A 57,671-nucleotide genomic window follows, 5' to 3' on the forward strand; every position below is an offset into this window, starting at 1 on the left:
ACAATTCATTTGATCCGATCGAAAAACAGCGTTCCTTCAAGCGAATAGCAGAATTATTTTGAAGCCAGCTTTCCAGGCTTCTTTTTTACATTGTCATAAAAAATGGGAAATGTAACATCAAGATGTCAAAATCCTTCCGTCTGTCATCTGATCGCAAATGTGTCTTCTAATCGTTAGCGAACTGTAAACGCATAAGAGGTGTACCTTTTATATAGTAGAGGTACATATTCAATGAACGGTTTACAACGCTGAGAAAGAAGGAGATGACAGACATGAAAAAGAGACTCGATTGGGTTGATGCAGCTAAAGGAATTGGCATTCTGCTCGTGGTCATGGCGCATGTGCCCATTCCAGATTCGCTCAAGCAATTCATTTACTCTTTTCATATGCCGCTTTTCTTTTTACTATCAGGCATGATGTTTCGATCATCCTCATCCCCTGCTTTGTCATTTATTCAGAAAAAAGCCAAAAGCTTACTCTTGCCCTATCTCTATTTCTCCATCATTACGTATGTATTTTGGTTCTCCGTTACCCGTTTTTTCGCATTCAAGGGACAAACGGATATTGATCCTTTCGTTCCGTTTACAGGTATTTTCATATCCAATGCAGATGAAGCAAGACTCACACATAACCCAGCGATTTGGTTTTTAACGACGCTCTTTTTAGTGGAAATTTTATTTTTCTTTATGCATCGTCTTTCTAAAGGAAAACCCGCTGCCGTGATCTTGCTGACTGTTCTTTGCGGAGGTGCTGGATATGCCTCTACCTTGCTTTTAGATCAAAGTCTTCCTTGGAACGCCAATGTCGCCTTGACGGCTGTTGTGTTTTATTCGATTGGATTTTTAGCAAAGCAATGGTTTGTGGAATTAAAAACAGATCCAACCCTTCTTTTATGTACAGGTCTGCTTGTGCTGACGGCTTACATGCAAAGCTTTAATTCACGGATCGATATGCGCGTCAACGACTACGGTGATCTCTTTATTTTCTATGCATGTGCTCTGCTCGGTTCAGCTGCCGTGATTTATTTAAGCTTTAAATTGAAAACATCCCCTATTTTGACGTATCTAGGACGTAATTCTATTGTCATTCTTGTCTTGCAGTTTGCCGGTATCGATATCATGAAAGCATTTGTTTTTTATGGACTCGGTATCAATATTGCTGATACAGCACAGCTCTCTTGGACACTTTTTTATACGATCGGCACATTGCTGCTCATGGTGCCATGTATCTCCTTCCTGAGCAAGTACCCGATGCTGCTCGGCAAACCGGCCAAAGCCGCTCAACGCTACGAACAAAAAACATCCGCCGGCTGAACAGGCGGATGTTTTTTGGATTAATCATTGATTTGAGAAGGATAAAGTGTCATTCCACCATCTACAAATAAGGTGGTGCCTGTGATATACGCCGCTTCCTTAGAAACGAGGAATGCAGCAGCGGCCCCAATCTCCTTCGGTTCACCAAAGGTTCTCATCGGAATTTTCTCAAGCTGCTTTTGTTTTTTCAATTCATCCTGTAAATCATCATTCGATTCGGTTGCCATGGTACCCGGCGCAATCGCGTTGATTCGAATACCTGCTTCGGCATAATCAAGAGCCAGCGTCTTCGTCATCATATTCATTCCGCCCTTTGAAGTGGAATAATGAACGTTGAACGGGCGCGGAATTTCCTGATGGACACTGGAAATATTTAAAATAGATCCTTTGATGTCATGCTCCATCATATAGGCGAGCGCAGCCTTTGCGCCTAAAAATGCACCTGTTATGTTCACATCGATGACGTTTTGCCATTGCTCCAGCGTCATCTCATGCGGCAGCACTTCTTCGCCGTTGAAGCCTGAATTATTGACGAATACATCTACTGTACCGAAATGCTCCAGTGCTGTATCCATGATGGCTTGGATGCCTTCCTCTTTGGAGACATCTGCGTGTACTTTCACCGCCCCACCTCCGTGCTTCTGAATGGCTTTTACGGTCTCTTCGGCTCCATCTTCATCGCCTTTATAATTCACAACCACATTCATTTCCTCTTGTCCAAACCGCAATGCGATCGCTTGTCCAATTCCTTTTGAAGAGCCTGTGACAATAGCTGTTTTCCCTTTTAAATCTTGATACATCTTCATTTCCTCCATTCACGTGCTTCATCTTGCTGATACACAATGGTTACCCATTTTGGAAAAAACAAAAACACAACCCTCTGCATTTGTACTCTAAGAGGGTTGTGCGTTTCATCAAGCTAAAAGGTGTTATAAACATTTTCACACGTTTCGGCGGTTGGCTGATAAAAGCAATGCGACTTATACCTTGCCACAAACGGCTGATTGTACCAAGTCGCTGGACAATCGCCAGGCGGTTTAAAATACCAAAGGCTGAATTTTGCCGGCCAAAAACGTTCTCCGTTAATATTTCTCCGCGCAAGTGTTTTTTCCGTTTCTCGTGCTCGCTGATAGAAGTAACCATGCGTGACCGCTTCAAATGCATGCTCCTGATAAATCATTTGTGGAATCGTACGCAGCCCTTTAAAGTCAGAGCAGTTGGCACGCAAACGATTGATGCCCACGTTTCCTACGAGCAGCATCCCTCGCCTCCCTTCACCTTCTGCCTCCGCTCTCAGCAGTCTGGCCATTAAATCAATATCAGAGCTTGTCGCTCTTACCACTGCCATACATCCACCTCCAGTTCGTTTCTCTTTTATTTTATGTAGCGTTTCTGTGTAGATGACTGCCATTTTGACATGAAAAAGCACGTTCAGTGTCGGCAGCCTGTCTAAATTTGCTGGACATGTGTCTCGCTGCCAACAACACTCAAACCAAGTGACCATATACATAACAGGAAGAAATATTCATTACTATATACTCATTTACAAGTCATAAAAATCCTTCTAATTGCGACATCATCTTCAAAAACAGTCATTTGAACCTATTCAATAATCCGACTCAAAACCTTAAAATATAAAATGTTGAGTTTCTACAGGAGATATCAAATAATAAATTACAAGTTTCTCCTCTCAACTTAGTGTCATTTTTACTACTTGAAGCCAATCAACCTCGGAAACGCACTGAGGTATTGACAGTACTTTCGCTTCATTCTACAGTAAAAAACATACAGTATTTTTCTTTTTGTGCAAAAAGAATGATATGAACTACAGCTTTTCAATGAAATTCACCATAAACCCGAGGAGGAAAACACGCCATGTTTAAAAAGAAATTATCCCTGTTTCTTCTGATCTTGTGTGTAACTGTTGTCGCTGCTGCTTGTAGTGGTGGAAAAGACAAAACAGCTGCGAAAGAAAACGATACCAAAAAATCTCTTGATGCAGCAGAGGTAAAGGTAGAAAGTGCTGAGTACACATTACCACCTCAATACGATACATCTGTACAGGATGATCAGTATGTACTAAAAGTGAATGTATCTGTAAAAAATATCAGCAAAGAGCCTCTCAATGTTGATAAAAGCAACTTCACGCTTTACCAAGATGACGCACAGGTATCTACGATCTCTCCAGATGACTACAACGAAGTATTATCTTCAAGCTCTTTAAATGCAGACAAAGTAACAAAAGGCGGTCTTTTCTTTGTTGTTGACAAAGACAAAGACTATCAGCTTGTTTACACAGAGCCAGGAAGCGGATCGAAAAAAGATGACAAAACACTAGAATTCGATATTAAAGGAAAAGACTTAATGAAAAAAGCAGATACACTACAAGCATCTGCAAAAGCTCTTTCTTCTTATATTGATGTGATGATTTTTGGTAAGAAAAACGATGATTTCGAAAAACTAACAGGTGATAACAAATCAACTGTTGTGAACGAATTTGATAAATCATTCAAGCAAGGTTACATCACTTCTTCAGGTATTTCTTCTAGCTCAGCGAAGGACGAAAACCTTGATAAGCTACTGAAAGCTGTGAAAGAAACATTAGCTGAAAAATCAAAAGTTTCAACAAAAACAAAATCCATCAGTGGTGATAAAGCTGTCGTGACTGTGACTCTTACACCAATCGATGCAAGTCCGCTTGTCGATCGTTTGAAAGAGAAAGCGACTGAGTTCTACAGCAAAAACCGTTCAGCTTCTTATGATGAAGCGCAAAAATACTTACTATCAATTTACCCAGATGAGTTTAAAAAATTAGGACCATCATCTTCTGAAGAAACAGTAGAAGTCAACATGAAGAAAAATGATATCGACCAATGGAAACTTGATTTGAACGACTACAAAACAAGCTCATTAGTTGAGAAATTCATCAAGAACTAAAGAAAAACCCCCGATTCCGGGGGTTTTTTGTTATGATTTATCACCTGGTTTGGTGATCGTGAACCCCCTCTATCATCAAAAACCAGAATATAGTCAAGTTATCTTACCCTTGACAACATTTCTTTCTATAATCAGTGTTCCATTTCTTTAGCTTGTCACTATGAGATATTCAATCCTGATTATTCTTTTTTGTACTTAAGATTTTTTTCTGCTTATTTGAGTTAAAGATGTAGTGTAAACTCGAAGTAAAAAAGGTACTCCTCATTCTTTATTTCATACTGTTGCGGTGATTATTGTTGCAGGAGCTGGTTATGTAATTGCTACAGAAGCCAGCAAGCACAGGAATAAAAAGTATAACCATTATGAAGCTATTATCCGAGGCGGAGTATATAGTCACAAGCAATTGCTAGAATGAAATCAAGAAAGGGTATTATTATTACTGGCATCCCCATAAAAGAACTTCAAAAGCTCATTCATTCTACGGAGGTCCTGTTAAATAGTTAATAGAGGTGAATAATGTATAATTACGAAAAGCTATATAAACAATATTTATATAAAAAAGATCAATTGATTTTTACTAAAGAACAAGTCGTTGAAATGATAACGTCTAAATTTAAAGCTAGAGAATTTTCAAAAACAAACATTTTAGATTTAGTGAATGATGATCACTTTGAATATACTAAGATATATAAATGTTTTGTCATTGATGATCCGAGTCTATTGATTCAATTGTTTTCAAATGAGGAAAAAAAGGATCATCGTGAACAAGTACTTCATAATCGTCTTCATCCGTTAAACCCTAAAAGAGTAAAAGAATGGGAGTATAATCACTTATTGCTTGATGAACAAGAAGGTAGAAGAATTGATATCATTTTAGAAAGTAAAGATGGATTATATGTTTCAGAATTTACCGTAAGAGATAGTTGCGAAAAGCTTAATAGGTATATAAATGCTTTAATTGTAGGTGCACTTATCGAAAATGGGTTAGAAGAATATCCTGATGGTATTCATGACGAGTATTTTCAATTTTATTTAGAGAACTTGGATCAATTCGGTTTCTTAAACTGAGAAATACGATGATCGGCATTCACTTGAAAACGCCCTCTATCAAAGAGGGCGTTTCTTTATTTTGCAAGCATCCATTTCTCTTTCATAAACAAGCTTCTGACGATGACAAACAGGATGACGACTGCCAAGGCTGAGGAGCCGAGTGTCAGGGCGATGGACATTGGATCGATGATACCAAACATCAATTGCTTACACAGCGCATGAATATTGAGGAATGGGATGGCAAAGTAATACGTATCTAGCTGCGTAGCACCTGCTCTCATGGTAAAGAACATTGGGAGCACACCTAGCGTAATGATCATGGACATGTACGACTGCGCTTCTTTGACTGAGCCCGACATCACACTGAGCAGCAATTCAATCATGGATACCATGAAGGAGAAGATGATTAACGCCGCAAACATAACGCCGATAATGCTCCACATTTGATCACCAAAGTTCAGAGCTTGCTTCAGCTTTTCTGTAAAGAGCAAAGTGGATAGAAGCAGCATGCCGATCGCCACAATCCCACTTAAAATACCGAACATAGAGACAGCGAGCCATTTCCCGATGAGAATCTGGAGTCTGCTGGCAGGCGTCAGGAATAAGGCTTCAATTGATTTTCGGTCTTTTTCTCCCGCTACAATATCAAGCGCAGCCGGCAAAGCTCCTGAGATCACGGAGGTCACCAAAATCATTGGAAGGAGAATCGACAACAGCATAGCAGTCACTCCGTTTTCCCCTTCATCACCTTCTTCTACATCAACGGACTGTACTTCAAACGGATGAATAACAGACGTATCGATTTGATCCGCTGCTAAGCGCTTCTCGACCACCTGGTTTTGATACTGCTCCAGCAACGATTGCAGCATTTGAACGGTGATCACCGAATCATCATCTGTCGTATATCCATGAATTTTAATGGCGAATGGCTTTTGATGCTTGAGCATATCGCCAGCCTCTTTCGGCATTTCCAGGTAAGCATTTGCCTCTCCATCTTTGACGGCTTGCTGCGGATCATCAAATGTTTCAAGGTTTAGGTTTTTGACCTCTTTGATCATTTGGTTCATTTCGGCTGGAAGCTGTTCATTGATGGCGACTGTATAGGCTTTATCCCCTGGATCTGCAATCATGCTTTCATAAAAGAACACCAGCCCAAGCATGGTCAAAAGAGGAATCAGTACGGTTAAGAGCAACGTTTTTCGATCCCTTAGCGCATCTGTCATTTCTTTCAAAAAGACGGTTTTCCACATTATGAAATCCCCCTAGCGAGCTTCGACATAAAGATATAGTTCAAGTCTTCACTTTGTTCCTGTGCATATAATTCTGGAAGTGTCCCTTTGTAAACAAGCTCTCCTTGATGAATCATCATCACACTGTCACAAAGCTGGCTGACTTCTTCCATGATGTGGCTTGAAAAGAGGATCGTTTTATTTTGCTGCTTGAGCTGATGGATAAAATCTCTGAAAATATTACTCGACGTGATATCTAAGCCTGTTGTCGGCTCATCAAATAAAATAATGTCAGGATCATGAATTAACGTTCTGGCAATCGCCACCTTTTGTTTCATTCCTCTTGAGAATCCTTTCACCTTGCGATCCATGTATTGTCTCATCCCAAAACGCTTTGCTAAATCCTCTATTCTTGCTTTGATTTCATGCTGATCTAAGCCATATAATTTGCCAAAGTATTCAAGGTTTTCTCTTGCCGTCAAACGATCGTAAAGCCCCGTCTCTCCGCCAAACAAGACACCAATTCGCTTTTTCACTTCTGTTGCTTCTTTCACTGTATCAAAGCCTGCGACAGTGACTGTTCCGTGTGTAGGCTCTAATAATGTGGCTACAGCGCGCAATAATGTTGTTTTTCCTGCACCATTTTCTCCTAGAATGCCAACGACTTCCCCTTCCTTCACGGAGAACGTCATGTGTTTCATCGCTTTTACGACTTTTTTCTTATCTTTAAACCAGCAGCTGCAATCGCTGAGAGTAATCATGTGGTTCGCCCCTTTCAACTTTCTAAGTCTATGATAGAAAAAATAACGCTTGCCTGATATAAAAATGTCGCGAAACGTCCTTTTTCTGTCTTGAAATGATCTATTTCAAAAAAACAAATGGTAAAATAGACAAATAATAAGAATGGTCATAGGTGATTTTTATGATAAAAGTAGGTCTCGTCGACGATTACCGAGTAGATTTAGAAAAGTTGCACGCCATTGTAGGCAGGATGGAGGCTGTGGACATCGTCTTTGTCACGCAGTCAGCAGAGGATGCATATGAGAAGGTCAAAAAAGGAGACATTGATCTGTTGTTCGCTGACATTGAAATGCCTGGAATGTCCGGCTATGAATTAGCGGACCTCATTCACTCTCACGCACTGAATGTCGATGTGGTCTTTGTGACAGGAAACAGTGGATATGCGGTCCATGCGTTTGATTTGAATGTACATGATTATATTATGAAGCCCTACCATGCTGATCGAATTGCCAAATGCTTAGAGCGTTATCTGTCCACCAAGCAGGAGAAAAGCATTCATGGACGGCTTCTCATTAAACAGCAGTCAGATATTCATGTGCTGCAGAAAAAGGATGTTATTTTTGTTGAGCGAACAGGCCGGTCAACAACTATCGTGACAACGACAGGAGATATCCAGACCTATCAGACATTAAATGAGCTAAAGGGCGATCTGGCTGAAAAGGATTTTATCCGCTCCCACCGATCGTTTATTATCAATATTCATTACATTAAGAATTTCTCGGCGTATGCTAAAAATTCGTATATCGTGTCTTTTGAAGGGACAGATAAAAAAGCCATGATGACCAAGCAGCAATTAGAATTCTTTAAGAAATACTATTTTTAAGGAGAACGAACGTGAACGCTTTCTATCTTGGATTTCGCATTTATGCTCTCATATGGTTAGGTCTTGCGTTTCATGCAGCTGCTGAAGCCTTTCTGCCGCTTTCATCCATTGTGTTGTGGCTTCTTACCTTTTGCGCGGTGTGTGTTTATACATTTTTCATGTACAAAAGATTTTTGCCTCATACGAGTGGTGATGTGATATTAGGCGCTTTTATACTCATTACCTGCACAGGCCTTTTGCTCTTTCTAACGCAACCGAATGAGCTGAGCTGTCTTTTGGCGCTCATCATGATGGTGACAGTCGATATCCTCTCATTGAAGGTGATGCAGACAGAGAAACAGTTAAATGGACGGCTTCAAGAGCTCATAAACGCAGAATCAAGAACCAACGAATTACTTCTTGAGCTGCGCAGTAAACATCATGAAACAGCCAGACATTTAAATGCCTTTTCCGCATCGAACGACGAGCATGAAATCAAAGATTTGATTCAGCAATACGTCAAACATTTCCCATGGATTAAAGGAGAAAATGCATATTTAGCCTCAACTCTACATTCCTTTTTGGAGCGGGCTGAGAAAGAGGACATTGCACTTTCACTAGACCTTCAAGCACCCTTTTCATCGCTTCCTTTTTCAAAGGCGGATCAGGTTAGTTTTACTGGCAACCTGCTTGATAATGCTCTAGATGCAGCGATTGAAGCGAAGCAAGCCGGAAAAGAGGGAAGCATTTCGGTCACGACCTCTATTCGGAGCGGGCTATTTTTAATCCATTGTGAAAACAGCACAAAAGGTATGGAAAAACACGTGCTAGATCATTTGTTCAAAACTTTTGGCCGTTCGACAAAAGGCGGCGATCATCAAGGCATGGGGACGTATATCATTCAACAGCTTGTAGAAAAGGCAGACGGTACACTTGATTTCACTTACCGTTCTCCAAATTTGCGGCTCGTCATCAAAATCCCTCTCACCATGTCATAAAAAAAGGTGCATAGCTGCACCTTTTTTTAGTGTTAAGAGAAGATCTTATCGATTTGATTGATTTCCTCTTCTGTTAATTGAACATCGTTTGTTTTTAGGTTTTGCAGCACTTGGTCTGCTCGTTTTGCTCCTGGAATAATCGCATCAATGCCATCCTGCGCTAAGAGCCAAGCGAGTGCGACGTGTGCTGTTTCTGCATTCTTTGATTGAGCAATGGCTTTCAGCTTGTCTACTTTTTCGAGATTTGAAAGGAATGCATCGCCTTGGAAAAGCGGGTCCTTTGCTCGAATATCATCAAATGTCGCATCTTTTGTAAATTTCCCAGTCAACAAGCCTGATGCCAATGGGAAATAAGGAATAAAGGAGATCCCATGCTCGACACAGTATGGAAGAAGATCCTGCTCTGCCTGACGTTTCAGCAGAGAATACTCCGATTGAAGCACGTCTAAGTAGCCATCTCGGTTAAAGGCTTGAAGCTGTTCAAAATCAAGGTTTGATGCACCGATTGCCCTGATTTTCCCTTCATCCTTCAATTCCTTTAATGTGCCTGCTACTTCTTCGAGCGGCGTGCGTCCATCTGGGAAATGCATATAGTACAAATCAATATGATCTGTTTGCAGTCGTTTCAGGCTATTTTCAACCTGCTCTCTTAAGAAATCACGGCTGTTATCAAGTTCAATTTGCCCGTTTACTTCCTTATGAGCTCCTTTTGTCGCAAGGACAAGCTTTTCTCTGCCGCCTCTTTTGGCAATGATCTCACCGATTAATTCCTCTGAACGGCCCAGCCCATAAATAAAAGCAGAATCTAAGAAATTGACACCTTGATCAAGAGCCGTCTCCACAAGCTCCCGTCCAGCATCCTCACTAAGATTCGGGAATAAATTATGTCCACCTACTGCATTCGTACCAAGCCCTATCGGATTTACCTGCAAATCAGTTCGTCCAAGCGTTACCTTTTTCAAAAGCTCATCTCCCTTATCTACATAATCATCCTTATTTTCCCACGAATCATTTCCAACATTCAAGTATACCGCTCTCTAAAATCAACCTGCAGGTGGACGCGGCGAAAATAGAAGATGCGTATGATGAAGATAGACTAAAACGAAAAGGAGATCTTGTCATGACCATTCAAATTGTCATCATTATGATTATTCTGCTTTTAAGAACAGGCAAGGAAAAAGAAATCCGCCCCATCAGGCTTCTCATAGGACCGCTCATTTTATTAGGCACACTCTCTTATTCCTTTACTCAGCATATTGAAATCACGGCGATGAGCCTGCTTGCAATGATTGTCTTTGCACTCACAGGTTTTGCAATCGGGCTATGGAGAGGTAAACTATACAAAGTAACATATGATCAACAGTCGGGGCGTATCACCGCCGCCAGCTCACTTTATGGAACACTTTTTTTCATCGGAATCATCCTTATCCGGATGACAGTAGGTTCAATTGTACAGGATGGCGGTCATTCCCTGATCATTTTCGCAAATGGCCTGACATTCCTTCCAATCGGCAGTATGATCGGCTTACGTTTTATTCTTTTAAAAAGATATATGAACATCAAAGCATCTGCTGCTATTAACTGACAGACAGGAGTTTTTGATATGAACCTTCAGCAGCCACTCAAGCTTTTAGGTCAAATAAGGCGGAAATTTGTATTAGGCCTTGTATTGACCTATATGTATATTCAAATGTATGAGCCCCTTTCAATAGGCGAATTGGTGTTTCGCACCTTCGTCTATTTGGTGTTTCTCCTTTGTCTTTTTCCAAAAAACAAGCTGCCGCCTAAAAAGCAATTTTCTATGCTCCTCTTGATGTGGATTCTGACACATCTCTTGTGGCTGGTGACAGGTCAGATTCAAGACAGTATTGGACTGACCTTTTTTATGATCGGCTTTATCGCTTTTCGTTTTTCAGAGGCGCATCATCCCTATCTATTTGCTATCATCTTTTTCACCAGTGGGATCAGCTATTATATAAACGATTTTTCTTGGAACATGGTGATCACTCTCCCGCTATTCCAGCTGCTTGTGTATACACTTGTTTTGATTTCTAGAATGCGTCGGCGTGAACAGGAATTAAAGGAAGAACACTTCGGAGAACTGCAATTGGTTCACAAGGAATTATCAGAAGCCCATGAACAATTGAAAAAGGCGCATATGGAGCTTGAAGAAGCGACCGTTCAGTCACTCCAATTTGCAGTGCTGGAGGAGCGAAGCAGAATTGCACGTGACCTGCATGACAGTATCGGTCACCAATTAACCTCGATGATTGTCCAGCTGCAGTCTTTGCCCTACCGTTTAAAGCAGGAAGAACCAGAGCAGATGACGCAGACGTTTCAGGAGCTGATCCATATTTCTAAAAATTGTCTCACCGAAGTTCGTTCTGTGGTTCATCATATGGCGTCAGATGATGCAGGTCTCGGACTTGCCGGACTTCGCAGCCTCATCAAGCAAGGAGAGATATCGGGTGAGCTTGACATTCACTTTCATACAGAGCAGCTTACATATAAAAAATGGCCGCTCTCCGTATCTGAACTGCTTTACCGCATTTTACAAGAAGCCATCACCAATACAATTCGCCATGCCAAGGCGACCGCGATGACCATTACACTATCTAACAACCAGCATGAGCTGATGATGAACATTGAAGACGATGGATATTTGACCAGCGAAAAAGATATTTCATTTGGCTTTGGACTGTCAGGCATGAAGGCAAGGTGTGACGCAGCAGGCGGTTCCCTCAAGACGGCCATACGCGAGCCGCACGGCTTTTGTATCCATGTTCAAATTCCTATCAAGGAGGACTCCGAGACATGACAAACCCTATTAAGATTGGCATTATTGATGATCAGCCGCTGATCCGCCAAGGATTTCGTTATATTGCAAGCGCTCAAGAGGATATTGACGTCATATGGGAGGCGTCAGACGGTCAGGAGGCGGTTGAGCTTTGCTCGATCAACACACCAGACGTACTGCTGATGGATGTACAAATGCCTGGAATGGATGGCATCACAGCAACAGAGCACATTTTAAAAAAGCATCCAGATGTAAAAGTTGTGATTCTCACGACCTTTGATACGGAAGAATACGTCTTTGACGGAATTCGTGCAGGGGCAGTCGGTTATTTGCTGAAGGATACAATGCCTGAGGAATTAATTGAGGCCATCCGTACCGCCTTTGCTGGTGAATCTGTCTTTCGAACGGCAGCCTCTGAGCACATGATGGCACGAGCTCTTCAGCAGGCAAATGATACACATCACACTCATCTGCTTCACGAATCATTCACAGAACGTGAACGCGATGTATTACAGCAAATGGCCTATGGCTTAAAGAATGAAGACATTGCTGATCAATTATTTATCAGCAAAAGTACGGTAAAAACGCATGTGCACCGTATTTTACAAAAGCTCAATGCACAAGACCGTACACAGGCTGTCGTCTTCGCCATCCGGCACCGCCTCGTGAAATAAAAACTACCTTCACTTCAAGATTTTTATACAAAAAACATTTAAAACCTAAAATAAATCTATAAATTAATACTTATTAACTAGTATATTGTGCTTATTTAATTCCTTATTTTATAGGTTATTGTGTTAAAAGCTATCAAAAATAGGGACTAAAACCTATTCCTCATCATGAATGAATTTCGATAGAATGAATAGTGCAAATCGTCATTAGGATATTTTCCCCTTTAACACCCGAATATACCAATCTATCTGTTTCTTTTTTCATAGTCAGATAGCGGGAATGAAATGACGAAAGAAAAGCAAAGGAGCTTCAACTGTGAATCTTAAAAAAATAAGTGCACTCCTCATGATTTCATTCGTGATGATCATCTCTGCAGCATGTCAGAGCTCAGCCAAATCAACCGACGCTGATCAAAAGTCAACAAAAACAGCAGAGGTAAAAGTCAATAGCTACGAATATACGTTACCAGAAGACTCAACAACTACCCTGAGAGACAATGAATTGGTACTAAAAGTAAATCTGACGATCACAAACAAAGGTGACAAAGCCCTTTCATTATATAACTCTGACTTCTCCCTTTATCAGGACGACGCCAAAGTATCTGATTTAAAATTCTACGGCAGCAAAGACCGTCTTGACCTTGGTTCATTGAACAAAGGCAAGTCAATTTCAGGAGCTCTTTATTTCCTAGTAGACAAAGGGAAAAAATATCAGTTCGTCTATCAGGACAGCATCAAGAAAAACAGTGATTCCATCCAAATCGACCTAGATGGAAACAAAATACTCGATTCAGCAAAAAAGCTGGATAACCCAGCAAAAGCGTTATCCGCTTATACCGATATTATTGTTTTTGATAAAAAGAACGATGAATTCGCAGATTTAACGGGTGACAACCAATCGGATGTCGTCAATAAATACCATGAGATGTTTGTAAAAGACTTCAAAAGAAGTGCAGGAATATACGGAAATGAAGTGAGTGACCGAGATATTCTGTCGATGTACAAACGCATTCAAAACACCATGAAGGATAAAGCGAAAGTAGAAACAAGTGTGAAAACCATCTCTGATGACGAAGCAAAGGTTGTCGCTCAAGTAACCGGCATTGATGCTTCTAACTTAAAAGACAAGCTAGACAAGCAAAGAGACGAGTTTTACAACGGGAAAATCCGTTCTAAAGAAGAACTGTATAAAAAAAGCTTAAACATGTACGCATCTGAATTCGAAAAACTTCCTCCCGTTTCCAGCCCAGCTGAATATGAAGTGAAAATGAAACGTAATGGGGATGGTCAATGGAAAATTGACCTCAATGATTATAATACAGAGCAGTACATGAGCGGTTTTATTAAAACGAGATAATCTAAAAAAAGACGCTGGCCTCTGAAGGAGCCGCGTCTTTTTTTTTAATTATACTGTCGCCTCTTGCTCTTCTTTCACCGCTTTTTCGATATCTTTAAAACGGCTCGATACAGTCGACGCACTAATGCCATACTTTTTCGCTACTTGTGCTTGAGAAAGCGGGGCATCGCTTGCAAGTGAATGAATGTAGTATTCGATTCCGGCAGCAAATGACGCTGCTTTACGGATCACAGGTGATTTCTGATCACAGTAGGCTTTCCAAACCGTTAAAGCACCATCTGTCAGGCTTTGGTCACCGTGCTCCTTCATTCCGTCTTCAATCAGCTTAGCAGTTTCCAGCTGGACGTCACTTGCCCAGTCCATACGATCTGCTGATAGACCTGCATCGCCTTCTGTTTGAGCAGGTGTTTCTGATTCTTCTACTTCTTGCTTCGCAAACATACACTTCAGCACGTCAGGGAATGATTCTCTCATAAATGTGCTGCGCGCCCCTCCATTTGCTTCATATGCGTCAACAAGCTGGCGAACTTGAAGAAGAAGAGTATCTGTAAACTCTTTCGCAAACATCGTATATTGAATGAAAAACTCTGCCTTTTCTTCAAATTGAACAGGAAAACCAAGCACGAGACTTCCCTTTTCAGGCAGTACCGTTTGATCAGGTTTTACATCTACTTCAACCTTCTCCGCTGTTATCATATTCTCAAAGTAAAGAGACTCGTCCGTTTTTTCATTTAATAAAAGCAAAGATGGCTCCATGTCTGTCCAAGATTGGACCACTTGTCTTGTTTTCGGACGGGTAATATCTTCTGCTTTCTTTGTCAGGAACTCTTGGAAAATGGTCTCTTTCTGATCAGTTAATGGACGGAAGAAGATGCCCCATACACTCAAATGGAAAACTGAGATTTGTTGCGTTTCTTTATCCATATCTGCAAGGAAAGAAAACTCATTAATGAATTGATTGATCGCTCTCTGATGCTTAGAAAAAGCATAATTCATTAAATCCTTTTGAACTTGTACAGCTTCCTTAAACACAAGCTCAGACGTTTGTTCTCCGCCTGATTTTTGACCACAGCAATGTTTATATTTTTTTCCGCTTCCGCAAGGGCAGAGCGCATTTCGTTTAATTTTTCCCAAAATAAAACCTCCGACATTCTAGTCTAACCTCACTATTTTAACAAACGATTGCACAGGAGGGTTTTATTTTCAAGAAAAAAGAAAAATCTGAATGATCAGTTAAATTATAAAAACACCTGAAGATCACAATAGATCATAGGAAAGACAGACTTTCTCTGTTTATTTTCTCCAATCATACCAACAGATTTTCCTCAGCTCATTCCTTCGAATAACTGCTTTGCCTCAAAATAAAAGATTTGAACGAATTTCTTCGTATTGACTCTACCCGTTGATCCTGAAGGTGAAGATGTCTTCTGCATTTCTTTCATTCTTTGGCTGACATCGGTAAAATCAAAAAACTTCGACGCATAGTGCTCAAACTTAGGATTTGAGAAATCTGTTAATCCTAGTGAGGCAAAATGATTCAAAGAATGGTGAATAGCTCGTCTAATCCGCTGCTCCGCCGCCTTCACTTCCCGCATCACTTCTACATCGGTTGCACCATGATCCAGCTTTCTTTCTGCTGTTTTGATAAACAGCTGCTTTAGCGGCGGGAAATTGACCTCATGAGAATTGGCTGACTGTGTTTCATGTAAGTAGATGAGTATCTCCAGTAAATCCTTAGAGCCGCTCTCACCGACAATTCCCAGCTCGGATAAGAGGAATTCCCCAGCTTCTTTCATCGTTCTTCTCTTCGCCCCAGCGCCCGTACCTTGAGAAATGACAGGCTCTAATGGCAGCACGTGGCGAAGGGAGGCTTGTATATCGTAAATCGATTTTTCCAGTTTGATACGCTCCATGACTTTTCGAATCACACTGACGATTTCAATGCGATTGACAGGCTTATGGATATAATATTCAATCCCTAGTTCATAGGCTTCTGCCATCATCTCTTTCGCCTCTACTTGGGAAATCATAATGACCTTGCCTTTGAATTCAGGGTGAATATGGCGGATGGTTTGAATGCCATCTCTAGCAGGCATTAAAAGATCAATCAAAAGGATGTCTACTTTCTTGAGGTTCAGTGAATGTGCCTCTAATCCAACTCCGTCACCCGCTTCATCTACGACCTCTCCCAAATCCTCATCCTCTATGATTTGACCTAAAATCGAGCGTATTGCACGATCATCATCTGCAATGAAGAATCGCATACACTCACCCTCTCTGTATTAAATTTTGTATAGGAAGGACAAGCAGAAAAGCTGCACCTTTTGTTTCTTTTGGTTCGATTTGAATCTGACCGCCAAGCTCTTGAACCAGCTCTCTCACATAGGATAAGCCAATCCCTGTAGACGGTGTTCCAAATGCATCAAATTTGGAGGTATACCCTGGATCAAACACAATCTCTCTCATTTTTTTAGGAATCCCTGGTCCGTCATCTTCAATCCGAATCTCTATTTTATCATGACTTCCTTTCAATTCGAGTGAGATCATCCCGGTATCTTTTATTGCTTCGACTGCATTGGCCATTAAATTATTAATCAGCGATAAGAAAATAAACACATGATAATCATGCAGATGAATGCCCCTTATATCAGATGTAAAGGAGATGTTTTTCCCAAGAGATAAAGCATATTTCTCTTGAATCCGGATGACAATTTGGACGAGCTCTTCCGCCTTCATATAGTCTTGCATATTTTCCTTCGAAATCAGCTTTGAAAGCCCAGCATAAATACGCTGATTGTCCTTTTTCACTTCATGAATTTCTCCTGCGAGCTTTAACAGCTCCTGACTCACTTTTTTCCCCGCTTCGTGTTCATGCAGCAGACGGTAAAGCCGGTATGATTCTTGTGTAATATGCTCTGTATGTTTTAACGTTTTCTTTAAATGCACCGTTTCTTCATATAAATTCGAAATGACCATCATCATATGCTCATTTTGTTTCATGATCTGCTTTTCTCTTGATTGAGCCTCATACAGCTTCATCATATTAAAAAAACTGATCACCACAAAGCTGTGAGCAAATGCAATGAGGAACATATCGCTCAGCTTTGATAAGGTCATCGTTGTATCAAACACTAGAAATTGTACAAACAGCTCGACAAAATCAGCAACTAATTCGATCATCAGGCCGATGATCCCAATGAAAATAGAGCGCTGTTTAAAGCGTCCCGTACGGACGGCAAAAAACAGGAAAGCATAAGTGAAATAGAAAAAGAAGCTTGGGAATTGCTGATAAAATGATGAAGCCAGATCAGCATTCTGCTGAATCAAATCTAAACCTACCCGAAAAAGCACAATGGCTGCGCCTGTTAAAAATCCCGGCAATAGCGGTTTAGATTTTCTTAAGAGTAATAAGCAAAAGAAAAACGCAGGTGCGCCAAAACTGATGCGAAACGTCTCATTCACAGGATAAAACTTCAGCTCTCCTGCAAGCGGCACAATGACCATCATAAAAATTAAAATGAATGCGTCCTTTTTGACAAGCTGATTTAAACTCAAATGACTGACATCCCTTCCCCTGTTTGCATAGCCACAGTATACAAGGAGACTCTTTTCTCCACAATGTACAAAAAAATAATTTTTACTGCTCCTTTTATCCTCAAAATCCTTTTTTATGACTATTCTCCGGGGCAGCAAGGTGACCTTTCAGCTATTCACTGTTTTGATCATTGACGACAATAATAGGAATTGTTTAGACAATCATCGACAGACTGATTTTTATTTGTAAGTTTTTCTGTAGATTTACGTCAGATTGTGTAGTTTCCAAGATAAATTGAATGAATAATTTTAGTGAAACTATATGTAAGCGTTTTCTTAATTTTCACTAAAAACCCTTTTTGTTTTTCCGCCGACAATGCCTTCATTTGTACATATATTTAGGTGTAAAGGAGTGGTGCAAGCAGCGCATGACAAGTTCTTTGAAGATGTGTAACATGTTTTCGTGCCTATTTGATCGCATTTTTTGTCATCCGCCAATTCAATAGGGTACTTTTTGATTTTTGATTGGAGGAATCGTATGAAAACAGCAATTTCTAATAATACACAACACGCATGCCAGTCTTCTGTTGATCAATGGGCAGAAGAAATACGTCCGTATTACATAAACGGACAGAATGCTGGCTACATTCCAGCACTTGGAAAAGTGAATTCCTCTCAACTTGGTATCAGCGTGATAGGCCCAGATGGATCATCTGTACGATATGGTGATTGGGACGTTCCCTTTACCCTGCAAAGTATCTCAAAAGTCATCAGCTTTATAGCTGCCTGTTTAGGAAGAGGCGTTCCTTACGTCTTGGATCGGGTAGATGTAGAGCCAACTGGTGATGCATTTAATTCCATCTACCGTCTTGAGATGCATAAACCAGGGAAGCCCTTTAATCCAATGATTAATGCTGGAGCTATTACCGTATCCTCCATCCTTCCCGGAAAGACTTCTACAGAAAAGCTAGCATATATTTTCGATTTAATCGAAAACTTAATAGGTAAGCGTCCTTCTGTTAATGAAGAGGTTTATCAATCAGAATGGGCAACTGCGCACCGAAATCGAGCACTTGCTTATTATTTAAAAGAAACCAATTATTTAGAATCGGATGTCGAGGACACGTTAGAAGTGTATTTAAAGCAATGTTCCATCGAGGTCACAACAGAGGACATCGCCTTGATTGGACTGATTATATCAAGTGATGGCTATCATCCCTTTAAACAAGTCCAAGTCATCCCAAAGGATATCGCCAGACTAACAAAGGCATTGATGCTGACATGCGGCATGTATAATGCGTCTGGGAATTTTGCTGCTTTCGTAGGGGTACCAGCGAAGAGTGGTGTGTCTGGAGGAATTATGGCTTGCGTTCCGCCAAGCGCAAGAAGAGAATTTCCGTTTCAGACAGGCTGTGGAATCGGTATTTACGGTCCCGCCATTGACGATTGCGGAAATAGTATTACCGGTGTCATGATGCTGAAAAAGCTCGCCAAAGAGTGGGATCTCAGTATTTTTTAAAGAAATAGGATGAATTAGAAGAGGTGATGTTATGAATGATTTATTAACAACAACAAATGGTTATCTATGGTCATATATTATTGTTGCACTATTAATTCTTGTCGGTCTTTATTTCACATTCAGGTCTCGTTTCCTTCAAGTGCGTATGCTTAAGGAAATGGTGATTGTTCTGAAAGAAGGAACAAACAAACAAAAATCTGGCGTATCGCCATTCCAAGCCTTTGCTATTAGTATGGCGGCTCGGGTTGGAACTGGGAACATTACTGGGATTGCGATTGCAATTGCCATGGGTGGTCCGGGCGCTATTTTTTGGATGTGGCTCCTAGCCATTATCGGTTCCGCGTCAAGCTTTGTTGAAAGTACGCTTGCCCAAGTGTATAAAGTAAAAGATGCATCAGGCTTTCGCGGTGGTCCCGCTTACTATATTGAAAAAGGCTTAAAGAAACGCTGGATGGGGATCTTGTTTGCTGTATTAATCACCATTTCTTTTGGTATTGTCTTTAACGCTGTACAGTCGAACACGATTACCATTGCATTTGAAAATTCATTTGGTACAAATCGTCTGGTCGTAGGCGTCATTATGGCTATCGGATTTAGTATCATCATTTTCGGCGGGGTCAAAACGATTGCCAAGATGGCAGAATACATTGTGGTCTTCTTAGCTGTCGCTTATATTGGTATTGCTCTTTTTGTCATGATTACAAACATTACTGAACTTCCTGGTGTGGTCAAGACTATTATTTCACATGCATTCGGTATTGAGCAGTTTGCTGGTGGTACCATGGGTGCCGTCATTATGGAAGGGATCAAACGAGGTCTATTCTCAAACGAAGCTGGGATGGGTAGCGCACCAAACGCTGCTGCAGCTGCCGTGACGACCCACCCTGTAAAGCAAGGACTGATCCAAGCATTTGGTGTCTTAATTGATACACTGATTATTTGTACAAGTACTGCTTTTATCGTCCTTTTCTCAAGTGCATATAAAACGACAAAATTAACAGGTATTGAGCTCACTCAAGCATCTTTGAGTGAACACATCGGTCCTTGGGCTTCGGGTGTTCTTGCCATTATGGTTTTCTTATTTGCGTTTAGTACGCTAATCGGGAATTATTACTATGGTGAAACGAACATTGAATTCCTTAAATCAAGCAAAGCATGGTTGATTGGATACCGTATTGCGGTCATTGCCATGGTTTTATTCGGTGCTGTAGCAAGTGTTCCTTTTGTTTGGAATCTTGCCGATCTGTTTATGGGCTTAATGGTCATCGTCAACCTCATTGCCATTACCATGCTGTCTAAAGTCGCTTTTGCAGCATTAAAGGATTATTCACGGCAGAAAAAAGAGGGGAAAGATCCAGTCTTTTATAAAAATGCCGTTCCAAACAATGAGAACATTGAATGCTGGGACGATGAACCTGCTTCGTTGAAAAAGAATCATATCGGGTAAATCACAAAAGCTCTGGTCCCCTGACCAGAGCTTTTTTCTTTAGTTCAAAAATTCGAGGATGAGTTTGTTTACTACTTCTGGCTTTTCATGATTGATCCAATGAGAAGCATCATCGACAAAAATCAGTTGGCCATTAGGGCAAATCTTTATCGTTTCCTTTGCCAATTTTCTGCTTAAAAATTTGTCTTCCATCCCCCAGATCATGCGAACAGGTACTAAAATACGTTTAGATATCGGCTTTTCAAAGCCGCCCTTTTTAATGGCTCGATACCAATTCAGCATTGAGGTCAAGGCGCCTGGCTGCGTCCAAGCGAGCTTGTAGCTTGAGACATCTTCCTTCGTGAACAAATGCGGCCTTGCCGTCAGCCCAATGGCTTCATCCAGCTTTTGAAAGTGATTTTCTTGAAGTGCTGCCTCTGGAGCATTCGGAAGCTGAAAAAAAGCGATATAGGAGCTTTTCTTCCATTGCGGCGGATAAAAAGGAAGAACCTTCATCATCACCCGCGGATGCGGCATATTGACAATGATTAATTTCTCGACATATTGAGATCGGGTTGAAGCCAAATGCCAAGCAACAGCTCCGCCCCAGTCATGTCCGCCGACAATCGCCTTTTGGTTCGGGCTCAGCGTCTTGATCAAACCCACAATATCATCTCTCAGTTTATCTAATACGTAGGATTCGACTCCTTCTGGCTTGTCACTTAGATGGTAGCCTCTTTGGTCAGGAACAACAACACGATAGCCTGCCTCAGCCAAGGGGATGATTTGATTTTTCCAGCCGTACCAAAACTCAGGAAACCCGTGGAGCAGCACAAGCAGCGGGCCATTTTCCGGTCCAGCCATTGCTGTATGAAGTGTTACACCATTTGTTTGGATTGATTGAAACTCAATTTGTTCCATTCCTTTGCCACCCTTCTCCTTGTCCTTTTATTCTTCCAACATAGCATATTTTCCATTTTTCAGAAAATAAAAACACTCACAAAAAAACCTTCACTATGGTGAAGGTCTTCGTCTATTTCATATAATTCAGAACCCAGATCAACCCATTTTTCCGGTCCTGTACTTGTCCGTGAAGTGCGCCAAAGAAGGTATCCTGTAATTCGACCAGTACATCTCCATCAGCTTCCAGCGCTTCATAGACAGCCTTTAGTTCTTCTTCATTGTCAAACTGCATGATCAATCTGAGATTCTCTGGCTTTGGTGTGCGTCCAAACGTATCTGAAAAATGAAGCAGTGATTCCCCAAGATGCAATTCAGCATGCAGGACACGGTCCTGGTGTTCATTTAAGATATGAATATCCCCACCAAAAATCCCTTGATAATATTGAAGAGATTCTTTCACATCTTCTACAACAATATAAGGACTAACACTAATCATATCCCTCATCCTCCTCTTGTTCCGTTCATCATCTCTTTTATAGCTTATCCCAAATCGTATGAAAAAAGGCACAAATCGTCAACGGATTTGCACCTTTTTCTCATGAAGATTTCGCTAATTCACTGTGTTTGTTTGAATACGCTGCGTACATGACGACACCGATTAACAGCCAAACCCCAAAGTAAAGCCATGTCCGGCCTGGTAAGTTGAGCATAAGGAACAAGCAGCAGCCCATTGAAATAATCGGCAAAACCGGCACAAAAGGAACCCTGAAGCCCCTCTCAAGCTGCTGATGTGTCTTTCTCAAAATAAGCACAGATAAACTGACCATGGCAAACGTTAATAACGCACCGATATTCGCTAAGTTGGACAGATCCTTCAAATCAATAAAGCCTGAAATAACAGCTGTCATTCCGCCAATCATCCATATGCTAGCAACAGGCGTATCGCTTTTGTTTGTTTTTGAAAACACTTTAGGCAAAAGTCCGTCTCGGCCCATCGCATAGGCAATTCGAGTTGCTGCATAATTATTGGCGAAAATCACAGCCATCAATCCAATGACCGCACCAACGGAAATAATACCAGCCACGCTATTTTGATGTACACTTTGCAGGACATATGACATAGCCTCTGTGACATTCAGCTGTGTATAGTGCACCATGCCTGTCATGACCAAACAAACGACAATGTAAATGATCGTACAAATAAGTAATGAACCTATGATCCCAATTGGCAGGTTCCGCTGCGGATTTTTCACCTCTTCTGCTGAAGCAGAAATTGCATCAAACCCTAAAAAGGCAAAAAACACAGCAGCAGCACCGGCAATGACGCCTTCTGCGCCAAACGGCATAAATGGCTGCCAATTGGCTGGCTGTACATAAAAGCCGCCTACTACAATGAAAAGAACAATAATACCGAGTTTCACAAACACCATGATATTATTAAATTTTTTACTTTCCTTCGTTCCTCTAGATAAGATCCACGCAATCAGTAAAGCAATGATAATCGCCGGCAGATTCATATATCCGCCTTGCTCCGGCCCCGCTAAAAATTGATGCGGAATCGAAATTCCAAACCCCTCAAGCAGGCTGTTGAAATAACTCGACCAGCCGCTGGCGACAGCTGAAGCAGTCAGCATATAAACAGACAATAAGGTCCAGCCCATCAAATGGCCTACAAGCTCGCCCATGGTCGTATATGAATAAATGTACGCACTGCCGAATACAGGAAGCGCTGAAGCCATTTCTGCATAACAAAGTGCTGCCAAACTGCACACAATGGCTGCAATCGCAAAGGAGAAAATAACAGCCGGTCCTGCATCCTTAGCCGCTGTTATACCAGTTAACACCATAACCCCTGTGCCAATCACTGCCCCTATACCAAGAAGCGTGAGATCTAGCCCGCCCAGTGTTTTCTTTACCTTTTGCTGTCTGCTCTGTTCCAACAAATCGTGAACGTGTTTCTTACGAAGAATATGTCGCAAACCCTTTCCCTCCAAAACGTTAGAAAAACAAAAAATCATTCAAATTTCATTATAGCAGAATAGGTACTAAGCATTCACAACCAATTCACGTAAATCTTTCTTCATAATTTTACCAAGCTTGTTTTTTGGCAGATCACTGATGAAATGAATGGAGGGCACTTTGTAATCTGCCAAACGTTCCTGACAATAGTTCACCACATCTTCTTCGCAGAAATCGGCGGATTCGTCTTTTACGATATACGCACTTGGCACTTCACCATATAATTCGTCTGGCACCCCGATGACAGCTGATTCAATCACACCTGGTATTTGTTCAATGACTTCTTCTACTTGGTCAGGATAGATATTGTCTCCGCCGTATAAAATGACATCTTTGTATCTGCCTGTGATAAATAGAAAACCATCTTCATCTAGATAGCCTGCATCTCCCATATGGAACCAGCCATCTTTGAGTACCTTCGCAGTAGCGTCAGGCTGATGATAATAGCCTAAGAAATAAAATGGGCTTCTCATGACAACTTCGCCAATTTCTCCAACTGGCAGTGTTTCCTCAGTCTCAGGATGAACGATTTTCACTTCTACATCTGGATCCACTTTACCAGCAGAGCCCATTTTATCCTCGCCCATCGCAGGATGCCACGCACTGACAACCCATGCTTCCGTGCTTCCGTAGCCATGCATCATCTGAATGCCTGCTTCTTTGTAGTCCTTAATCAAACGGACCGGCACCTTCGTACCGCCAGAAATCGCAATTTCAAAGGATGAAAGGTCATACGAACCGCGCTTCATTTCTTCCAGCATGTACGTATAAGCTGATGGGAAAGCCATCATGAACGTTATTCTTTCTTTTTCGATCGTTTCTAAAATGCGCTTCGGCGTTGCATCATGTAAAAAAACAAGTGTATACCCTTCAATGGCAGCAGCGATCAGATGATTAATTGAACTCATATGATAGAGAGGGTGACTCGCCAAGTAGCGTTTCCCTTTCAAGTCAAATCCTCGATTCCCGCGTCTTGTTAAAAATTGATAGATTCGTCCATGTCCGACCATACAGCCTTTTGGATTCCCCGTTGTCCCAGAGGTAAATAAGATCATCGCTAGATCCTCTTCTGATACCTCTTCCGCAAGATCACTGCCATCATTTGAAGCCAATATGTCTTCAAACAGCTGCGTTGTTTTCGCATTTACACCAGATTCCACCATGAGACAGTTGTCTAAAGACACATTCACCGCAGAAATAATCTCACGGAATTCTCGGTCAAAAAATAAAGCCTTTGGCTCTGCTTTTTTCAAAATACCCTCCAGCTCAAATGAAGTAAGCTGCCAGCTAAGCGGAACTGCGACTGCACCTGCTTTAATGGCTGCCAGCATAATCGTTGAAAAGTGATGATGGTTTTGACAAATAAAGCAAACGCGGTCACCTTTTCGAATTCCTTTTTGATTTAAGTAATGAGCAAGCTGGTCGATGCGTTTTGCATATTCTTCAAATGTATAAGACACCCCTCCGCCAGTTACCGCCTCAATTTGTGAAGAGCGTTCCATTCTGTCGTTTAGTAATGCCTGTAAAGTATTCAATATCTTCATCTCCAAACGTTTGATTTCCAATAGCCAATTTCCAGCGAATTGGGTTGGCAGATTTTATCTCATTCACATTCTAAAATAAAAACAGCTGAAAGTAAAATCATTTCATTTTGGAATTGTTCTTTATATTAATTGATAATATAGGTAATTTTATAGCCGTCTTCCATTTTGGTTTAAATCATGATGATTATTATGATAAGATAGACCTAGTAATTGATCGGAAAATGCGAATGCAATAGGAAAAGAGGTATGGAGAATGCAACATTTCGAGCTAGAGGCAAGTTTGTTAGACCATGCACTGACGAAGTATTTAAAGGCGACGAAACAAATAGATGAAGAAAATATTCCGAAAAACGTGACGAATGTTAAAGGGTTTATTTTACGTATCATCTACCGCCATCAATCATGTACTGTGAAAAATATTCTGCAGGAAGTTTCATTATCTCCCTCTGCAACAACAACCGCTCTCAATCACTTAGAAGACGAAGGGCTGATCATCCGCTCTCGAAATAATAATGACCGCCGTACAGTGTGGATTGAACTCTCTGAATCGGGTGAACAAATTGCTAAACAAATGATCGACAATCGCCAGCTGCTTGTGAATCAATTGTTCAACCACCTTTCAGAGGAAGATAAAAAAACATTTTTTGAATTAATCGAAAAAATGATGGACGAGCACACATTAAAGGCTTAGGAATACTCCTAAGCCTTCTTTTTATGGCTTTAAAACGACCTTTATACAATCATCCTGTTTGTCATTGAAGATGTGGTACGCATGTGCAGCTTCATCTAATGGTAATTTGTGAGTGATAATGGCTCTAGGATCAATTTCACCGCTTGTCACTTTTTGATAGAGCTTTGACATGTATCCTCTCGCCGGGGCTTGGCCCATTTTCAGGGTGACGTTTCTTGCGAAAAAAGCGCCTAATGGAAACATGTTGTACAGGCCGCCGTACACACCCGTCATCTGCACTGTTCCACATTTGCGAACGGCTTTTGTGGCAATTTGAATGGGTCCGATCGTTCCGCCTTGCAGCTTGAGCTTTTGCTCAATTTTTTCAAGCGGCGACTTCTTCCCGTCCATTCCCACACAATCAATCACAACATCGGCCCCGCCCTTGGTGAGCTCCTTTAACGTTTCTCCCATGTCGGGATCTTCTGTAAAGTCAAAGACCTCAACGCCGCTCATTCGTTTTGCATGCCGCAGGCGGTAATCAATGTAATCGACGGCAATCACACGTTCTGCTCCTTTTTGCCAAGCAAATTGCTGCGCCATTAACCCAACAGGTCCGCAGCCTAGCACAATGACCGTATCGCCTTTTTTCACACCTGCGTGCTCTACACTCCAATAGGCGGTTGGGAGGACATCTGATAAGAACAGCAATTGTTCATCCTCCAGTTCACAATCTTCTGGGATCTTAAACGGTGTATAGTTGCCAAAAGGTACGCGTAAATACTCTGCCTGTCCTCCGGGGTAATTCCCATATTTCTCACTATAGCCAAAAAGTCCACCCGAATCGTAGTGCGGGTTTGAGTTGTCACATTGGCTTTCTAAGTGATGATCGCAATATTGGCATTTACCACATGCAACTGTAAATGGAATGACGACACGGTCTCCCTTTTTTACGGCTGTGACATCCGGGCCAACTTCCTCCACAATCCCCATTGGTTCATGCCCAATCACATAGCCGATTGGAAGCGGGAAATTCCCCTGATACAAATGTAAATCTGATCCACAAATTGCTGTTGATGTAATACGTATGATCACATCTTCCCGATCTTGAATCGACGGTGCATCTACTTTCTTCACTGCAATGCTATTTTTCCCTTGATAAGTAACAGCTCTCACATGGATTTCCTCCTTTAGCTCAAGTCATCTTTACATAGCTTCACCTTGAATGAATGGTTCATTCATCAAATGAGAAATTTATGTGGAGGAGGCAAAAAACAAAAAAAGCCTGTCGATTGTTTCGACAGACTCATGATGTCGTGTAACGCGTTACACACTTATTCCTTTTCGACAAAAAACAAATCATATTGAGTTGAAGTCTCCCGATTGAACATGAAATTCCCTTCTTGAATAAAATAGGGGCATATATTTGGGCTTGGAGATTCTTCAAACTGCTCATACACCTGCTCAATTTCTCCTGGAAGCAGCAAAACCAACATTTTATTTGAATGAGACACAAATTCATAAGAGTGGATCGTATCCGGCGGGATATAGACAAAGTCACCCGGCATCAAGCAAATATCCTCTCCGTTCAAATGAAGGTTCATCTTCCCTTCAACACAATAGATTGCTTCTGTATGAACTTGATGATAATGCGGCGGGAAATATTTCTCCTTCGCTCCTTCAACCACAAAATGACTGAATCCGCCTCCTGTTGTTTCTACTGTTGCAATCAGCTCATGAATCTGACCATCAATGATGTATTGCTTCCCTTCACCAGCCTCTAATACATAAGGCTGTACCTCGTGAGGGAGCTGACTATGAAATAAAACGGAGGGCCTCGTTGTATTAGACAGTTCTCTGATTCCATGCATCAGGATGATATCGCTTTCTTTTTCAGCCTGCTGAAAACTGGCTGCATCGAAAGCATGATGAGTCATAGACCATTCATTCTGAAAAAGCCTTTTCCCAATTTGCTGATAGACATCTGTCATTTTTCCGCCCAGCGTATATGAAATAAATCTTGTTTTATGACTATGCATTCTGTAGCCATGAATCGTTTTGGGCGGGATATGAATATAATCAAAGGCTGTGACCATGTATTTTTTACCGTCCAGCATCACTTCAAGCTTTCCTTCCAGCACAAAAATGGTTTCAAATAAGTGCTCATGACAGTGCAGCGGGAAATATGCTCCTTTCCCACCTGTGATTAAGGCAAGCTCAAACAGCTGATTCGTTTGATTTGCTTCTGCCAGCATATGAACAAGCTGATTCTCCAGCCCATACAGCTTTCCGGAACCAGACACGGTATAAAAAGAGGTACCTTCGGATTGCTTCATCGATTGCGGTTGCTCCGACATCCCATCACTCCTCATGACAAATTGACTATCTATATTATATAGACCAATTGATATAATAGATAGACAATATGCGAGAGATTTTACTCTTCCCGCATAAATAAGTGTCTAAGGTAACTTTTTACGTGTTCTAAAGGGGTCGTTTGTTTGAGTGCAGTGGTCATCGATAAACCCCCGATGACCATTGAGTGAAGGAGAGAAGCCAGCTCATCCGCTTTGTTTTCTTCATACCCGCTGTTCATTAGCTTTTCTTTTACAAGCTCCTGCCAGCGGATCATTTCTTGTTTGCATGCAGCATGAAGCTGCGCGTTTTCAGGCTTGGACTCTGCCGCAAGCAAGACAATTGGAATCCCTCTTTCACTTTCTTTCTCCATAAATCCTCGAATGATCTTTGTCATAAAACGATCGATGGCGATATATGGGTCATCCGAATAGGCAAAGCCTTCTTCAATTTGATTGATGACCTTTTGACTAATGTATTCAACAGATGCAATGGCCAGCTCTTCTTTTCCATTTGGAAAGTAATAATAAAGAGAGCCTTTAGGTGTGCCGCTCTCTCTGATAATTTGATTCAATCCTGTCGCATGGTATCCCTGTTTACGTAAAAGAAGTGCTGCCGTTTGAATGATTTTATCCTTCGTACTCACGTGTGACACTCTTTTCCCTCCATAGACCAAAGTCGCTTATCATGCGTTATCGATTTAATTGACTAGTTCCTTTCCAAATCGAAGATGTCTCCATTTCTGCCGCAAGCCTGAGCAGCCAGTCCTCTTTTCCTTTAGGTGCTGTCACTTGTACCCCTAAAGGCAAGCCCGCGCTAGTCAGATGAACAGGAACACTCATTGATGGCTGACCTGTTAAGTTGGCAAGCTGTGTAAATGGGGTGTAGGTCAAGCTCTTAAGGAACATGTCATAAATAAGATCTTGCTGTGCTTGCATGGAAAGAGATGACACACGTAAAAGTGCGGCTGTTTCCTGATCTGAATGCATAAGCTCACCTACCTTTGGAGCTGAATAGGCAGTAGCTGGTGTCACATAGAGATCGTAGGTTTGATGAAATGACGCCATTTGTGCAGCAGCCCGATCCCACGCATCAAGACTTTCTGTATAAGCAGCAGCGGTCACATTCTTGCCAGCCTCCGCCAGCACCCATGCCACGATGTCCGTTTCCTCCGGCTTTACTGGACGCCCTAACGAACGAGCCAAGGAAGTGAATAACGCAGACATTTCTCCGCTGTTCATCACGTAATATTGCTGCATGAGATGAATCCCATCAATTTCCGGCTTGGCTTCTTCTACTTGATGGCCTTGCTCACTCAGCCATTTCACTGTTTGCTGAACCGCCTGCTTCGCCTCCTCACTGACCTTCGTACCAACTGGAGATTCTACGCTGTAAGCAATTCGCATAGAAGATGTACGTTTCACCAGATCCTCTTGGTAACTGCCATCGTATAATGGGGTTTGGAAAGCAGCTTCAGGCTGAATGACTTGAAGAAGATCAAGAAGGGCTGCACTGTCCCGCACTGTTTTTGTGAGTGTAAAGTCAATGGAAGCCCCTTGCCACTGCCTTCCTGCGCCTGGGCCTACCGGCGTTCTTCCCCGCGTAGGCTTAAGGCCGAACAAACCGGTAAAGGATGCTGGAATCCGGATGGAACCACCGCCATCACTTGCTCCGCCAGCAGGTACAATGCCGCTTGCAACAGCTGCTGCTGTCCCGCCGCTTGAGCCGCCCGGAGAATAGTCCGTATTCCAAGGATTTCTCGTTGGACCATGTAACGCAGGCTCCGTCACATTTCTTAAACCGAATTCCGGTGTATTTGTATGTCCGATCATGAGAAAACCAGCCTGCTTCAACCGATCAACAAAGTGCGAATCCGAATTTGCTTTTACATCCTTTAACAGCAAAGCTCCTGCTGTCAGCGGTTCATTTTTTATCCCTTGTGATATATTTTTCAGCACAAACGGAACGCCCGCAAATGGCTGATACTCATGTAACTCCTTGATGTCTTTTAAAACTTGTTCTTGTCTCGTCCGTATCACAGCGTTTAGTTCTGGATTGACCTCATTCAATCTATCAAATGCCGCCTGCATAAGCTCCTCGGGCGTTACCTGCTTATTTCGCACAAGTGCTGCCAAGCCAGTCGCATCATACGTCATATACTCTTTTACGTTCATCAGCATGTCCTTCTTTCTCTTATCATGATGTCTCTATTGTCTACTAGAATTCTATGAATTTCAATTTCAGGTTACTTGTAAAAATAACTTTCTGAACAAGACGACAATTCTACTATCCCATCCCTCTGCTTTCTCCGATATAATAGAGAAAAAAAGACCGAGGTCATCGGATGAGAGGAGCCACGCATTGAAAAAGAAATTACTTATCGTCATTGCGTTTCTTCTTGCGTTGACAACTGCTTTGCCCTTCCATTCGCAGGCAGCTGCACCGCCAAAAGAAACAGATGTCATCATCGTCTATAAAAATCAAAAAGGAAAACAAACAGCTATTGAGGAAAGTGAGAAAGTAAACGCACAGTACATACATCTTCCCGCTGTCGCTGTGACAGCAGATGAACAAGCGGTCACCTCACTCAAAAAAGACCCAAACATCGCTTACGTCTCAAAAAACGTAAAGGTCAAACTCGCGGCTTCTACTGTGAAGAAAACAGCCGCTGCTACTAATCAAGATGCATTGGTACAAAAATCTTACAATCTGCAAAAACTAAATATAAAGCAAGCAATAAAAGAAGGCGTCACTGGTAAAAATGTAAAAGTAGCCGTTTTAGATACTGGTATTTTCTCACACGAGGATTTAAAGGTATCCGGCGGTAAATCATTCGTGAACTACACATCCTCTTATAAAGATGATGAAGGACATGGCACACATGTCGCCGGCACGATTGGTGCGCTTAATAACGATTATGGAACAGTCGGCGTCGCTTCCGGTGTGAAGCTGTATGCTGTGAAAGTGTTAGATAAAAAGGGAGAAGGCGACCTGTATAGTCTGCTTCGAGGCATCGATTGGGCGATTACCAACAAGATGGACATTATTAATTTAAGTTTAGGCTTTGAAGACAATATCCCAATCTTGCATTCAGCAGTAGATGAAGCATATAAAAAAGGACTGCTCGTGGTTGCTGCAAGCGGAAATGATGGGAAAAAGAATCATATTAGCTATCCAGCCGCTTACAATAGCGTCATTGCCGTTTCTGCAACGACTGACAAAGACAAACTTTCGTCTATCTCAAATACAGGGAAAGGGATTGAATTTTCTGCTCCTGGCGAGAACGTCATCAGTACTTATTTAAAAAATGAATATTGGTATGCAACGGGTACATCACAAGCCACGCCGCATGTCACAGGAATGCTGGCACTGTTAAAGCAGCTTCATCCGAAGAAAACAAATGCACAGCTTCGCACTTTATTGCGCAGCTATACAGTGGATCTTGGCGCAAAAGGGAAAGATCCGCAATTCGGCTATGGCCGCGTGCAATATGTGCCGCAATCCACCTTTTTAAAGGCTGCGACCAGTGCTGTCAAAACAGCCGAAACATCTAAAAAGCAGGCAGATGTCAATCAAGCCAAAACGAGAATTGGGCGGCTCACTGCAAGCAAGCAAAAAACAGCACTCACAGAACGGGTGAAGAAAGTCCAAGCAGCCATTGATATCCGCTCGGCACGTGCAAAGGTCAAAACAGCCGAAAAGAACAAAACACAGGGCGCTATTAAAAGTGCTCAAACGGCCATCAAAAAACTAAACAAAGGCAAGGAAAAAACAAGCCTGCAAAACCGGCTCGACAAAGTCAAAAAACAAGTCGCTTATCAAAAGAAAGTGACAGACGCTAAACAAAAGGTCAAAAAAGCAGAAACCAAACGAACAAAGAAAACAAAAGCAGCGGCTCAAAGCGCTGTCAAACAGCTAAAAGCCTCCAAAACAAAAACCAATTTACAAAAACGATTAAACCGTATTAAGGTTTAACAGAAAAAAACGATTCCTTTCAGCGAGGAATCGTTTTTTTCTATCTCAACATCGGCTCAAACAAGCTGTGATGATATTTCCCTTCGGCATCTGCCCTCACTTGATTGAGAATGCTTTCTAACGAAGCTGTCACGCTCTCTAATGCCCGCCGCACTGTACCGTGTTCAAAATCCGCTAAACTCTCCGGCAATTCATCTTCATCCAGCACAAAGACATCACCATTCGGAAGAACGAGAAGATCAATAATGAGGTCTTCAAACATGACCAGCTGGCCGTTGAACTGTGTATCTCCCACAATATTAAAATAAGATCCTAGTTCCTTCCCTTGATCATCTCTCCAGAAATATATGTTATAAGGACGATCCTTCCAATAATAGGCGGTCGTATAGCTCCCTTTTGGAATGGTTAGAGCACCCTCACCTGCCCTCATCGTAAACGGTTCTTCAATCTTGTGAAACAGCACAGCCTGCTGCTCCTTTGTGTCTAACAGCTGACAGGTATGTTCCACAACTTTCTGATCGTATTTGATTTTTCTCTCGATGACTTCATCCCAACGATTCGCATGCAGCGAAAACAACATGTCACAACTCCCTCTAAACATCTCGTTTCTTTCCAGTATACACCGATTTTTTTTGAAGAAATAAAGGATTGCCTCTTTTACTTATGGAAGACCTATGATGAGGTGAAATAAATGAACGGAATCACGATTCTTGAAAATTTTACACAGCTTGGACAAATCATTCTCATGATTTGCGGCTATGTCCTTTATTGGCAGCTGGTGAAAACGAAGAGAGAACGAAAGCTGTCTCCTTACGAGCGCATGTTAAAATTCTTTGTCATGTTCGGTTTCATCTCGTGGGTGGTATCCTATTGGGCGCTGGCACTGTGGGCGTAAATTGAAAAAAGGAAGAGCTGTCCATGGAGGTAAGCTCTTCCTTTTGCTGCACATTATATTATGAGCCTGCCGGCTGTTCTTTCTTGATCACATATTGATAGCTCTTGACATGTGTCCCATTTTGGTTCACAAATTCTTTATCAAGCGCACGCTCAAAGCCCATTCTTTCATATAGGCGAATGGCAGCCTGCATTTTATCAGATGTATGAAGATACAGGACATTTTCGCCCCATGATTGCGTCAGTTCAATACTTTTACGCAGCAATGATTCTGCAATGCCTTTTCCCCTCACATCGGGATCTACTCCTAAAAACCGGACGATGGCTGATGTAATGCCCATTTCAGGTTTGTCATACGCTTGCTCTGATGACCGGAACATTTGAAGCGTCCCCACGACCTTGCCGTCAAGTTCCGCCACAAGCATCAGCTCCATGTTCGGATTATCTACAGCTGCTGCAAGCGCGGCAGAATAATTTTGCCAGCCTTCCTCTGTAAATTGAGGCTCATACTGTGCATAGGATTTGATCAGCACGCGTGTGATGGCCTCATGATCTTCTTTGACTGCTTGACGAATGATCAGCTCTTGCTGCTTCATGTCAGCACCTCCTGCTCTCTATTAGTGGGTATACGCATCATACAATCACTGCATGCGATCACCTTACTCTTTTCTCTACTCATTCAATGTAAAGAGTCTCATTCGAAAGATCAATCATTTTGCACGGAATCATCTTTGAAAATTTTTCATTGAAAAGGAACGCTTGATTCATTATGCTGTGTTGAGGAAGTATACGAGGAGTGTTGTCATCATATGAGTTCTTTATCTTATCCCCAAGAATCGAAAAAAAGTCGATTTCTCCTAGCCGCATTGCTCGGATCTTTAACAGCCCTTGCTCCGCTGGCAATGGATATGTATTTACCTGCTTTGCCTCATATTGCTCGTGATTTTGAGGCGAGCACGGCGTTGTCTCAATTAAGTCTGATGGCTTGTCTCATTGGACTGGCGCTTGGCCAGCTGATTGCAGGTCCGATCAGCGATACGATCGGCAGAAGAAAGCCGCTGATGATTGGTTTGGTCATCTTTATTGTTGCATCCCTTCTTTGTACAGTGGTCACATCGATTTGGACATTCATTCTTCTTAGATTGATTCAAGGACTTGCTGGTTCAGCTGGCATTGTCATTGCACGAGCCATTGTCCGAGATCATTATGAAGGATCAGAAATGACGAAATTCTTTGCACTGCTGATGTTAGTCAACGGGGTTGCTCCGGCAGCCGCGCCTATTGCAGGCGGACAGATTTTACGCTTCACGACATGGCAGGGTGTATTTGTCCTACTCGGAATTCTCGGGGCATTGATGCTGCTGAGATCGATTTTTTCACTGCAAGAAAGCTTACCCGCAGAGCGTAGACAGACGGGGGGCTTTCAACAGATTGCAGGCGCGATGAAAATTTTAGCCAGTGATCGTCTCTTTGTTGGATATGCTCTCTCACAAGGTCTTGTATTCGCAGCGATGTTTGCCTATATTTCTGGTTCACCGTTTGTGCTTCAGGAAATTTTCAACCTTTCTCCACAAGGATTTAGTGCGGCCTTTGCGGTAAATAGTCTTGGAATCATCACGGCTGGACAAGTATTTGCCCGAGTCGCTGCGAAAATCGGCGAAGAGAAAGTCCTTCGCATTGGATTGCTGACAGCTGCATTAGGCGGAGTCACTTTATTTTTGATGATCTCGATTGATGCAGGATTGTACGGCATTCTGATTCCGCTGTTTTTTGTTGTCTCAAGTGTTGGAATTGTCGGCACCTCTGCGCCGTCTCTTGCGATGCAGCATCACGGAGCGCATGCAGGAAGTGCAGCTGCACTGATCGGTGTTGCGCAAATGCTGCTAGGCGCTTGCATGACACCTCTTGTCGGACTAGCCGGAAGCCAAACAGCCTTTCCAATGGGTCTGATCATCATGCTTTGTGATCTAGGCGCACTTTGCTGTTATTTCTTCTTTGTGGCCCGAGCGAAAAAAAGACCCGCATAAGCGGGTTTTTTTAGACTGTTGACAAAGGGCTAAAATGATCTTGATTTTAGCTCTTTGTCTTCTTTTCAGCGTGATAGAAAACCTTTGAAGTCTAAGAAGGACGAGCATCGGAGCGGAGCGAATTTGACATTCGTGAGCACCGGAGCGCAGAACTGACAAAGAATGCGAGGGTTTGTCTACACGCTGAGACCCGCATAAGCGGGTTTTTTCATTTATTATGGCTTGCTCCAATTGATGGTTCGGAACACGTTGCTCTGGTCATTGTTGTGATATGCATCTAAATCAAAGCCTGATAGTCCAAAACCAATTGTCATGACAATTCCTCCGGCAACGGTGAAGATGATCCCCCATTTGATGCATTGCTTTTTTAAATCATTCAAGTTCATACTCTCACGACCTTCTTTTTAAACATTCCCATGAATGCCTTAGTGGTTTGAATAGTCATTTGCACAAATAGCTTTGTCAAGTACGCCGTGGCTATGCCGCTTAATAATCCGACACCTAATAGAAGAATACCAACACCAACCTGCGTCACCACCACATGCAAACCGTCCTGAAAGATAAATGGAGAACCAATGATACTCCAAAAACCGCCGAGCAGACCAGTAAGCGTCAATGTACCTGTCACGAGTGGAATGCACCAAATCACCATATACACAGAAAGAATCAGCAGAAAGACTGTTGCTAGAATACTGCCCCATAACGGAAAACCTAAAATGAGAATGGAGAGTCTTGTGGCTTTTTCTCCAAACGTCGGCACCTGAACGGTTTTTATTCCTTGTTCCTTCATAATCCCTTCAGCGATCATAGCAGGCTGCCCGACTTGATGAACCGCTTCCTGTTCACTGTAGCCATCTTCCTGATAATCCTCAATCATTTCATCGTAGTATTCGATAAACCGATCACTATCTTTGTCGCCTAGAAGATGCAGATGCTTCTTTAGGCTGCTCAAAAATTCTTTTTTATTCATTGCCCTGTCCTCCAGAAATAAAGTCGTAAATCGCCATCACCTGATCCCATTCCTCTAAAAACTGCGCCATATGCTCCCGCCCGCTTTCTGTCATGCGGTAGTATTTTCTTAATCGACTGTTATGTTCCTGGGAATAGGTCTCCACATAATTGTTTTGCTCTAAACGCTTTAAAATCGGATACAATGTCGATTCTGAAATCTCAATACAATGGGACATATCTTTAATGATTTGATAACCATAGGAATCGCCTTTCTTTAATACCGCCAGTACACAAAATTCCAGTAATCCTTTTTTTAATTGTGCATTCATGTTTACAACTCCTAACTCTTTATACTATACATTACATAGTATTGTGTGACAAGAGGTATAGAGAATAAAAAAAGACCCGTTTTAGGGTCTTTTAGCTCTTTGTCTTCTTTTCAGCGTGATAGAAAACCTTTGCAGTCTAGGAAGGACGAGCACTGGCGCGGAGCGAATGTAACCATTCGTGAGCACCAGCGCGCAGGACTGACAAAGAATGCGAGGGTTTGTCTACACGCTGAAAGACCCTTTTTAGGGTCTTTCATTTTTATATATTCACAAATCCTTCTCCGAACACATCGCGTACGTCATGGACAACAACGAATGCGTCTCGATCTATTTTCTTAATAATTTTCTTAAGGCGCATGAGCTCCTGCTTTTGAATGACCGCGTACAGAATTTCCTTCGATTCCTTTGAATAATGACCTCGTCCGTTTAAAATCGTTACGCCTCGGTCCAGGGTGTGATTGATTTCTTCCGCAATATCATCTTTGCATGAAGAAATAATCGTCACTGCCTTTTTCGTGTTAAGTCCTTCTATCACAAAGTCCATCACCTTTGTCGCCACGTACAGCATCACAATGGTAAACATTAATTTTTCCGCACCAATAATAAAATAGGAAGCAAATACAACGATCAGATCAAAGAACAAGATGGCATAGCTCACGTTCCAGTCTAAATACTTGTTGGCAATTCTTCCGAGAATGGCAGAACCCGCCGTTGTTCCACCGGCTCTGAGCACAAGACCAATCCCAATTCCGATGATAATTCCTGCAAAAATCGCTCCAATGATCAATTCATGTACATTCACGACCCATGTTGTGGTCAGGTGTAAAAATAGGGAGTTACTTGCAACGGCAACCACCGTATAAATCGTGGTCTTTTTGTCCAAGTATTTATATCCCACAAGTAATAAGATCGCATTCAACACAAGGTTCGTCAGCCACGGTGCTATTTCAAACAAATAATAAAAAATGATGGACAGCCCCGTGACACCGCCTTCACCAAATTCAAGCGGAATGACAAACATGTTCACTGCTGCGGCAAATAAAAAAGAACCAACTAGAATCATCGCTATATCTTTTACACATTTTTTCAATTTCTTCTTTCCTCCTTTTTTAAGCATATAAAAAACCCTCTTTCTGCACGAAAGAAGACAGTCGTTGGACAACATAAAAATCAAAAGACGGCGCGCCTTTTGATGAAGCTTTCTGAAATCAATCTTTCCATAATATATATCTCTTTTTAGAGGCTGTCAATGACTTGTTTTTCTATTATTTTGACTGCATTTTTATGCATCAAAACCCGCATGTTTTCAGGGTTTTTCCGCCCTATGATGCTTTTTCCTCTCCTTGACAAAAACACTTTAGTCATTTAAACTACTGCCTCATATCATATCCATTATTTCCGATCTAAAAAGGAGGCTGTTTGATTCCAATGAATCCTATTCAAAGCCGTTTACAGGCTCACGCACCTTTGATTTTAGACGGTGCATTAGCAACAGAGCTTGAACGAAAGGGCTGTAACTTAAACGATCGTTTATGGTCAGCCAAAATACTTATTGAACAGCCACAATTGATTCAGCAAGTACACTTGGACTACTTCCAAGCAGGTGCTGACTGTGCCACAACCGCCAGCTATCAAACAACGATTGAAGGCTTTGCTGAAAAAGGCTATACAAAAGAAGAAGCGCTTGAACTGATGAAACGCTCTGTCACTTTAGCGAAAGAGGCACGCGATCTTTTTTGGCAGGATGAAGCGCGTCGTGAAGGACGGACAAAACCATTTGTCGCTGGATCTGTGGGGCCATTCGGCGCTTATTTGTCTGATGGTTCAGAATATAAAGGAAATTATGGACTCTCAGAGCAGGCTCTCATCGATTTTCACAGACCAAGAATTCAGGCATTAGTAGAAGCGGGTGCAGATATTCTTGCATGCGAAACGATCCCTTGTCTGATTGAAGCAACTGCCATTGCAAAGCTGCTGCAGGATGAATTCAGCGGGACATCTGCTTGGATCACATTCAGCGCAAAGGATGGCCTGCACATTAGTGAAGGTGATTTCATACGAGAATGTGTACAGGCGCTTGAGCCTTATGAACAAATCGCTGCTGTTGGCGTGAACTGCACGCCGCCGCAATTTATCACTTCTCTCATTCAAGAGATGAAAAAAGGAACGAGCAAACCGATTGTGGTGTATCCAAACTCAGGTGAAGAATATGATCCTGAAGAAAAGGTATGGAGCGGAGATACGTCACATCTTACTTTTGGCGAATGTGCGCATCAATGGTACAAAGACGGCGCGCATATCATCGGCGGCTGCTGCCGGACGACCCCAGAAGATATCAATGACATCTTAAAACGAACCACATCATAGCATCATGAATCATCACACATACTTCTAAGCAAAAGGGCGGGAAGACATGGAACAAGCAAAAGATCAGTCACAACAATATCAACGAAAAATGACGAGCCGGCACCTGTTCATGCTTTCTCTAGGCGGCGTCATTGGAACAGGGCTCTTTTTAAGTTCTGGGTATACCATCAATCAGGCCGGACCTGCGGGGACCATTCTTGCCTATCTTGTCGGGGCTTTAATTGTCTACCTCGTGATGCTTTGTTTAGGCGAGCTGTCTGTTGCAATGCCGGTCACAGGGGCTTTTCATACGTATGCAACAAAATACATTGGACCTGGTACAGGCTATACGGTCGCTTGGCTATACTGGCTGACGTGGACAGTGGCACTCGGTTCGGAATTTACAGCGGCAGGACTATTAATGCAGCGCTGGTTTCCAGACACTTCGGTTTGGATGTGGAGTGGCGTTTTTGCTCTTCTCATCTTTTTACTGAATGCATTTACAGTCAAGTTTTTTGCAGAATCAGAGTTTTGGTTTTCCAGTATTAAAGTGATGGCTATTATTCTCTTTATTATTCTTGGCGGAGCTGCAATGTTTGGTTTGATCCCATTAAAGGGCGGTGAGGCCGCTCCGTTCTTTTCTAATTTCACTGGCGAAGGCGGACTTTTCCCAAACGGCTTTTTACCGATTTTAATGACGATGCTTGCTGTCAATTTTGCTTTTTCAGGTACAGAGTTGATTGGGATTGCTGCGGGTGAAAGCGTCAATCCTGACGAGACCATTCCAAGAGCAATTCGCACAACCGTCCTGCGTCTCGTCCTGTTTTTCGTTGGAACGATCGTTGTGTTGGCTGGCTTGATTCCAGTAGAAGAAGCCGGGGTGATCAAAAGCCCATTTGTCGTGGTATTTGATCGTATCGGGATTCCTTATGCCGCAGATTTCATGAATTTTGTCATCCTGACCGCGATCTTATCTGCCGCAAACTCAGGATTATACGCATCATCTCGTATGCTTTGGTCGCTTTCTGAGGAACGGACACTTCCTAAAAAACTGGCGAAGCTGACGTCAAAAGGCATTCCTTTGAATGCACTCATTTTAAGTATGATCGGTGGTATTCTTTCTTTGCTATCGAGCGTGATCGCACCAGAAACGGTATATCTTGTCCTAGTGTCAATCTCTGGATTGGCCGTTGTGGTTGTATGGATGGGGATTGCTGCCTCACAGTTTATGTTTCGGAAAAGATTTTTACAGGAAGGCGGACAGCTTCATGATTTATCCTTTCGAACACCGCTCTATCCAGTAGTTCCGATTGCAGCCTTCCTCCTATGTCTTGCATCTGTCATTGGCATTGCCTTTGATCCAAATCAGCGGATTGCCCTCATCTGCGGCATTCCTTTCATTGCGCTCTGCTATGCTGCCTATTACGTGACTGCTTGGATTCAGAAAAAACGCGAAAAACCTGGTGTATAAACATCAGGTTTTTTTCATTGACAAAAAAGGATATCGCTAGTAAAAGAAGCACACTTTGGTATATGATAGGAATCTATGATTTTCAGGATGAACCAAGGGAGTTGTCGTGAATATGGAAATGACCATTACAAGAGCATTAAGTGAACTGAAAATGTTAGATAAAAGAATCAACCGAACCGTTGATGAAGCCGTACTTGGTGGATTGATGATCGGGAAACATATACAGCATGGATTTCAGAATCAAGAAGAAGTTGAAAAAAAGGCGAAGGCTGATGATCAATCGATTCAAGCTTTAATCAAACGCCGAAATGCCATCAAATCGGCCATCGTTGTATCGAATGCGACCACAATGATTTATGTGGCGGGTGTCCGTATGACGGTGGCAGAGGCGATTGAACGAAAGACGTCGATAGACTACGATATTCGTTATTTACGGAAAATGAAACAAGTGTACAAAGAGCTGGTCGACAAAGCAGAACAAACGAATGAAGATGTGAAAAAGAGACTTGATCAGCATTTAGAAACCTTGTTTGGGAAAGATGGAAAGACACAAGCGGCTGCCAACCAAGAGATCGTGAAGTCTTTTCTAGCGGAAAATGAGGCAGTGATCATCGATCCGCTTCGCCTTCGAGTGAAAATTGAACAGCTTTCGAAAGAAATTGAAGATTTTCAAATGGAAGTTGATTTTTCCTTGTCTGAAAGCAATACACTAACGAAAATCCAGATCGATTAATTGATTTTGTTAGTGAGCCGAAAATCGATAGAACTAAACACCTCCGAGGGAAAGGTCATTCCCTCCTCATCTGATGATCATCTTAGGATGATCCTTGATAAAAGCTCAAAGCTGAACGTTCAAGGATCAAAGTTCAAGTGTGAAAGTTCTTATCCATCAAAACTCAAGATTAAAAGTTAAACGCTCGATCGAATCTGGGAATAACGGCTGATGAGTGTTTGTTTATCGACTCTTTCGGTTGCCGCCCAGCAGGTTTGCTAACAAAAAACAAAGGGCTAAAATGATTTTCATTTTAGCCCTTTGTTTTTTTTCAGCGTGATAGAAAACCTTTGCAGTCTAGGAAGGACGAGCACTGGAACGGAGCGAATTTGACATTCGTGAGTACCGGAGCGCAGACCTGACACAGAATGCGAGGGTTTGTCTACACGCTGAAGGATGTCACCTGATGACATCCTTTTTTTCTATGAGATTAGTAACGTGATGTATATGCCAAATGGTACACACTTGTGACATTTGAAGATAGTTTGATGTCGTTTGACGTGAACGTCACTGGAACGACATCGTAGTAATGTGTTGACCAGCCTGCATTATTGTATGATTGGTAGCCTGCACCTGCAGGAACTTGAAACGTCAGTGAAAACTGTCCATTCTCATCTGTTGCGTCTGTCGCTGTTTGAGCATATGATTTGATGGCTGCTTCAAAATAAAGCTTGATCGGCTGATTAGGCATGAGGTTTCCGCTTGCATCTTTTAGTGTCCCTTTAAACGTAGCTGGATAATAAGAACCCACGCGATATTTACTGCCATAGCCGTAATTCACTATTCCACTATCGGCTGCTGTGACACTTGTTACTTCTACTGATGCTGGTACTGCACCTGTTTCTTCAGCATGTGCAAAGCTTGGGAATACGAGAAGCAATGATAGAACGAAAGCAAACATGATTTTTTTCATCGATAAATCCTCCTTTTTTTCCTACTATTTTACTATCGACATTAATTGGTATTTTTCCAGTTAAAAACAAAAAAACTTCCCTTTTTTTAGAAAGGGAAGTCCTTTTTTTATTTTTTCACAACTACTTTTACCGCTTTGCTTTCTCTTTTTCTCACATCTGAAGCGGTCACATATAAAACCGTTTTGGCTTTCTGTGGTTTTATTTGGGCAGTAAATGCACCCTTGCTATTGGTTTTGACTGTTTTGATGACTTTCTTTGATTTGTTTTTCACTTTAATGGTCAAGCCTGCACCCGCAGTCCCTTTGACGGCTTTACTTTTGACTGTTACTTTGCTAACTTTCGGCTTAGCTGGTGCTTTGCCTTTTTTCACGACGGTTTTGAGCGTCGTAGCGGCCTTTCCTTTTGACATTTTAATGTGAAGGACCTTGTTTTTGTTCTGATGCTTAATCTTCACACTAAAGGTTCCTTTTTTGCCTGCTGTACCTTTTCCAAGCAGCGTTTTGCCTCTATACACAGCAATAGCAGCACCGGCTTTTGCTTTACCTGTCACCTTTTGATGCTGATCTTCCACTTTGTTCACTGATGCATTCAATTCGACAGCACTTAATGCAGCAAATGCATTCAGTCTGCCATGTCCTGTCATCCAATCAATTCCTGGGATTTTCGGATCGACAATTGGCTCCTCGTTTTCATCATAGAAAACGTCGTCTTTTCCATCAATAGATTTAAATGAGATGTCATCTGCTGTACTTTGCAAAAGATTTCTCACTTGATTTGGCTTTAAGGATGGATTTTTAGAAAGCAGTAACCCTGCTGCTGCTGCTACATATGGTGTCGCCATTGATGTCCCGCTAAGGTATGAGACATTCCCATCAGGCATGAGGCTCGGAATATCCGACCCTGGGGCTGACATGCTCAGTCCTTTGCCATAGCTTGAGAACTCAGCGGCAATATCCATACGGTTGCTTGCACCAACCGCCATTGCGTATTTTGATGTCGCAGGGTAGCCCATTTCTGGTACGCCATCATTTCCACTTGCCACGACGACTAGTACATTTCTTTGAGCAGCATAATTCATGGCATATTCAATCACTCTGCTGTAGTAGCCGCCAAGGCTCATGTTGATGACCTTTGCGCCTTTGTCCACTGCATGCTTGATTCCAAGTGCAATATGCTCTGTATCGCCAAAGCCATAGGCATCCAGCACCTTTACCGGAATGATGCCCGTATGTTGATTGAGACCTGCCATTGAGTAATGATTATCGGATTTTGCGGCAATGATGCCTGCCACATGCGTACCGTGTCCATTGTCATCAATCGCATCTTTGTTTCGTCCAATGAGATTCGCACCTAAGTCTGTACGAACAGTCCCGTTTAAATCTGTCAAACGGCTGTCTACACCTGTATCCACAACAGCAATTAATGTTTGCTTCATTTTGCTTGTGCCAATCAGAGTATTCATTTGTTCAAATTTGACGTCAGCGCCTTTTTTTCCGCTGTTTTGCGCACTGTTTTTCAGCGGCCACTGATAACCATACTGCGCGTCGTTGCTTAGCGCACGATAGGTTTGAACAGGCTCTGCAAATTCAACATTCGGCATGCTGGAAAGCTTTCTTGCCGTGCTTTTGATGACCGCTTTGCCTGCTTTTAGTGTCTTTCCAGCTGATTCTTGCCCTGCTGGCACATCATAGACATACATTCCTTTGAATAAAGGACTAACTGACTGTGATGTCACACGGTTTTCTTGGATGCCGTAGCTTTTCATTTTCTTTTTCGCAGATTGAAGTGTTTGGCCATCCTTTAATTTAAAAATGATCTTATTCGTTTTAACCTTCTCTTCTTTTACAAGCTTTTGTTTCTCTAATACATAACCAACTGACTTTCCTTCAAGCTGATCGATGCCAACTTTTTGACTGACGGCTTCTAATTCCTTTTTTAAATATGCCGGACTTGCTTCTTTGAGCATATCAAAAAGGGAGCCGATCGCCTGTTGTTCTTTTCCTGTTACGATATGACCACTAAATGCACCATTTTTCTCTACGTCACTTAGCAGTGTTTTTAATGTGAGCAGATGGTTGTAAACCTTTTGCTGCTCTTTTTGATGTTTGATGAGCTTTGATTTGAGAAACGGCTTTGTCTTTTGGAGCAGACGCGAAAGCTTTTGACCTTCTGCCGTTTCATTGAATCGTTTATCTTCGATTGTACGAATCGATTGAAGAATTTCACGCCCGTACTTTTTCTCTATAATGATGATTTCAGGCTCATCGTCTTCAGGGAAAACGGGTTCAGAAGGCGGAAGATTAGCTCCTTTATATCCGATTGTATATGCCGCATCCTCTTCCTCATCACGGCTGTCTTCCTCTGACCCTAAATAGAGCACTTTGACATAATAGGGACCTGACCATGCATGCGGGAAGTTGATCTCTGTCTCTCCGCTCGCTGTGTCCACGCGATATCTTGAATATGTGTCATCCTTCATCGCTCTGTCCTTGCTTGGATAGACCGATACGGACAGCACTTGTTTACTTTTCACAGAAATTTGCATGTGTGTATGTTTTGCCACCTCTTGTGCAGATGGCGTGATTTCATACCACGACTCTTCCTTTTCATTCTGTAATGTACCTGAGATGACTTCACCATTTTTTAACCCAATGGCTTCATTGACACTTGTTCCATGACTGGCAGCTGCTGCCTCGTATCCAGGTAATGCTGCCATACATAGAATGATGGCCATGAGTACGATCACACAGGATTTGACCTGCTTTTTGAACATGAAAAGACCCCCTTATCTTTTATGATACCTTGGAAGAATATCACAGAAATACATATAGTAGAATCTGTTTTTTACATAATTAAACTCGTTTTAAGCTAGGATTTGAGATATTCAGTCAGCAAGACGGATAGCTTCATAAACTTTTTGCCATTTCAAACGGAAAATGATGCTATTTAACCATGCTGAAAAGTACATTACAATCAACTTGTAAGCGCTTAACAAACAAGAGAGAAGGGATCAGCTTGTTCCAAAAAGATCATGTTTTCACACAAGTAAACGGACGATCAAAGAATGAGATTTTACAATACATTTCCGAGAAAGCTGAAGACCTTCAGATTACTAACAATCAGGCGGGGCTATTAGCAGATTTGTTGACACGCGAAGACGAAGTCTCAACAGGACTTCAGCAAGGCTTTGCCATTCCACATACAAAAAGCTCCGCTGTACAAACGGCTTCACTTCTTTTTTTAGAACTTGAACAACCCATTGAATGGGGAAGCTTCGATGATTTGCCCACAAGCTATTTATTTACACTGCTCGTTCCACTAGAAGAAGCAAATGTCACACACCTGAAATTACTGTCAGGTATTGCGACCAGTCTAATGGAACCTGCTTTTATCGAGAAGATTCAACCAGGTCAAACAGCTGATTACTATTACGAAGTCATTGAACAACAATTGAAAGAGGGGATTACACAATGAAAATTGTCGGTGTCACTTCATGTCCAGCAGGGTTAGCTCATACTCCAATGGCAGCAAAAGCGTTAGAAAATGCAGGTAAACAGCTCGGACACGAGATCAAAATCGAACAGCAGGGGATTATGGGACAGGTGAACGGCATTACAGCAGAGGAAGCACAGCAGGCAGACCTCTGCATCATTGCCTCAAATCAGCATATCAACGATGCGGAACGCTTCTCAGGCATTCCCACTGTACGTGTCGAAATCGGACGTGCCCTAAAAAATGCCGAGCAAATTATCACTAAAGCTGTAGCACTTGTTGAAAAGAAAAAGTCTGAATCTCAATAAACATGAGCAATGCCATATAGAAAGGAGCAAAGAAAATGAAAGCAAAATTAAAAGTCATTGAAGGCCATCTCATGACCGGTATTTCTTATATTCTTCCTGTAATCATCGGTGCCTCACTTATCGTTGGTTTAGCAAAACTGGTCGGGTTAGGGTTTGGTGTTTCAGATTTAAACACCTATAAGAATGCTGGCGGCATACTGCACGGTGCCTATTTAATGGAGCAGGTTGGCTGGACAGGTATTGGCTTAATGAACGTTCTGCTCGCTGGATTTATCGCCTATTCCATTGCGGATAAATCAGGTCTTGCAGCCGGTTTTATCGGCGGTGCTCTCGCCAGCTCAACAAATGCTGGATTTATTGGTGCCGTCATTGCAGGCTTCTTCGCAGGATATGTTGCTCTTTTTGTGAAAAGGAAAATTCAAATTCAAGGCTCTGCAGCTGGGCTCGTCCCTCTGCTCATCCTGCCGCTTATTACCGTTGGCTTAACCGGACTTCTTATGTCAGTTCTTCTGGGCGGCCCATTAGGCGCTTTGAACACGGCATTAATTGAATGGATCAAAGGTATGGTCGCTGATGGAACAAGCACACTCGCTCTCGCTCTCATTTTAGGTGCGATGATTGGCTTCGATCTTGGCGGACCGGTGAATAAATCAGCGTGGATGGCTGGTAACGCCCTCTTTCTATCAGGTGTCTACCTCCCTGCCATTCTCGTCAATATTGCGATTGTCATTCCACCGCTTGGATACGGGCTTGCGACATTGATTCGAAAACGCAACTTCTCCCCAACCTTTAGAGAAGCAGGACGAGGCGGCCTTGTTATGGGCATTATCGGTATTACGGAAGGGGCGATCCCTTTTACCCTCGTCAATCCTTTGAAATTGATTCCGCTCAATGTTGTCGCATGTGCTGTTGGAAGCGGGGTCGCTGCATTATTAGGAGTTCATGACATCATGCCGCCAATTGGCGGGCTATACGGCTTCTTCTCAGTCGGAAACTGGTGGGCTTATTTAATCGGAGCTCTAACTGGCGCACTCGTCATCGGTATTGGCGCCAACCTACTTGTGAATTTCTCTGAGAAAAAAGAGCCAAAAACGCCGGAACATGATCAAAAGCAGAAAGAAGAAGACGATTTTGACCTTGTGCTAGAAGGATAATTTGAACGAAGAAAGGTGTCGTTGATCAATGACTGTCAATGTACATGTGATTCCACATACTCACTGGGACCGGGAATGGTATTTTACCACCTCCCGCTCCCGTATCTACTTAATGAAAAGCGTAATGGACATTTTAGATACCCTTGAAACAGATGAAAGGTTCCATTACTTCATGCTCGATGCCCAGGCTTCCTTATTAGATGATTATTTGAAATGGCGTCCAGAGGATGAGAATCGAATCAAGAAGCTCGTCACAGCGAAACGTCTCATCATCGGCCCATGGTATACCCAAACCGACCAGCTCGTCATTTCAGGTGAATCGATTGTGCGGAACCTACAATATGGGATTGAACGCTGTCAGCAGTTCGGCCACGTGATGAAAGTCGGCTATGTCCCTGATTCCTTCGGTCAATCCGCACAAATGCCCCAAATTTATCGCGGCTTCGGCATTGTCGATACAGCATTTTGGCGCGGCGTTTCTGACCATATGACGAATCATACTGAATTCAATTGGCGCGGCGCTGACGGCAGTGAAGTCTTTGCTGTGAACCTGCCATTTGGCTACTACTACGGTGGAAATATTCCTGAGAAGGATGAGGACTTACAAGCCTTTTTATCTGAAAAAATCGGTGCGCTACAAGCAAAGGCAACCACAAAGAATGTCTATTTCCCGAACGGTTTTGACCAAGCACCGATCCGTAAAAACCTGCCTGACTTATTAGAAAAAGCCAATGAGCTTGACGAGCATCACTATGAAATCAGTAGTTTAGAAGATTATATTGCAGCCGTGAAAAAAGAGCGGACATCTTTTGAGACGTTACAAGGAGAGCTTATTCACGCGAAGCATATGCGGATTCACAAATCGATCTTTTCAACACGAGCGGATTTAAAAATCTTAAACAATCAAATCGAAAACTATCTCGTGAATGTGATGGAGCCTATCCTAACGATCAGCTATTCGCTTGGACACGACTATCCGCATGATACGGTTCGCGATATTTGGTACCTTATGTTTGAAAATGCAGCGCATGACAGCATTGGCGGCTGTAATAGTGACACGACAAACCAAGATGTCTTCTTCCGCTACAAGCAGGCAAAGGAAATCGCTGAGAATCTTGTAGACTTGCACATGCGTCTCATCACTATTCGACTGCAAACAGAGCAGGAAATCACGTTCACGTTGTTCAATACACTGCCTTCAAAGCGTTCTGAAGTCATTGAAGTCGAGACCTTTATCACGGAACGTCCATTTACGCTAAAGGATGCAAATGGACGAACGCTTCAGTACACAGTGAAAAGCAAAACCGATGTCACAGATTATGTGCTGGCACAGCAAATTTCTCTTAACCCAAGTAAAGAAGTGTACATGCCAAAGCAAGTATGGAAAGCCGTGCTGCTAATTGAAGCCATCGACTTACCGTCAGTAGGCTATACACAAGTGAGCATGGTCTTCGATGAATCAAGCGAATCTGCGTGGGAACAAACAGAAGGACGCGTGATCGAAAATAAGCATTACCGCATTGCGGCAAATGACAACGGATCACTTGACATCACAGACAAACAAACAGGAAAGACCTTCTCTGAGCAAATGATCTTTGAAGACAACGGAGACGATGGGGATTCTTACAACTATTCACCACCGCGTGAGGATCTGTATGTGTCATCAAAAGATCTTTCATCAGCGGACATCTCAGTGTCTAAAAGCGGTCTGCAAGAGGAGCTGACCATCAAGCTTCAGCTCACTGTCCCTTATGACCTAGAGGCGCGCTCTCAGCAATCGGCTGCGACTTCACTTCCGATCACAGCGAAGGTGGCATTAAACAAAAACGATGCTGTCATCCGTTTTCATGTAGATGTCGATAACCATGCATTAGATCATCGCCTTCGTGTTCTTTTTGATACAGGCATTGCATCAAACGTATCACTAAGCGATCAACAGTTTGGTACAATCGAACGCCCAACAGAGCTCACGCAAGAGCTTGAATGGTGGAACAATGAACATTGGGAAGAAAAACCGATCACCATTGAACCGATGCAATCCTTTGTCGCACTTCGTGATGAAGCATATGGTGCCGCTCTGTTGACCGACTGCGTGAGAGAATACCAAATCACAGGAGAAGGTTACACAACGATTGCGTATACGCTCTTCCGCTGTTTCGGAAAAATGGGGAAAGAAAATCTCCTTTATCGTCCAGGACGCGCATCTGGGGAAAAAATTGTGGAGACACCTGACGCTCAGCTGCAAGGTGCACTGTCATTCTCATTTGGTATGCACTATAGCAAGGATGCAGTCAGCGAGGGACACTTAGCGCAGCTTGCCAAACGGTATACCACCCCTGTTCAATGCTACGAGCGGGCAGATTTTTTAAACGGTCGTTTAATTTTCTCTTTCCGAGATGAAAAAGAAGACTTACAATCTACTTATAGCCTGCTTGACATCGAGACAGATGGAGCCATTCTAAGCGCTCTGAAAAAAGAGGAGCATGGAACAGGCATTGTCATTCGTCTCTTCAATCCATATTTAACGCGTCAAACAGCCGCTTCAATCAATAGTTCATCTCTACAACACGGAGAAACAGCGAATTTAGGAGAAACACCTGAAGGACAGATACTCAAAGCACAACATGGATCATTACACATTGAACCGCTTACACCTTGTCAGGTACAAACCTACATTGTAAAGAAAAAATGAACATGTAGGGGCGGGATCCATTGGATTCCGCCCCTCTTTAATGGAGGGCATTGATCATGCGAATTGGAGGCATTGAAGCAGGCGGAACGAAATTTGTCTGCGGCTACGGAACAACAGACGGAACGATTGAACACATGACTTCCTTTGCAACAGGGAATCCAGATGAAACATGCCGGCAAGTGATCGATTACTTTACAAAGCATCGTGTTGATGCAATTGGAATTGGGGCATTCGGTCCTGTCGATGTGAAAGAGCAAAGCCCAAGCTATGGGACGATTTTAGACACACCAAAAACGGCCTGGCGCCAATTCCCTTTCCTCTCTACCTTAAAACAAGCCCTCGGGATCCCGATGAAGCTTGATACCGATGTGAACTGTGCAGCACTCGGGGAAGCTCGTTTTTCAACTGAAGCAGAAAAACCTGCCTCCTTGGTCTATATTACTGTTGGGACTGGAATAGGCGGCGGTGCCTATATTGAACATCGCCTTATTCACGGATTACTGCATCCAGAAATGGGTCATATCACCGTTCAGCGGCATCCTCATGACACATACGGAGGCTGCTGTCCTATACATCATGATTGTTTAGAGGGACTGGCATCTGGACCTGCCATAGAAGGACGCTATCATACACTGGCACCCATGCTGCCAGAGGATCATCCTGCCTGGTCACTTCATGCTTACTATCTCGGGCAGATGACTGCTAACCTGCTGCTCACCCTTTCACCAGAACGCATCATTTTAGGTGGAGGCGTGATGAAACAGCCAGCTATGCTGCCACTTATTCTTGATGAAACAGACAAGCGGCTTCGCGGCTATTTGCAGCTGCCAAAGCCTTTACATGAAATTATCACAAAACCATCTTTTGATGGATTATCTGGTTTAATGGGCGCCATCGCTCTTGGAACGGATGCCTTACAGGCGCAAGGAGCCGCGCAATGATGATGACGGCAGATCCTCGAACCTATCAGCTGATTCAGCGGCTATTTGAAACGAAGGGGTTCGTGAAGCTGGAGGAGCTCACTGCCTCTTTTCGCTTATCTGACCGCTCTATCCGCAATTTAATCAAGGAAGCAAATGAGTATTTAAAGGAAGCTGGAGCCATGATTAAAACGATTCGCGGAAAGGGATATACTCTTTTAACGAGTGACCAAGACGCTTTCTTACTTTGGCTTCATCAACAAAAACTTCCTGCCCGCTCTCTTGTCCCCGTCATGCCAGAGGAGCGTGTACGATTTATGATGAGAAAGCTGCTGCTTCAATCAGATTACTTAAAAATTGACCAGCTGGCTGAAGAACTGTTTATCAGCCGCATGACGGTCAGCAGTGATTTGAAAAAAGGACGAGAGATGTTAGCCCGTTACGGCATGACCCTTGTATCAAAGCCTGGATTTGGTTTAAAGATTGAAGGAGACGAGCTGCAAAAAAGAACGTGCTATGCAGACTTACTTCTTGAAGAAGAGCCTGCTCTCTCTCATATCACCGAGCGGGAGCAGCTCCATTTTCCTGATATATCTCTTGAAACCATTCGATCTATTGTGTTGACAAACCTGCATCAAGAGTCATTGCTCATTAAAGACATTGCCTTAAAAAATTTAGTCATTCACTTAGCCATTGCGATTCAGCAAACACGAAAAAACCAGCGGATATCCGCTAGTACTGCCCGTACACAAAGATCACCCGTTTTGATGAGAATTGCACAAAAAATCATACAGCAGGTGAGTGACACTTTTTGTGTGACCTTATCAGAGGATGAAACAGATTACTTAGTCATGCATCTATTGGCGAATCAAACGTGGAAAGAAGCCGCCCAGCATCAGACGACAGTGGAAGTTCAGCAGGCGGTTACAGTCTTTCTACAGCACATTGAAAAAATAAGCGGTCATCGTTTTGCTGATGACAGCATCCTGCAGCAAGACTTGATGCTTCATATGAAGCCGTTATTAAATCGCATCCAATATGGCGTATCATTACAAAATCCGCTTTTGCATGAGATCAAAACGTCCTATCCATACCCGTTTGATTTGGCTGTCAGCGGGCTGAATGCCTTACAGCTGGTGCGGACGCCAAATGAAGATGAAGCGGCATATGTTGCCTTGCATATCGCTGCTTCATTTGAAAGAAGTCAGCTCGATACCTCGCAAAAAAAGAAAGCGATTATCGTGTGCGGGTCTGGGCTAGGGACGGCCAGACTGCTTGAAATTAAATTGAAGGCAGCCTTTCAGCACGAGCTTGACATTGTTGAGCTCTATTCCTATCAGGATTATCTCATGAGCTCCTCTTTGCCGTGTGACGTCATCATCACAACCGTGCCTCTCACATCAAAGGGGAAACCAATCATTCAGGTCAGCGCCTTTTTTGAACATCATGATATACAGCGTGTAAATGAAGTCATTCATTTATTAAATGGACACGGGGCACCCTCAAAAGAGCTGATGGCGTTTTTTCAAGAGCGATTGACTTTCATGAATGCTGATCTAAGCAGCAAGGAGGAGGTATTAGATATATTATGCAGCCGTTTAGAGGCGCATGAGCTAGTATCGTCTTCTTTTCGGCCCTCGGTGCTTGAGCGGGAGCAAATGTCGTCTACCTATCTTGGCAGCGGCATTGCAATGCCGCACCCGCTCATCACAAATGAAGGCACCTCCTCTGTAGCCATCGCACATTTAAAACAGCCGATTGACTGGCAGGGAGACCAAGTATCACTTGTCTTTTTATTAGCGATTCATAAGGATGACGCTGCCTGCATGAACCAATTCTTTGAACAGGCCGTCGATTTACTAGACAATCCAGACCGCATTCGCGCCCTCAAGCAAGCCAACACTTTTGATGAGCTGATGGATGCGTTGTTTCATTAAGATCAAACAAAAGGCCGCCCAGTTCATGAGGCGGCCTTTGTGCTATTTAGATATACGTAACATCAATCGTAGATGACATTTTTTCCTTCTTCACTTAATTTTTTTAAGGAGCTCAGCATATGATTGATTTCTTCATCGGAATGTCTTTCCCAAGAACCTAATTCTGCGACTATTTTCAACGGAGATTTCGATCGATAAGAACGTGTTGGGTTGCCGGGAAATCTTTTATCAGTCACATTTGGATCATTTTCAAACTCGCCTAACGGTTCTACAACATAAATTCTTTCTTTCGCATCAGACCTAGCTAATTCAGCACCCCATTTGGCCGCGTTTAGTGTTCCGGTGAAATAAATATGGTTCGATTTTTTATCCTGATAATTGGATAAATGCAGCGGTTCAAGCAGATCTCCAATCTTCAATTCCGCTTTTGTCCCATGAAAAAATGGCCCGGGATCTAACACCTTTTGCTTGTCATTCATACAGCCACACCCCTTATCGTTTTTGACTTGCGTTTAACAGTATACGGCTAGATATGGGCGAGAAACAGTCTATAAATTTCATTAAATTCGGGGTATAATGATAGTAGAGAGTTAGATGTGAACGGCCATAAGTACTGTAAATAAAAACGGAAATTTCGCATTCACACCAACAATGACGAAAACAAGAATACCTTCCACAGCCGACAGCGTCACAATCAATCCATGGTTCATTGGATATTCCTTCGCAATTAATTTCTGTCCTATATAATTCAAACCATAAAAAATCAAAAACAATGTGAAGAACATAAAAAAAATCGTCATCATATAAACAACCCCTTTCTGATAATGGATTTTTATCCAATTTTTACAATATACCATCAGACTATCATGTTAGAACAACTCGAACAATATGATCTTTCCAATAAAATGAACGAAAAAAAGCCAGCCACCCGCATAAGGTGATTGGCTTTTTTATCGTTATTTCCCGATGTTGTCTCCATTTTGCTGAATCAAGGTTTCATACCAATAAGAGCTCTTTTTGCGAATTCTTTTAAGGTCTTTTAGGTCAAATTCGTCGCGATTGACGTAGATGAACCCGTAGCGCTTGGAGCATCCTTGATGTGTGCTGATTAAGTCGATGGCTGACCACGGGCAGTATCCGAATACCTCGACGCCGTCTGTGATTGCCCATTTGATTTGCTCGATATGTTTTTCTAAATAATCAATTCGATAATCATCCTGAATTGATCCATCTTCTTCTAACTTGTCGAATGCACCCAATCCGTTTTCCGTGATAATAAGCGGCAGCTGATAGCGGTCATAAATCTCGCGCATCGTTGAACGGAAGCCGACAGGGTCAATCTCCCAGCCAAACGCATTTTTGCTTAAGAATGGGTTGTTGCCGCCTTTGTAGACGCCATCTTCACCGGATTTCAAATGCTGATCTCCACCGCGTGCAAATTCGTCGTTGCCATCTCCTTTACTCGCTTCAACCGTTTGTGAGGTGTAGTAGTTAAAGGCAATGAAGTCTGGCTTCGCGCTTTTCAAAATATCCATATCTCCCTCTTCGATGACAGGAAGAATGTCTTTTTCTTTCATGTACGCCCAAGCAAGGTTGTTATAACGTCCGAACACGGCCATATCAAGATAAAGCCAGTTGCGGATCGCATTGTAATTCGCCGCAGCAAGCACATCTTCAGGCTTTGGAGAAGCCGGATAAATGAGCGCAATGTTTGGCGCTGGTCCAATTTTCGCTTCAGGCAGCATTTGGTGACAAAGCGTCATCGCTTTTGCCTGTGCAACGAGCATATGATGATTCTGCTGGTACAGTTCTTTTTTCGGATTTTCTAAATTTGGATCAAGTGTACCGAGCGCTGATCCATGTAAGATCATCATGTTTTGTTCATTAATGGTCAGCCAATATTTCACCTTCTGACCATACTCCTTGAATAGCACCTCTGCATAGCGTTCAAACGCATCCACTGTCCCGCGGTTAGACCATCCTCCCTTTACTTGAAGTGCATGAGGCAGGTCAAAATGATACATTGTCACGATTGGTTCAATGTCATAGCGGCGCAATTCATCGATGAGAGAATGATAGAATTCAATCCCCTTTTGATTGATTTCCCCATCTCCATCTGGAATGATCCGTGTCCACGCAATGGAAAAGCGATAAGCCTTCAAGCCCATTTCTGCAAACATCTTCACATCCTCTTTATAACGGTGATAGTGATCGCTTGCGACTTTAAAATCCGTTGTCCCTTCAGGATAACTTGCTCTCATGTCAATGACAGAAGGCCCCTTGCCATCCTCGTTCCACGCACCCTCTACCTGATAGGCGGAAGTAGATCCGCCCCAGAAAAAGTCTTTTGGAAATGATGCTAGTGTTGAATATCTCATGATTTCTTCCTCCTTTTGATTAAACTAGATGTAAAAATGATTGGCCTGGTGTGATTTGTTTCTCTTCCGTTTCAATGATATCGCTAAACTCACCTGAATTGGTAATAATGACAGGTGTTGTGACTGACAGGCCTGAAGCTTGGATGGCTTCTATGTCAAACTCAGCAAGCAGTTCGCCTTCTGTGATGGTTTGCCCCTGAGCAACCTTCGGGGTAAAATGCTTTCCGCCTAATTGTACGGTATCCAGTCCGATGTGAATGAGTACCTCTGCTCCGCTTTCAGAGGTTAGGCCATACGCATGTCCAGTTGGGAACACCGTTGTCACAACTCCTGATACTGGTGCAAACAGCTTTCCTTCTGATGGAATGATGGCTGCGCCCTTTCCTAATGCACCAGATGAGAATGCTTTATCCTGCACTTCCTCCAGCTTAATGACCTCGCCCTTTAAAGGACTTTTCACATGAGCTGCTTTGACCCCATGTTCGTTTTCAATTACCGGTGCAGAAGCGGCTGCCGGCGTTTCATCTTCATCTACTGGATCTTTAAATCCAATCAAATAGGTTAGGATGATCGAAAGGACGAACGAGACCGAGATTCCGATGATGAACCCTGTAAATCCTTGACCGTAGAAAATCGGCAGTGTCAGTAAACTTGGAAGGCCTGACGCAATTGCAATACTTTGTGAATAACCGATAATCGCACCGCCGACCCCAGCAGAGATAACGGCTGCAATAAATGGTTTTTTCAAACGAAGTGTGACCCCGTATACAGCTGGCTCTGTGATCCCAAACACAGCAGAAACTGCTGTTGATCCAGCCAGTGATTTCAGTTTTTTATTCTTTGTTTTCAGCATAACACCGATGGAAGCACCGGCTTGTGAAAATACAGCTGGCGCAGTGGCCGGCTTGATATGATCTTTCCCATGGACTGCGATATTATTTAAAATCACTGGCACAAGTCCCCAGTGGATTCCGAAGATGACAAGAATCTGCCAAGCCATCGCAATTAAAGCACCTGCAAGTGTAGGACTAAAGGAGAATACTTTCAGCAAAACAGCTGCAATGCCATTCCCTGCATACACACCAAATGGTCCAAATACGATGAGTGTCAGCGGAACAACCGTGACAAGCAAAATCAGTGGAGTAATAAAGTTTTTGACACTTTCATGAATGACTTTGTTAAAGAAACGTTCGATATATCCCATGACAAACACTGCCAAAATGATTGGGATGACCGTAGATGTATAAGACATTAAGACGACTGGTATCCCGAAGAAGGTCACATCTCCGCCGCCTTTTGACAATTCTTGAATGGTTGGGTAAATCAGTGCACCCGCTATCGTCACAGCGACAAACGGATTCGCTTTAAACTTCCTAGCAGAAGTGAATGCGAGCAATAATGGCAGGAAGTAGAACAAGCTGTCTGACGCAGCAAATAAAATTTGATACGACGTATCTTCAGGAGATAACCATTTCGCGTTGATACAGATGCCTAATAGACCTTTTAAAATACCTGCACCCGCCATGACACCGAGAAGTGGTGTGAAAATCCCCGATACAATGTCGACGAATTTCCCGAAAAGGCTTGTGCTCTCTTCACCTGATTTTGCAGATGAAGCAGCGGAATCCTCTAATAGATTCGTAAACTCTCCAATTTCTCGATATACCTCTGGTACGGTATTGCCAATGACCACTTGAAATTGGCCGCCGCTTTCCATAACGGTAACGACGCCATTTAATTTTTCAATGGCCGCTTTATCTGCTTTTGATCTGTCATTTAAGGTGAAACGAAGCCTTGTGGCGCAATGCACCAATGAATGGACGTTTTTCTCTGTACCAATGTGTTTAATAATGTCTTCTGCTAATTGACGATAACTCATGCAAAAACCCCCTTTTTTTCAAAAAAATACGTTTTTGGGCAAAATAAAAACCTAAACGGGCACCAAAAATAGTCGCAGCTTGCTGTTGCGCTTTTTCAGTGAACGTTTAGGTTTTGCCTGCCGAACAGTCACAATCCTCTAAGACGATCATTGTGAAACCGTATTCTTTTATGTTTATGAGCAAATAGTACCACTCACCTTTTCTCATGTCAACGCTTTCTTTTAAAATCTATCTTTATTTTTCTCGTTTGATCAGTCGATTCAAATGAATGGATAGATACAGCATCTCCTCTGATGTGAGATCCCGGTGATAGGTTTGATAGACATATTCTGCGATTTTCTTTGCGCAATCGTATGCTTTCGGATATTTCACTTTGATCAGCTGATATAAGTCCTGATCTTCGCTGACAAGCAGTGTTTCGTTAATCAGACGCTGGACGAAAAAGCGCAAATGCGTGAGAAAGCGATAAAAGTTGAGTGAGTCTTCATCAAATTCCATGTTGAGATGATATTTCACAATGGTGAGAATGGCATTGACTTCCTTTGTGATATTGACCGTCGTATTCATATCCTCATTGAGCTCTGCGTTAATGATATGCATGGCAATAAAGCCTGCTTCATCCTCCGGCAGTTCAATATGAAGACGCTCTTCAATCATCTCAAGACAGTCCTTTGCCACAAGAAATTCATCTTTGTATAAGCGTTTAATCTCCCAAATAAGCGAATTCTCAATCAGATGATTTTTCTTCAGCCGTTCGATGGCGTAATGAATATGGTCTGCCAGCGATACATGCAGACTTTCGTTTAATCTTCGGTTCAGCTTTGTATGTGCATATTGGATCATTTCCTCCGTCACCTTGACCACATCATACGGAACCTCTTGAAGCAGCATTTTCATCCGCTCGTGAACAGAATGATCCTCCAGGCGGAAGACTTTATCAATCAACGATTCGTCCACCGGGTCCCCGGGACGTCGCTGGAAAGCGATGCCTCTGCCCATGACGACGATTTCTTTTCCATGTTCATCTATGACACTAATGACATTATTGTTTAGAACCTTTTGAATCTGCATTTCCAAACACCTCCGTCTATGACCAACAACTTTACTCAAAATATGCTCTCATCTTAACACAACTGTCAAATCACTTGATATTTTTATCTGACTTTAGCAATAGTTCTCATCAATAGTCAACCTCTTCATTGCTGGTCTGATCGTGCATCAGCCTGCATACAATACTCCTGAGGAGGTGACCTTCTGTGAAGGCTTTTTTCTGGTCTGCATCATTTTTATTCTTGCTCATGTTCAC

General features: G+C 42.6%; 55 protein-coding genes (2 of these 55 running past the window's edge). 26 read left to right on the forward strand and 29 right to left on the reverse strand.

Translation table 11 applies throughout. The features are described 5' to 3' along the window. A protein-coding gene (locus JJ692_RS00615; RefSeq protein WP_044333581.1) for an LLM class flavin-dependent oxidoreductase crosses the window boundary here: on the forward strand, window positions 1-62 show its end. It extends 931 nt beyond the left edge of the window; 62 of the gene's 993 nt are visible here — the last part of the coding sequence; the start codon falls outside the window, past its left edge; its stop codon occupies window positions 60-62. A 210-nt stretch (window positions 63-272) separates the two neighbouring features. Further along, the gene (locus JJ692_RS00620) at window positions 273-1,313 is read left to right on the forward strand and encodes an acyltransferase family protein (protein ID WP_024424359.1); all 1,041 of its coding nucleotides are present in this window, start codon (window positions 273-275) and stop codon (window positions 1,311-1,313) included. Window positions 1,314-1,333: 20 nt separating this feature from the next. Here JJ692_RS00620 and JJ692_RS00625 read toward each other — a convergent pair whose 3' ends face one another. Together JJ692_RS00625 and JJ692_RS00630 are read right to left on the reverse strand one after the other, a co-directional pair. Further along, window positions 1,334-2,113 (reverse strand): glucose 1-dehydrogenase, encoded by a 780-nt coding sequence (locus tag JJ692_RS00625; protein ID WP_206534122.1) that lies wholly within the window; start codon window positions 2,111-2,113, stop codon window positions 1,334-1,336. Window positions 2,114-2,232: 119 nt separating this feature from the next. Continuing rightward, window positions 2,233-2,661, reverse strand: a complete 429-nt coding sequence (locus JJ692_RS00630; protein ID WP_024424361.1) for a cell wall hydrolase — start codon at window positions 2,659-2,661, stop codon at window positions 2,233-2,235. 527 nt (window positions 2,662-3,188) lie between these two features. Here JJ692_RS00630 and JJ692_RS00635 point away from each other — a divergent pair. After that, window positions 3,189-4,250, forward strand: a complete 1,062-nt coding sequence (locus tag JJ692_RS00635) for a DUF4352 domain-containing protein (RefSeq protein WP_024424362.1) — start codon at window positions 3,189-3,191, stop codon at window positions 4,248-4,250. Window positions 4,251-4,766: 516 nt separating this feature from the next. Next, complete coding sequence (locus tag JJ692_RS00640; RefSeq protein ID WP_206534123.1) at window positions 4,767-5,318, forward strand: hypothetical protein; 552 nt, start codon at window positions 4,767-4,769, stop codon at window positions 5,316-5,318. Between the two features lie 56 nt (window positions 5,319-5,374). On the opposite strand, the gene JJ692_RS00645 is transcribed toward JJ692_RS00640, so the two are convergent. Both JJ692_RS00645 and JJ692_RS00650 read right to left on the reverse strand, forming a co-directional pair. Continuing rightward, window positions 5,375-6,550, reverse strand: coding sequence for an ABC transporter permease (locus JJ692_RS00645; protein ID WP_024424364.1), 1,176 nt, complete (start codon window positions 6,548-6,550; stop codon window positions 5,375-5,377). Continuing rightward, window positions 6,550-7,290, reverse strand: coding sequence for an ATP-binding cassette domain-containing protein (locus JJ692_RS00650; protein ID WP_025092774.1), 741 nt, complete (start codon window positions 7,288-7,290; stop codon window positions 6,550-6,552). Before JJ692_RS00650 ends, JJ692_RS00645 begins: the two co-directional genes overlap by 1 nt. 161 nt (window positions 7,291-7,451) lie before the next feature. Here JJ692_RS00650 and JJ692_RS00655 point away from each other — a divergent pair, with 161 nt between their 5' ends. Further along, window positions 7,452-8,153: a LytR/AlgR family response regulator transcription factor gene (locus tag JJ692_RS00655; RefSeq protein WP_206534124.1), complete on the forward strand. Its 702-nt coding sequence runs from the start codon at window positions 7,452-7,454 to the stop codon at window positions 8,151-8,153. Window positions 8,154-8,164: 11 nt separating this feature from the next. Next, window positions 8,165-9,130, forward strand: coding sequence for a sensor histidine kinase (locus JJ692_RS00660; RefSeq protein ID WP_024424367.1), 966 nt, complete (start codon window positions 8,165-8,167; stop codon window positions 9,128-9,130). A 32-nt stretch (window positions 9,131-9,162) separates the two neighbouring features. Here JJ692_RS00660 and JJ692_RS00665 read toward each other — a convergent pair whose 3' ends face one another. Beyond that, complete coding sequence (locus JJ692_RS00665) at window positions 9,163-10,092, reverse strand: aldo/keto reductase (RefSeq protein WP_206534125.1); 930 nt, start codon at window positions 10,090-10,092, stop codon at window positions 9,163-9,165. A 158-nt stretch (window positions 10,093-10,250) separates the two neighbouring features. Here JJ692_RS00665 and JJ692_RS00670 point away from each other — a divergent pair, with 158 nt between their 5' ends. The 4 genes from JJ692_RS00670 (at window position 10,251) to JJ692_RS00685 (ending at window position 13,955) form a co-directional block, all read left to right on the forward strand. Next, complete coding sequence (locus tag JJ692_RS00670) at window positions 10,251-10,715, forward strand: DUF1453 domain-containing protein (RefSeq protein WP_225315555.1); 465 nt, start codon at window positions 10,251-10,253, stop codon at window positions 10,713-10,715. An 18-nt stretch (window positions 10,716-10,733) separates the two neighbouring features. After that, window positions 10,734-11,948 carry a sensor histidine kinase gene (locus JJ692_RS00675; RefSeq protein ID WP_206534126.1) on the forward strand — a complete coding sequence of 405 codons (1,215 nt, stop codon included), beginning with the start codon at window positions 10,734-10,736 and terminating at the stop codon, window positions 11,946-11,948. Beyond that, complete coding sequence (locus JJ692_RS00680; protein WP_044333593.1) at window positions 11,945-12,601, forward strand: response regulator; 657 nt, start codon at window positions 11,945-11,947, stop codon at window positions 12,599-12,601. Before JJ692_RS00675 ends, JJ692_RS00680 begins: the two co-directional genes overlap by 4 nt. Window positions 12,602-12,914: 313 nt before the next feature. Further along, window positions 12,915-13,955 carry a DUF4352 domain-containing protein gene (locus JJ692_RS00685; protein WP_133744708.1) on the forward strand — a complete coding sequence of 347 codons (1,041 nt, stop codon included), beginning with the start codon at window positions 12,915-12,917 and terminating at the stop codon, window positions 13,953-13,955. 48 nt (window positions 13,956-14,003) lie between these two features. Here the strand turns inward: JJ692_RS00685 and JJ692_RS00690 are convergent, their stop codons facing one another. The 3 genes from JJ692_RS00690 to JJ692_RS00700 form a co-directional block, all read right to left on the reverse strand. Next, complete coding sequence (locus tag JJ692_RS00690; protein ID WP_034283189.1) at window positions 14,004-15,089, reverse strand: SEC-C metal-binding domain-containing protein; 1,086 nt, start codon at window positions 15,087-15,089, stop codon at window positions 14,004-14,006. Between the two features lie 191 nt (window positions 15,090-15,280). Continuing rightward, on the reverse strand, window positions 15,281-16,219 hold the full coding sequence (locus tag JJ692_RS00695) for a response regulator (RefSeq protein WP_206534127.1): 939 nt from the start codon (window positions 16,217-16,219) through the stop codon (window positions 15,281-15,283). 4 nt (window positions 16,220-16,223) lie between these two features. Further along, complete coding sequence (locus JJ692_RS00700; RefSeq protein ID WP_277602652.1) at window positions 16,224-17,510, reverse strand: ATP-binding protein; 1,287 nt, start codon at window positions 17,508-17,510, stop codon at window positions 16,224-16,226. Between the two features lie 517 nt (window positions 17,511-18,027). Between JJ692_RS00700 and JJ692_RS00705 the strand changes: the two genes are divergently transcribed. Beyond that, on the forward strand, window positions 18,028-19,008 hold the full coding sequence (locus JJ692_RS00705; RefSeq protein ID WP_044333602.1) for a glutaminase: 981 nt from the start codon (window positions 18,028-18,030) through the stop codon (window positions 19,006-19,008). Between the two features lie 31 nt (window positions 19,009-19,039). Next, window positions 19,040-20,455, forward strand: a complete 1,416-nt coding sequence (locus JJ692_RS00710; protein WP_024424377.1) for an alanine/glycine:cation symporter family protein — start codon at window positions 19,040-19,042, stop codon at window positions 20,453-20,455. Between the two features lie 39 nt (window positions 20,456-20,494). Here the strand turns inward: JJ692_RS00710 and JJ692_RS00715 are convergent, their stop codons facing one another. The 4 genes from JJ692_RS00715 to JJ692_RS00730 form a co-directional block, all read right to left on the reverse strand. After that, a complete protein-coding gene (locus tag JJ692_RS00715) occupies window positions 20,495-21,355 on the reverse strand; it encodes an alpha/beta fold hydrolase (RefSeq protein WP_024424378.1) in 861 nt (286 codons plus the stop codon). A gap of 112 nt (window positions 21,356-21,467) precedes the next feature. Continuing rightward, entirely contained in the window at window positions 21,468-21,833 is a 366-nt protein-coding gene (locus tag JJ692_RS00720; protein ID WP_024424379.1) for a VOC family protein, read from the reverse strand. Window positions 21,834-21,933: 100 nt separating this feature from the next. Further along, complete coding sequence (locus JJ692_RS00725) at window positions 21,934-23,316, reverse strand: amino acid permease (protein ID WP_073203643.1); 1,383 nt, start codon at window positions 23,314-23,316, stop codon at window positions 21,934-21,936. A 66-nt stretch (window positions 23,317-23,382) separates the two neighbouring features. Beyond that, entirely contained in the window at window positions 23,383-24,891 is a 1,509-nt protein-coding gene (locus tag JJ692_RS00730) for a class I adenylate-forming enzyme family protein (RefSeq protein ID WP_073203642.1), read from the reverse strand. 262 nt (window positions 24,892-25,153) lie between these two features. On the opposite strand from JJ692_RS00730, the gene JJ692_RS00735 reads away from it, so the two are divergent. Continuing rightward, window positions 25,154-25,591, forward strand: a complete 438-nt coding sequence (locus JJ692_RS00735) for a MarR family winged helix-turn-helix transcriptional regulator (RefSeq protein WP_012008812.1) — start codon at window positions 25,154-25,156, stop codon at window positions 25,589-25,591. 21 nt (window positions 25,592-25,612) lie between these two features. Here the strand turns inward: JJ692_RS00735 and JJ692_RS00740 are convergent, their stop codons facing one another. The 4 genes from JJ692_RS00740 to JJ692_RS00755 all read right to left on the reverse strand — a co-directional run bounded on the left by JJ692_RS00740 (window position 25,613) and on the right by JJ692_RS00755 (window position 30,099). Further along, the gene (locus tag JJ692_RS00740; protein WP_024424382.1) at window positions 25,613-26,746 is read right to left on the reverse strand and encodes a zinc-dependent alcohol dehydrogenase; all 1,134 of its coding nucleotides are present in this window, start codon (window positions 26,744-26,746) and stop codon (window positions 25,613-25,615) included. Window positions 26,747-26,904: 158 nt separating this feature from the next. Then, window positions 26,905-27,927: a quercetin 2,3-dioxygenase gene (locus JJ692_RS00745; protein WP_206534128.1), complete on the reverse strand. Its 1,023-nt coding sequence runs from the start codon at window positions 27,925-27,927 to the stop codon at window positions 26,905-26,907. A gap of 80 nt (window positions 27,928-28,007) precedes the next feature. Then, on the reverse strand, window positions 28,008-28,580 hold the full coding sequence (locus JJ692_RS00750; protein WP_024424384.1) for a TetR/AcrR family transcriptional regulator: 573 nt from the start codon (window positions 28,578-28,580) through the stop codon (window positions 28,008-28,010). Between the two features lie 37 nt (window positions 28,581-28,617). After that, window positions 28,618-30,099: an amidase gene (locus JJ692_RS00755; protein WP_024427425.1), complete on the reverse strand. Its 1,482-nt coding sequence runs from the start codon at window positions 30,097-30,099 to the stop codon at window positions 28,618-28,620. A 187-nt stretch (window positions 30,100-30,286) separates the two neighbouring features. Between JJ692_RS00755 and JJ692_RS00760 the strand changes: the two genes are divergently transcribed. Next, complete coding sequence (locus tag JJ692_RS00760; RefSeq protein ID WP_225315568.1) at window positions 30,287-31,900, forward strand: S8 family peptidase; 1,614 nt, start codon at window positions 30,287-30,289, stop codon at window positions 31,898-31,900. Between the two features lie 40 nt (window positions 31,901-31,940). Here the strand turns inward: JJ692_RS00760 and JJ692_RS00765 are convergent, their stop codons facing one another. After that, entirely contained in the window at window positions 31,941-32,480 is a 540-nt protein-coding gene (locus tag JJ692_RS00765) for a ribonuclease FAU-1 family protein (protein ID WP_073203632.1), read from the reverse strand. Window positions 32,481-32,591: 111 nt separating this feature from the next. On the opposite strand from JJ692_RS00765, the gene JJ692_RS00770 reads away from it, so the two are divergent. Then, complete coding sequence (locus JJ692_RS00770) at window positions 32,592-32,795, forward strand: hypothetical protein (protein WP_034621634.1); 204 nt, start codon at window positions 32,592-32,594, stop codon at window positions 32,793-32,795. A 58-nt stretch (window positions 32,796-32,853) separates the two neighbouring features. On the opposite strand, the gene JJ692_RS00775 is transcribed toward JJ692_RS00770, so the two are convergent. Next, window positions 32,854-33,390 carry a GNAT family N-acetyltransferase gene (locus JJ692_RS00775; protein WP_024427428.1) on the reverse strand — a complete coding sequence of 179 codons (537 nt, stop codon included), beginning with the start codon at window positions 33,388-33,390 and terminating at the stop codon, window positions 32,854-32,856. Between the two features lie 213 nt (window positions 33,391-33,603). Between JJ692_RS00775 and JJ692_RS00780 the strand changes: the two genes are divergently transcribed. Continuing rightward, window positions 33,604-34,821 carry a multidrug effflux MFS transporter gene (locus tag JJ692_RS00780; RefSeq protein WP_044333487.1) on the forward strand — a complete coding sequence of 406 codons (1,218 nt, stop codon included), beginning with the start codon at window positions 33,604-33,606 and terminating at the stop codon, window positions 34,819-34,821. A gap of 215 nt (window positions 34,822-35,036) precedes the next feature. On the opposite strand, the gene JJ692_RS00785 is transcribed toward JJ692_RS00780, so the two are convergent. From JJ692_RS00785 to JJ692_RS00800, 4 genes are all read right to left on the reverse strand, one after another. Further along, entirely contained in the window at window positions 35,037-35,207 is a 171-nt protein-coding gene (locus tag JJ692_RS00785) for a hypothetical protein (protein WP_162860208.1), read from the reverse strand. Then, on the reverse strand, window positions 35,204-35,791 hold the full coding sequence (locus tag JJ692_RS00790) for a DUF1700 domain-containing protein (protein ID WP_151040781.1): 588 nt from the start codon (window positions 35,789-35,791) through the stop codon (window positions 35,204-35,206). The genes JJ692_RS00785 and JJ692_RS00790 overlap by 4 nt, the downstream gene beginning before the upstream one ends. Further along, complete coding sequence (locus JJ692_RS00795; RefSeq protein ID WP_024424392.1) at window positions 35,784-36,101, reverse strand: PadR family transcriptional regulator; 318 nt, start codon at window positions 36,099-36,101, stop codon at window positions 35,784-35,786. The genes JJ692_RS00790 and JJ692_RS00795 overlap by 8 nt, the downstream gene beginning before the upstream one ends. A 259-nt stretch (window positions 36,102-36,360) precedes the next feature. Then, the gene (locus JJ692_RS00800; protein WP_024424393.1) at window positions 36,361-37,191 is read right to left on the reverse strand and encodes a YitT family protein; all 831 of its coding nucleotides are present in this window, start codon (window positions 37,189-37,191) and stop codon (window positions 36,361-36,363) included. Between the two features lie 338 nt (window positions 37,192-37,529). Here JJ692_RS00800 and mmuM point away from each other — a divergent pair, with 338 nt between their 5' ends. The 3 genes from mmuM (at window position 37,530) to JJ692_RS00815 (ending at window position 40,651) form a co-directional block, all read left to right on the forward strand. After that, window positions 37,530-38,468, forward strand: coding sequence for a homocysteine S-methyltransferase (mmuM, locus tag JJ692_RS00805; RefSeq protein WP_206534129.1), 939 nt, complete (start codon window positions 37,530-37,532; stop codon window positions 38,466-38,468). Between the two features lie 46 nt (window positions 38,469-38,514). Further along, entirely contained in the window at window positions 38,515-39,918 is a 1,404-nt protein-coding gene (gene mmuP / locus JJ692_RS00810) for an S-methylmethionine permease (RefSeq protein WP_024427433.1), read from the forward strand. Between the two features lie 112 nt (window positions 39,919-40,030). After that, complete coding sequence (locus tag JJ692_RS00815) at window positions 40,031-40,651, forward strand: hypothetical protein (RefSeq protein WP_172880090.1); 621 nt, start codon at window positions 40,031-40,033, stop codon at window positions 40,649-40,651. A 469-nt stretch (window positions 40,652-41,120) separates the two neighbouring features. Here the strand turns inward: JJ692_RS00815 and JJ692_RS00820 are convergent, their stop codons facing one another. Next, the gene (locus tag JJ692_RS00820; protein WP_172880088.1) at window positions 41,121-41,603 is read right to left on the reverse strand and encodes an Ig-like domain-containing protein; all 483 of its coding nucleotides are present in this window, start codon (window positions 41,601-41,603) and stop codon (window positions 41,121-41,123) included. A 107-nt stretch (window positions 41,604-41,710) separates the two neighbouring features. After that, window positions 41,711-44,377, reverse strand: a complete 2,667-nt coding sequence (locus JJ692_RS00825; RefSeq protein ID WP_206534130.1) for a S8 family peptidase — start codon at window positions 44,375-44,377, stop codon at window positions 41,711-41,713. Window positions 44,378-44,556: 179 nt separating this feature from the next. Between JJ692_RS00825 and JJ692_RS00830 the strand changes: the two genes are divergently transcribed. From JJ692_RS00830 to JJ692_RS00855, 6 genes are read left to right on the forward strand one after another with little or no spacing between them, the layout of a single operon-like run. Further along, the gene (locus JJ692_RS00830) at window positions 44,557-45,078 is read left to right on the forward strand and encodes a PTS sugar transporter subunit IIA (RefSeq protein WP_226340863.1); all 522 of its coding nucleotides are present in this window, start codon (window positions 44,557-44,559) and stop codon (window positions 45,076-45,078) included. Continuing rightward, window positions 45,075-45,404, forward strand: a complete 330-nt coding sequence (locus tag JJ692_RS00835; protein ID WP_024424400.1) for a PTS fructose transporter subunit IIB — start codon at window positions 45,075-45,077, stop codon at window positions 45,402-45,404. Before JJ692_RS00830 ends, JJ692_RS00835 begins: the two co-directional genes overlap by 4 nt. A gap of 35 nt (window positions 45,405-45,439) precedes the next feature. Beyond that, window positions 45,440-46,558: a PTS fructose transporter subunit IIC gene (locus JJ692_RS00840; RefSeq protein WP_206534131.1), complete on the forward strand. Its 1,119-nt coding sequence runs from the start codon at window positions 45,440-45,442 to the stop codon at window positions 46,556-46,558. Between the two features lie 28 nt (window positions 46,559-46,586). Continuing rightward, the gene (gene mngB / locus JJ692_RS00845; protein WP_206534132.1) at window positions 46,587-49,250 is read left to right on the forward strand and encodes a mannosylglycerate hydrolase; all 2,664 of its coding nucleotides are present in this window, start codon (window positions 46,587-46,589) and stop codon (window positions 49,248-49,250) included. A 56-nt stretch (window positions 49,251-49,306) separates the two neighbouring features. Then, window positions 49,307-50,191, forward strand: a complete 885-nt coding sequence (locus JJ692_RS00850; RefSeq protein ID WP_047204096.1) for an ROK family protein — start codon at window positions 49,307-49,309, stop codon at window positions 50,189-50,191. Continuing rightward, window positions 50,188-52,107 carry a BglG family transcription antiterminator gene (locus JJ692_RS00855; protein ID WP_206534133.1) on the forward strand — a complete coding sequence of 640 codons (1,920 nt, stop codon included), beginning with the start codon at window positions 50,188-50,190 and terminating at the stop codon, window positions 52,105-52,107. Before JJ692_RS00850 ends, JJ692_RS00855 begins: the two co-directional genes overlap by 4 nt. A 62-nt stretch (window positions 52,108-52,169) precedes the next feature. On the opposite strand, the gene arr is transcribed toward JJ692_RS00855, so the two are convergent. From arr to licT, 5 genes are all read right to left on the reverse strand, one after another. After that, on the reverse strand, window positions 52,170-52,586 hold the full coding sequence (gene arr / locus JJ692_RS00860; protein WP_206534134.1) for an NAD(+)--rifampin ADP-ribosyltransferase: 417 nt from the start codon (window positions 52,584-52,586) through the stop codon (window positions 52,170-52,172). 111 nt (window positions 52,587-52,697) lie between these two features. Further along, on the reverse strand, window positions 52,698-52,910 hold the full coding sequence (locus JJ692_RS00865; RefSeq protein ID WP_044333463.1) for a hypothetical protein: 213 nt from the start codon (window positions 52,908-52,910) through the stop codon (window positions 52,698-52,700). A 153-nt stretch (window positions 52,911-53,063) separates the two neighbouring features. Beyond that, window positions 53,064-54,485, reverse strand: a complete 1,422-nt coding sequence (locus JJ692_RS00870) for a glycoside hydrolase family 1 protein (RefSeq protein WP_041106167.1) — start codon at window positions 54,483-54,485, stop codon at window positions 53,064-53,066. 19 nt (window positions 54,486-54,504) lie between these two features. Next, window positions 54,505-56,364, reverse strand: coding sequence for a beta-glucoside-specific PTS transporter subunit IIABC (locus JJ692_RS00875; RefSeq protein ID WP_206534135.1), 1,860 nt, complete (start codon window positions 56,362-56,364; stop codon window positions 54,505-54,507). A gap of 235 nt (window positions 56,365-56,599) precedes the next feature. Next, window positions 56,600-57,436 carry a BglG family transcription antiterminator LicT gene (gene licT, locus JJ692_RS00880; RefSeq protein WP_024424409.1) on the reverse strand — a complete coding sequence of 279 codons (837 nt, stop codon included), beginning with the start codon at window positions 57,434-57,436 and terminating at the stop codon, window positions 56,600-56,602. 185 nt (window positions 57,437-57,621) lie between these two features. Here licT and JJ692_RS00885 point away from each other — a divergent pair, with 185 nt between their 5' ends. Then, a protein-coding gene (locus tag JJ692_RS00885) for a hypothetical protein (protein ID WP_024424410.1) crosses the window boundary here: on the forward strand, window positions 57,622-57,671 show its 5' portion. 151 nt of this gene lie beyond the right edge of the window; the window shows 50 of its 201 coding nt (coding positions 1-50); the start codon lies at window positions 57,622-57,624; its stop codon lies off the right edge, out of view.

Source organism: Bacillus sp. 3a (genome assembly GCF_017161885.1).
GTDB classification, from domain to species: domain Bacteria; phylum Bacillota; class Bacilli; order Bacillales; family Bacillaceae; genus Bacillus; species Bacillus safensis.

Bases quoted from the DNA above. Each gene is read 5' to 3' on its own strand.
- JJ692_RS00645 (WP_024424364.1), bottom strand. From the start codon at position 6,550: ATGTGGAAAACCGTCTTTTTGAAAGAAATGACAGATGCGCTAAGGGAT.
- mmuP (WP_024427433.1), top strand. From the start codon at position 38,515: ATGGAACAAGCAAAAGATCAGTCACAACAATATCAACGAAAAATGACG.
- JJ692_RS00625 (WP_206534122.1), bottom strand. From the start codon at position 2,113: ATGTATCAAGATTTAAAAGGGAAAACAGCTATTGTCACAGGCTCTTCA.
- JJ692_RS00855 (WP_206534133.1), top strand. From the start codon at position 50,188: ATGATGATGACGGCAGATCCTCGAACCTATCAGCTGATTCAGCGGCTA.
- JJ692_RS00680 (WP_044333593.1), top strand. From the start codon at position 11,945: ATGACAAACCCTATTAAGATTGGCATTATTGATGATCAGCCGCTGATC.
- JJ692_RS00795 (WP_024424392.1), bottom strand. From the start codon at position 36,101: ATGAATGCACAATTAAAAAAAGGATTACTGGAATTTTGTGTACTGGCG.
- JJ692_RS00770 (WP_034621634.1), top strand. From the start codon at position 32,592: ATGAACGGAATCACGATTCTTGAAAATTTTACACAGCTTGGACAAATC.
- JJ692_RS00785 (WP_162860208.1), bottom strand. From the start codon at position 35,207: ATGAACTTGAATGATTTAAAAAAGCAATGCATCAAATGGGGGATCATC.
- JJ692_RS00735 (WP_012008812.1), top strand. From the start codon at position 25,154: ATGCAACATTTCGAGCTAGAGGCAAGTTTGTTAGACCATGCACTGACG.
- JJ692_RS00850 (WP_047204096.1), top strand. From the start codon at position 49,307: ATGCGAATTGGAGGCATTGAAGCAGGCGGAACGAAATTTGTCTGCGGC.
- JJ692_RS00650 (WP_025092774.1), bottom strand. From the start codon at position 7,290: ATGATTACTCTCAGCGATTGCAGCTGCTGGTTTAAAGATAAGAAAAAA.
- JJ692_RS00710 (WP_024424377.1), top strand. From the start codon at position 19,040: ATGAATGATTTATTAACAACAACAAATGGTTATCTATGGTCATATATT.
- JJ692_RS00715 (WP_024424378.1), bottom strand. From the start codon at position 21,355: ATGGAACAAATTGAGTTTCAATCAATCCAAACAAATGGTGTAACACTT.
- JJ692_RS00875 (WP_206534135.1), bottom strand. From the start codon at position 56,364: ATGAGTTATCGTCAATTAGCAGAAGACATTATTAAACACATTGGTACA.
- JJ692_RS00815 (WP_172880090.1), top strand. From the start codon at position 40,031: ATGGAAATGACCATTACAAGAGCATTAAGTGAACTGAAAATGTTAGAT.
- JJ692_RS00670 (WP_225315555.1), top strand. From the start codon at position 10,251: ATGACCATTCAAATTGTCATCATTATGATTATTCTGCTTTTAAGAACA.
- JJ692_RS00720 (WP_024424379.1), bottom strand. From the start codon at position 21,833: ATGATTAGTGTTAGTCCTTATATTGTTGTAGAAGATGTGAAAGAATCT.
- licT (WP_024424409.1), bottom strand. From the start codon at position 57,436: ATGCAGATTCAAAAGGTTCTAAACAATAATGTCATTAGTGTCATAGAT.
- JJ692_RS00835 (WP_024424400.1), top strand. From the start codon at position 45,075: ATGAAAATTGTCGGTGTCACTTCATGTCCAGCAGGGTTAGCTCATACT.
- JJ692_RS00630 (WP_024424361.1), bottom strand. From the start codon at position 2,661: ATGGCAGTGGTAAGAGCGACAAGCTCTGATATTGATTTAATGGCCAGA.
- JJ692_RS00840 (WP_206534131.1), top strand. From the start codon at position 45,440: ATGAAAGCAAAATTAAAAGTCATTGAAGGCCATCTCATGACCGGTATT.
- JJ692_RS00620 (WP_024424359.1), top strand. From the start codon at position 273: ATGAAAAAGAGACTCGATTGGGTTGATGCAGCTAAAGGAATTGGCATT.
- JJ692_RS00755 (WP_024427425.1), bottom strand. From the start codon at position 30,099: ATGAACGTAAAAGAGTATATGACGTATGATGCGACTGGCTTGGCAGCA.
- JJ692_RS00775 (WP_024427428.1), bottom strand. From the start codon at position 33,390: ATGAAGCAGCAAGAGCTGATCATTCGTCAAGCAGTCAAAGAAGATCAT.
- JJ692_RS00695 (WP_206534127.1), bottom strand. From the start codon at position 16,219: ATGCGATTCTTCATTGCAGATGATGATCGTGCAATACGCTCGATTTTA.
- JJ692_RS00825 (WP_206534130.1), bottom strand. From the start codon at position 44,377: ATGTTCAAAAAGCAGGTCAAATCCTGTGTGATCGTACTCATGGCCATC.
- JJ692_RS00640 (WP_206534123.1), top strand. From the start codon at position 4,767: ATGTATAATTACGAAAAGCTATATAAACAATATTTATATAAAAAAGAT.
- mngB (WP_206534132.1), top strand. From the start codon at position 46,587: ATGACTGTCAATGTACATGTGATTCCACATACTCACTGGGACCGGGAA.
- JJ692_RS00675 (WP_206534126.1), top strand. From the start codon at position 10,734: ATGAACCTTCAGCAGCCACTCAAGCTTTTAGGTCAAATAAGGCGGAAA.
- JJ692_RS00705 (WP_044333602.1), top strand. From the start codon at position 18,028: ATGAAAACAGCAATTTCTAATAATACACAACACGCATGCCAGTCTTCT.
- JJ692_RS00745 (WP_206534128.1), bottom strand. From the start codon at position 27,927: ATGTCGGAGCAACCGCAATCGATGAAGCAATCCGAAGGTACCTCTTTT.
- mmuM (WP_206534129.1), top strand. From the start codon at position 37,530: ATGAATCCTATTCAAAGCCGTTTACAGGCTCACGCACCTTTGATTTTA.
- JJ692_RS00790 (WP_151040781.1), bottom strand. From the start codon at position 35,791: ATGAATAAAAAAGAATTTTTGAGCAGCCTAAAGAAGCATCTGCATCTT.
- JJ692_RS00820 (WP_172880088.1), bottom strand. From the start codon at position 41,603: ATGAAAAAAATCATGTTTGCTTTCGTTCTATCATTGCTTCTCGTATTC.
- arr (WP_206534134.1), bottom strand. From the start codon at position 52,586: ATGAATGACAAGCAAAAGGTGTTAGATCCCGGGCCATTTTTTCATGGG.
- JJ692_RS00655 (WP_206534124.1), top strand. From the start codon at position 7,452: ATGATAAAAGTAGGTCTCGTCGACGATTACCGAGTAGATTTAGAAAAG.
- JJ692_RS00780 (WP_044333487.1), top strand. From the start codon at position 33,604: ATGAGTTCTTTATCTTATCCCCAAGAATCGAAAAAAAGTCGATTTCTC.
- JJ692_RS00865 (WP_044333463.1), bottom strand. From the start codon at position 52,910: ATGATGACGATTTTTTTTATGTTCTTCACATTGTTTTTGATTTTTTAT.
- JJ692_RS00830 (WP_226340863.1), top strand. From the start codon at position 44,557: ATGCTGAAAAGTACATTACAATCAACTTGTAAGCGCTTAACAAACAAG.
- JJ692_RS00765 (WP_073203632.1), bottom strand. From the start codon at position 32,480: ATGTTGTTTTCGCTGCATGCGAATCGTTGGGATGAAGTCATCGAGAGA.
- JJ692_RS00635 (WP_024424362.1), top strand. From the start codon at position 3,189: ATGTTTAAAAAGAAATTATCCCTGTTTCTTCTGATCTTGTGTGTAACT.
- JJ692_RS00870 (WP_041106167.1), bottom strand. From the start codon at position 54,485: ATGAGATATTCAACACTAGCATCATTTCCAAAAGACTTTTTCTGGGGC.